The following is a 55,450-nucleotide window of genomic DNA, read 5'->3' as shown; positions in this document are numbered from 1 at the left end:
TACCGCGCATGCCGAAGGTTCGGTGTTGGTTGAGTTTGGCAATACCAAAGTACTTTGTACCGCTTCTATTGAAGAAGGTGTGCCACGTTTTATGAAAGGACAAGGCAAAGGCTGGATCACCGCCGAATACGGCATGTTGCCACGTGCCACCCACACTCGTAACGATCGCGAAGCTGCCCGTGGTAAACAAAGTGGCCGCACTATGGAAATTCAGCGCCTGATTGGCCGTGCCCTGCGCGCAGCTGTGGATTTATCTTTGCTGGGCGAAAACACTATCACTTTTGACTGTGACGTGATTCAGGCCGACGGGGGCACCCGCACCGCAGCTATTTCCGGTGCTTGTGTGGCTTTATGTGACGCCTTAAGTTTTTTACGCGCCAAAGGCAGCATTAAAACCAACCCACTGAAATATATGGTAGCCGCGGTTTCTGTTGGTATTTATAAAGGCGAAGCAGTAGCCGACCTTGAATACACCGAAGACTCTGCTGCCGACACCGATATGAACGTGGTGATGACCGAAACCGGCAAACTGATTGAAATTCAGGGCACTGCTGAAGCTGAGCCTTTTAGTTTTGAAGAAATGCAGGACATGATGGCGCTGGCCAAAACTGCTATCCGCGAAATTATTGACGAACAAAAACGTGTTTTAGCCTGAGGTGGGAATGAAAGCTTTTCAGATTGAATTTATTGAGTTTGCCCTGAGCCGTCAGGTGCTGAAATTTGGCTCTTTCACTTTGAAATCAGGCCGTACCAGCCCGTATTTTTTTAATGCCGGTTTATTTAATACCGGCGGCGACTTAGCAAAATTAGGCCGTTTTTATGCTGCGGCAGTGCAGGATTCCGGTATTGAATTCGACGTGCTGTTTGGCCCGGCTTATAAAGGTATTCCTATTGCCACTACTACGGCAGTAGCGCTGTTTGATCATCATCAGCGCGACGTGCCTTATTGTTTTAACCGCAAAGAAGCCAAAACCCATGGTGAAGGTGGCAATTTAGTGGGTTCGCCGCTCAATGGCCGTATTTTGCTGGTGGACGATGTGATCACAGCAGGTACTGCCATTCGTGAATCGATGCAGATCATTCAGGCGCAGGGTGCACAGCTTGCCGGTGTGCTGATTGCGCTGGACCGGCAGGAACGTGGTCAGGGCGAATTGTCGGCCATCCAGGAAGTTGAACGCGATTTTGGCACCAAAGTGGTGTCCATTATTGGCCTGAACGACCTGATTAACTACCTGCAGGGTAAACCTGAGCTGGCACAGCATCTGGATGCTGTTACCGCTTACAGAGCACAATACGGTGTAAATATTTAACGCTGTTAAGCTTTTCTTCAGAGAATATTGCGATAACAGCATGGCAGGGGGCAGAGCAACATCAGGCTCTGCTGCCCGTAGCGGCAGTTGACGGCATGGAATAGCGCAGCAGGCATTCAGCAGCGCGGCATGCCGGAATTTTCAGGATCAAGCAGACGGTAACTACAGTGATTAATAAACCTAATGGCAGCGGCTTGGGCCGCGTGCTTAAAGCTACTGAATGTTCACGCAAAGGTTTTGTAGCCGCCTGGCGTTTTGAGGCAGCCTTCCGGCAGGAAGCAGTGCTAGCTATGCTGCTATTGCCTTTGTCTTTTTGGTTGGCACAATCGGCGCAGCACTGGGCTTTGTTGGTGTCGGTGTTATTGCTGGTGTTAATAGTGGAATTGCTCAATTCTGCCATTGAAACCCTGACCGACAGGGTGAGTTTAGAGCGGCATGAATTATCTGGCCGGGCGAAAGATCTGGGCTCTGCTGCAGTGACTTTAAGTCTGACTGTGGTGGCCGTGGTCTGGGGAGTGGCGCTCTGGCAAAAATTTGGCTAAAGCCGTGGTAGCTCTGGCTGTTTTGGTTTTACTGAAACAGACTTTGCCGTAACAAGGCCCATTGAACTGAAAAATGCTGGCTGGGTAAACGACTAAACCCAGAACGGACAAACTGGTGAATTTTTCCTTCACATAGTGCCAGCAATAAATTAGCCAGTTCGCCTTCATCCTGCATAAAACCTTTGCCTTCCCGTAACTTACGTTCGCGCAGGCATTGGCGCAGTTGTAGTTCCAGTTTGTCGAACAACAGCGCCACTCTTTCTCTGAGCCTTTCTTGTTCGCCTTGCAGCGCATCGCCAGTCAGAATGCGGCACATGCCTGGGTTGCGGTCAGCAAACACCAACAACATCTGCAGAATCAGCTCAACCCTTTGTTCGGTTTGTTTATGTTCCTGCAAAATTTTGCTGATAGTGCTGAGCAGTGTTGCTTCAATAAACTCGATTAAACCTTCGAACATCCGGGCTTTGCTGGGAAAGTGCCGGTACAAAGCGGCTTCTGACACACCAACTTCAGCGGCCAGCGCCGCTGTGGTAATACGCTGGCCCGGGTTGTTCTCCAGCATAGCGGCCAGCGCCTGCAGAATTTCATCTTTGCGGTTGCTACTTCGCACCGTGCTCATACTGCGCTCTTATTCATCAGATGTTGTATCTGCTATCAAAACTTTAGTGTTTGCCTGAGTGACCAAAACCACCTTCACCCCTTTCACTTTGGTCAAAATCCAGCACCAGACTGAAATCTGCCTGCACCACCGGCATAAACACCAGCTGCGCAATACGGTCGCCGGGCATGATAGTAAAAGTGTCTGAACCCCGGTTCCAGGTGGAAACCATCAGCTGGCCCTGATAATCCGAGTCAATTAAACCCACCAGATTACCCAGCACAATACCGTGTTTATGGCCTAAACCAGAGCGTGGCAAAATAGTGGCGCATAAATTAGCGTCGCCAATATGAATGGCAATACCTGTTGGAATTAAAAAGGTTTCACCTGGTTTAAGTTCCAGTGGCGCATCTAACAGCGCGCGTAAATCCAGCCCGGCTGAGCCTGGCGTGGCATAAGCAGGCAATGGGTATTCAGTACCGATGCGTGGGTCCAGAATTTTCAGTTCAATGTTTTTTTTCATTTTTTATATTGCTCAACAATTAATTGAATAAGGGCAGTTGCCAGTGTGGTTTTGTCCTGCAAGGCAAGGGATTGCTGCATATGATGGCCGAACACTGTGACAGCATTTTGTTCGCTGTTAAAACCCTGACCTGCCACTGAAACGTCATTGGCACAAATAAGGTCCAGCTTTTTGTTTTGCAGTTTTTGCAGGGCATAAGCCTGGATGTTTTCAGTTTCGGCGGCAAAACCCACGGTAAAAGGGCGCTGGTGCGTTAAAGCTGAAACCTGCGCAATAATGTCGGGGTTTTTCACCAGTTGCAGTGTCAGTTCGTTTTTATCTGCGGTTTTTTTCAGTTTTTGGCCGGAAACTTCAGCCATGCGGTAATCGGCCACTGCGGCGCAGCCAATAAAAATATCGTGCTCCGGTGCCTGCGCAAGTGCTGCCTGACACATCTGCTCTGCGCTCACCACATCAATACGGTTCACAGCTGTTGGTGTTGTCAGTTGCACCGGGCCGCTGATCAAAGTGACTTCAGCGCCAAGTTTGGCGGCAGCGTCTGCCAGCGCAAAACCCATTTTGCCGGAGCTGTGGTTACTGATGTAACGCACCGGGTCTATCGCTTCACGGGTTGGGCCTGCGGTAATGGCAATTTTTAAACCTTTGAATGGTTTAGGCGTTTCATTAAAAAACGCCACGACCAATTCAGCCAGTTGCAGCGGTTCCAGCATGCGGCCCATACCCACATCACCACAAGCTTGTTCACCGGCTGCAGGCCCATAAATGTGAACTTCTCGTGAATTTAAAGTTGCTAAATTAGTCTGGGTAGCTATGTTTTTATACATCTGCTGGTTCATCGCCGGCGCTATCGCCAAAGGTGCATTGGCGGCCAGAATGCAGGTAGTGAGCAAATCGTTGGCCATGCCATGCGTGATGCGGGCAATGACATCGGCCGAGGCAGGCGCCACCAGAATAAAGTCGGCCCAGCGTGCCAGTTCAATATGGCCCATGGCGGCTTCAGCGGCCGGGTCTAACAAAGATTGACCAACAGGGTGGCCGGAGAGCGCTTGTAACGTCAGTGGCGTGATAAATTCGCTGGCGGCCGGTGTCAGGATGACACGCACTTCGGCGCCACGTTCTTTTAAACGCCTGACTAAATCAGCACTTTTATAAGCGGCAATACCGCCGCTGATACCAAGCAGAATGTTTTTGCCATAAAGCGGCAAGGAATTGGCAGCTGTGCTCATGCAATACAGGCCCGGACGTCAAACAACAGGCCGCTAAGATAACACGAACTTCAACTCAAGGACGAGAGCTGATGAGTATCAAAGAATGGCCTTTGGCCGAAAGACCCAGAGAAAAATTACTGGCGCATGGTGCCGCGTCTTTAACAGATGCTGAGCTGTTAGCGGTATTTCTGGGCAATGGGGTAGTTGGGGTGGATGCTTTGGCGTTGGCCCGTGAACTGCTGGGGGAATTTGGCAGTCTGAAGCAGCTGTTTGGTGCCAGTCAGCAAAAATTCTGTAAAAACCGTGGGCTTGGGCTGGCGCGTTATGTCAAAACCCAGGCTGTGCTGGAGCTGTGCCGCCGTTCTTTAGTTGAAGATTTAAAACGTGATGTGGTGTTTACCGAACCTGCACTGGTAAAAAATTATTTGCAGTACAGTTTGGGTATGGAACAACGGGAAGTATTTATGTTGTTGTATTTAGACAGCCAACACCGGCTGATCAAAGCAGAACCACTGTTTTACGGCACAATAGATGCGAGTCCTGTGTATCCGCGTATTGTAGTTCAAAGCGCTTTAGCGCATAATGCCGCCGCCGTTATTTTGGCTCACAATCATCCATCCGGAGTTGCTGAGCCGAGTCGTGCTGACAGAGCAATAACGGAGCGCCTGACCCAAGCTATGGCTTTGGTCGACATTAAGTTATTGGATCACTTTGTGGTCGGCGACGCAGAGGTTATTTCCTTTGCAGAACGCGGCTGGCTTTAAGATCTGATTGGATCGCATACAAGATCGGTTAAATTCAGGGCAGAATTACCTTGAGTTTTTGGCTGGGATCCTGTATAAATTGCGCCCTTTCAGAAATCCGGGGCATTCTTCCAGGCCAGAAGGATGACGATAGCTCGAGCTGAAGTAATTTTGGAGAAACATTGACATGTCTAGAGTGTGCCAAATCACTGGTAAAGGTCCGATGGTAGGTAACCGTCGTTCACACGCCAACAACGCAACTAAGCGCCGTTTCCTGCCTAACCTGCAAACTCACCGTTTCTGGGTTGAAAGCGAAAACCGTTTCGTATCGCTGCGCCTTTCAACGCGCGCTATGCGTATCATCGATAAAAATGGTATCGATGCAGTTTTAGCTGATCTGCGTAAGCAAGGTCAAAAGGTTTAAGGAATAGAAAATGCGCGATAAAATTCGTTTAGTTTCTACTGCTGGTACCGGCTTTTTTTATACAACTGATAAAAACAAGCGCACCATGCCAGAAAAAATGGAAATCAAAAAATTCGATCCTAAAGTGCGCAAGCACGTGATTTTCAAAGAAGCGAAAATCAAATAATCGAATAAGCGAAACCCGGCAATTGCCGGGTTTTGTGTTTCTGGCGCCTGCGAATTGCCAGGATTCAATCTGTAAACTTCAAAACTTCAAAACTTCAAAACTTCAAAACTTCAAAACTTCAACCCGCTTTTATAGCGGTGATGCGGGCTGTTATCTGTTGTTGTATTGTGTCGCTATAGCTTCATAACCTGCTGTTGTTTTTATCTTTTGTATCAGCACGCAAATGTTTTCCGCTGAGTTGCTAACTAGGCGGGCTTAACACAATGCATTACACTGCGTTTTTTGCCGGTTGAAGGGATATTTGATGGCACTTAGCCGACGTGACTGGAACAATATTATTATTTTTGCCGTGCTGGCGCTGATGTTGCTGTTTTATATAGTGCCGCAGCAATTGGCTTTATTAAAACAGCAGCAGCCTCTGAGTGAAAAAGTGGTTCCTGCAGGTGTTCCCTTGGTGCAGTTGCAGTTTACTCAGACCAATGTGCAACAAGCCGGTGTGGTGTGGCATTTTCAGCCGCAGCTGCAAAGTAGCAACAGCGCGGCGGAAATAGCCAGCGCCTGGCAACAGCTGGAACTGCAAGCTGAAGTAAATCCACCACAAATCGACAGTCAACCGATAGAACGGGTGGTGGTATTATTGGCTGGTGCCGACAGTGCCCAGCATTGGTGGTTATTTCAATATCAGCAGCAATATTATTTGCAGCGTCAGGGGCAGGCCACTTTCTACCCTTTAACAGATAGCCAGTATCAGCAGCTGTTTGTGCAGCCTGTCGCTAAGCCACAGTGAGTCAGATAAATGCCAGAATTACCAGAAGTTGAAGTCTCCCGCTTAGGCATCAGCCCACATTTGCAAGGCCGGGTGTTAAAGCAGGTGTTGGTGCGTCAGCGTCAGTTACGCTGGTTAGTGCCGGATGAAGTGGTAGCCTTGCAAAACGAGCCGATTTTGGGCGTGTCGCGCCGTGCCAAGTATCTGCTTATGCATTTAAAACAAGGCGATATCCTTATTCATCTGGGCATGTCCGGCAATTTAAAAATGTTGCCATCAGCAACGCCCCCGGGCAAACATGACCATGTTGACTGGGTGCTGGATAACCAGACTTTATTACGACTGAATGATACCCGCCGTTTTGGTGCTGTGTTATGGCAAGCCAAAGGTGAGCTACATCCGATGTTGTCAGCCCTTGGCCCTGAACCTCTGACCGATGCTTTTACGGCAGAGCATTTACACTTGTGTTGCCTAAAACGCGGCAGCGCTATCAAACTGGTGTTAATGGATAACCATGTGGTAGTTGGGGTAGGCAATATTTACGCCAACGAAGCTTTGTTTAAAGCCGGTATTTTACCAACAAGATCTGCCAATAGCCTGACTCTGGCAGAATGTGCGGTCCTCACCGAAGTGGTAAAACAAACGCTGCAGTTTGCTATTACCCAGGGCGGCACTACGTTAAAAGACTTCAGTCAGGTGGATGGCAAACCCGGTTATTTTAAGCAGGAACTGTTGGTGTACGGACGGGGCGGCGAAGAGTGCCTGCGCTGTGACACTGAACTGCGCGAAATAAGGCTTGGGCAACGCAGCACAGTGTATTGCCCTGATTGCCAGCGTTAACCAGTCACAGTGTTTACGATTTTCTGATAGTTAACCATTCAAGTTATCTGTTGATTGTGACCTGTTAAAAGTTAGCCGACTGCTTTAAAACTCTTTTTTAGCAATAAAACGCCAGCGCCAGCCTGACAATTCCGGGTTGTCTGTGACGGGTTTTGATAAATCTATACTAATAATGCTGCCACGACTGGCATGGCTTGGCAGCAACCTTAACCCAATGCCATAACCGTATAAACGACCATTATCCAGTTCAACCTGCTGATCCGGATTGTCCCAGGCGCGGCCGGCATCGACAAAAGCGGCAATGGCCACATCAAATAACTGATACACATGCCAGGGCGTAATGTAACGGTATTCAGTGCTGGCGATAATGGCTTTATCTCCTGTTTGATAATACAGCGGGAAAGCACGCATACCTTCGTCACCGCCAATGGCAATACGCTCATCCCGAAACAGATTTTTACCCAGAGCTACCCTTAACTGACTCAGCCAAACCTGATTATCACTCAGATGTCTTATATACCTGAGCTGACTGTCCCACAATTGTTGTTTGGGCAGTTCATTTGCGTGTAACTGATGAAAGTTGCTGTCCAGCACCAGCCAGCTGTGTTGATCGACAGACCAGGTTTTGTTGAGGGAAAGCTGATATTGCCAACCGGAACTGTAAGCGCCAAGGCTGGTGCTCAGCGCCGCGACTCTGGCGCTGAATTGCCAACCAAAATTAATATCCTCCACTTTATTAAACAGATAAAAGTTATGTAGTTTCTGGTAGTCGGATTCAAACCACTCAAAACCAAGCCAAATTTGGGATAAGTCCCTGTCTGCTGGTGGTGGCAGTGTGGAATATTCATTGGCGTTAAAGTGGCGGTCATCCAGTTTGACGCCGACGCTAAACCGTTGCACTCTGTTGTCTTGTTGGCTGATTTTCCAGCCACTGTCCAGTGCCAGATATTGCACTTTACTTTGGTATTCGTTGTAAACGTCGCCACGCTGATACTCACTGATATCTTTGATGTCTTTAAAAACTTCAAAACCAAAAGTCCAGTCGGTGCTGAGCTGATAAAAAGGTTTGTTGAGCCGGAACTGATAAGTTTCGCCATCAGAGTTGTCTGCATATTGCAGGGCAGTTTGCCAGTAGCTGCCAAAGATATTGGGGGATAAAAACCGGGTTTTGTAACCATTTCGTTCACTGTCGCTGAAATACTCCACCATCAGTTGATTGCCGGTACCCCATAAATTATCTTCAGCAAAACCCAGATTAGTTTTGGTTTCGCCACCTTCATGGCCTAGGGACAGTTTGGGTAATAAGGACCAGTTATCCCAACTGCTGACATTAACCACCACAGTGCCAGTGTCAGGGCAATATTGGCTGACTTTTACTTCAGCATGGCGCAGATAACGGCGGCTGCGTAATAACCTTTCGGTTTCATCCAGCAAAGCAGGATCGAGCCGCTGGCCGGCCTGAAACAATAAATCGTCACGAATTGTCTGGTCGCTGGTGATGACATGGTATTCGTTGGCCAGATGATGAAACCAGACCACATGACGTTTTTTGAGATCAAAAATATCGTTACGCTGCAGTTCAATAGCAGCGATAACCCAATTTTTAGCTTCTGCCGGCAGAGGTTGTGTTGTACTGACTGCAATACAGTCAGCCGCCTGACTTTGGCAACAGCTGAGTAGCAGCAATGCAGTGATTCGTCTGATCATTCTTGTTTATCCTCACAAACTGCATCAGAGGTTAGTCCATCATATCAGCGCTTAGTTTATCTTGTGGTTTTTCTTATAAAAAAAGCAAGAAATATCAAAGTGGTGGGAAGAGCTCTGCTAAGAGTTTAGCAGAGCAAAGCAGCAGATTTTATTGTTCGGCTTTTTTTAACGACTTTAGCAAGGCCACCTGAGAAGGGCTGAGCCGGATCACACTACCCGGATACGCCTGACCGGCAGGATAGTCCCAGTCTTTTGGCCTCGATTCGGCCACAACTTCTTTAAAGCTGTTACATACTTTGACCGACGGTTTGTCGCCCAGTTTTTTGGCATAAGCTTGTAAATATTCGTTTGTGACCCCTTCATTGGCCAATAAACAATAACCTTCAGTGGAATACACCACTTCTTCATTATCTTGTGCGACCACCGAAGTTGTGGTCAGTAATACTGTCATCACCCAAAGATACAGACTTTTTTTCATGTTTTTCCTCTGCTTAGTCATTCACGCCTGAGCGGCGTTGTTTTAAAGCTAGCTGAGTTTCAGCCAAGTGCCAGCCGCGCAGTTTAAGCCCCTTTGTGGTGCTGTTATTGCACCTGTGCTGAAAAGCCGATACACTGCCGCCGCAAAACCAAGGGGTGCGAAAGCTGAGATGCCGCAAGGCAAACCCTAAGAACCTGATCCGGATCATGCCGGCGGAGGGATGGTGTCTTTGACTTCCTTATACGCAGATGATCCATTTTTCTCTTTGGAGTCGTCTGCTGATGCGTCTGAAATCTGCTGTATCTTTGCTTTCTTTTGCCATTTCTTCTGCGCTGCTGGCGCCTTTTTCTTATGCCAACGAGGCTGAACAAAGCATTGAACGCCTGAGCGTGCACGGCGATTTTCGCCAGTCGTCGGTACAGCAGTTACCTGGCAGTGTGGCACTGATTTCCGAGCAGGACATTAAACGTCAACACGCCCAACATCTGGACGATGTACTGCAACAACTGGGCAATGTAAATTTTGCCGCCGGCGCCTCCCGTGGCCGTTACCTGCAAATGCGTGGTATTGGCGAACGTAGTGAGTTTGTTGATAGCATTAACCCTTCAGTCGGCGTCTTGGTCGACGGTATCGATTATTCAGCCTTGGGTTTGTCGTCTTTGCTGGATGTGCAGCAGCTGGAAATTTTCCGCGGTCCTGAAGCCACCCGTTTTGGCGCCAATGCTATGGCAGGTATAGTGAATTTTGTCAGCGGCGAACCGCTGTTTGAACAAAGCACCAGCCTGGCGGCAAGTCTTGCCAACTACCACAGCAGCCAGCTGAGTCTGGTGCACAACAATTTTTTATCCGACAAATTTGCTTTTCGTCTGGCGGCAGAACATCAATCTTCTGATGGTTTTATTAACAATGCCTTTTTAAACCGGGATGACACCAACAATATTGATGAAAATCAGTTGCATACTAAGTTTCGTTATTTAGTGTCAGCAGATTTAACGCTGGACGCTGTGCTGAATATGCACGATATCAACAATGGTTATGATGCTTTTTCACTGGATAGAAACAGAACCACGTTGTCGGACGAACCGGGGCAGGATAAACAGGATATCGCCGCCGGTATGCTTAAAGCCCGTTATACCGGCTGGCAGTTTGCTGAGTCTGTCACCCAGTTCAGTGTACTGCATGCTGACAGCGACTATGGTTATGACGAAGACTGGAGTTTTCAGGGCATTCACCCTGATGGTTATGCCACCACAGATCAATACCTGCGCGAGCGGCAAAATTACAGCCTGGACCATCGTTTTGTCGCGCTGGATCAAAGCTGGGTCAGCGGCTTTTATCTCAGCACACAACAAACCGATTTAAACCGCAACTATGGCGACTCATTTGCCGGTGAAATGTATCCATTTTTCAGTGAGCTGAAACGGCAGAACGTCGCCTGGTATCTGGAAAGCCAGCATCAGCTGGCTACACAAGTGAAACTAACGGGCGGGCTCAGAGCTGAACGTTATCAGGATGATTATCAGGACTCTAACCTGATAGTGCAGGATGGTGATGACTGGATGTGGGGTGGCAAGTTAAGTCTGGATTATCAGCTGACACCACAAAGTATGCTGTATCTGCTGGGTTCCCGTGGTTATAAAGTAGGGGGTATTAACGGTGAAGCTCTGGCCAAAGCTCAGGATCCAAAAAACAGCAGCATTGCAGATTTTTTAAAACGCTATCCAACCTTTGCCCCTGAAACTTTGTGGAATGCTGAGTTTGGCGTAAAAGCCGCTACAGCCGAACAACAGTTGGTAAGCCGTGTTGCTGCTTTTTATATGTGGCGTGACGATATGCAGGTCAATGGCTGGGTGAATCGTGGCACTAAGTTTATTGGTTATTTAAGCAATGCCGGTAGTGGCCGTAACTATGGTATTGAAATGGAAAACCGCTTGCAGCTGCTGCCAGAGCTGGTGCTTTTTGCCAACGCCAGTGTACTGCAAAGCGAAATCCGTGATTTTGTCACAGAGCAGGGTGTAGATCAGACTGGCCGTGAACAAGCGCATGCGCCGGATTTTCAATACAGTCTGGCACTGGAATGGGCCCTGCTGGATAACCTGCAGCTGAACACTGGCTTGCAACATAAAGCCGGGTATTTTTATTCAGATTCCCACACTGCCAAGGCAGACAATATGACGTTGCTGAATCTGAAACTGAGTTATCAGCTGGATGCGCTGGAGCTGGCGCTGTGGAGCCGCAATGCGCTGGATGAAGAATATACTGTACGTGGTTTTTATTTTGGCAACGATCCGCGGGATGGTTATGCAGACCATGTGTATGAACAGTTTGGTGAACCACGCCGTGTGGGCATCAGTGCCAGTTACCAATTTTAAGGAATAAGCGCCATGCAACTTTCTATTGAAATCAGTAAATACCCGCTGACCGCTGAATATATCGAACCTATTGTTGGTTTTATTGCTGAGCTCAACCGTGAACCAGGGCTTATTGTGGTGACCAATACTATGAGCACCCAGGTGTTTGGTGAATACGACACTGTGATGGCGGCGCTGCAACGTTGTATTAAATGGTCGTTTGAACACTATGGCAAAGTAGTGTTTGTGGTGAAGTTTATTCATGGTGATTTAAGGCCATGAATGAGCTGGTAAGCGGCATTCTTGCTGGCTGGCAACTGCAAACCAGCATTGAATTGCTGGCAACTGTGCTGGCGCTGGCTTATACAGTGCTGGCCATTCGTCACAGTTTATGGTGTTGGCCTGCTGCTTTGATCAGCACCTTGCTGACATTGCAAATTATGCTGCAATCTCAACTGTTTACCGACGCTTTGTTGCAGCTGTATTATGCCGCTATGGCCTTGTATGGCTGGTGGAACTGGCAGAAAATGCGCCGGCACAGCCATGGCGTGCCGCAAACTGTGGTGGAATGGCGGCTGTCGCAACACCTATTGCTGATAGGCGCTACCTTCAGCACCGGTCTGTTGCTTGGTTTTTTAATGGCTAACTACACCAGCACTGACTTTGCCTATCTTGGTGCTCAGGTCAGTTGTTTTGCCGTGGTCAGCACCTGGCTGGTGGCAAAAAAAGTGGTGTCGAACTGGTTGTACTGGGTAGTGATTGATGCAGTGTCTATTTATATCTATCTGCAAAAAGATTTGTATTTTTTCAGTGCACTTTTTGTTATTTATACCGTCATCGCAGCGGTAGGGTACCTGGCATGGCGCAGCAGCTATCAAGTTCAACAGAACAACAAATCTGGCATCTGTGTCAGCGGTTAGAGTTTTTTGCCAATCATCTGCCATTGGCGTTGCAAAAGCTCGCCACCAGCAGTACCAACGATAACTATTATATCCACACCCAGCGTGGTCATTATTTACTTAGGCATTACGCCCCTTTTGTGGAAGGGGTTTGCCGGCAGCAGGAATTGCGTTGTCAACATGCAGCAGCTGCTGTTGGGGTAGCGCCTGCGCCACTGTGCCTGAACAACCATCAGCGGATGCTGGTCAGTGAGTTTTTAACCCGTAGCCGCCATTTTGACTGGCAGCTGCATCATGGTGAGCTGATGCAGCTGGTGGAAAAACTGGTGCGTTTACACCGGCTCACAGTACAAACGCCTGAGCTACAGCCGCTGCCTTATCTGCAGCAATTGTATGACGCGGTGCCCTTTGATAGTCAGCATTTGCTGGACCCACAGATTTTTGCCTTGTTGTTGCAGACAGCCGGCGATTTTACCAACTTGCCGGCAGATATAGTGCTTTGTCATATGGATTTACACAGCGGCAATATTTTATTGCAACAACAACGTATCTGGTTGATTGACTTTGAATATTGCCAGCGTGCTGACAGCAGTTTTGATTTGGCGGCTTTGTCGCTGAATTTGCAAATGAATAGCGCTGAAGAGTTGGCTATGCTGGAATTTTATCTGCAGTACAGGCCACAGGCGAACACGGGTTTAACTGAAAGGTTAAGGCTGGCAAAAAGTTTATATAGCGGATTTTGTTGGTTATGGTATCTGACCCTGCCCGATAGCAGAGGTAAAGCGGAGCAGGCGCTGAACAAACTGCGGCAGTTGTTGCTGCCGCAGCGCTGAGTGTTCAGATCCCGCCAAGACGTTCAGCAAGAGTTTTGTACCTTTTTACATCATCCTGTTCAAACAGAGGTTTGCCGTTTGCGTCTTTACCTGCTGCGACCAGTAAATTTTCCCGTGCCAGTCGTTCTACCCGAATTTCCTGAATTGCCAGAAAAGCGGCAACTTCAGCTACTGTCATTAATGCCATGATCATGTCTCTACGTTATTGAGCTTTATAATATAAGCCTAAAATTTGGTATTTGTGAATAGCTTATAACTGTCTGATGCTATTGGATGTTGATCGTTTCCGCAGCTTTTTGTCAATTGGGCGCAAAGGCTAGAGCATTTGTATGCACTGTGTTAACTTTTGGTGTCTTAAAAGCAGTAACTGTATGAAGCACACTAACAAGAGAACTAACTATGCTAAAACTAATACCGGCCTTATGCTCTGGCATGATGGTGTTTGGGGTGATGCAAATGGCGTGGGCTGATACCGCAGCCCCTGTTGCTGCACAAAAACCTTACCAGGTGAAATCACCTCATGGTGACAGAACCGATCCTTATTATTGGTTACGTGACGATAAACGTCAGGCGCCTGAGGTGTTGTCGTATCTCAACGCAGAAAACCAATATTATCAACAGCATGCTGCCAAATATGCGGAGTTGAACAAACAGCTGGCGGACGAAATTATCGGCCGCGTGAAGCAGGATGACAGTGCGGTACCTGCGGTTAAAGGCGACTATTCATATTACAGCCGTTTTGAAAGTGGCAAACAATATCCTATTTTTGCCCGTAAACCTAAAGCCGGTGGCGCTGAACAAATTATGCTCGACGTCAATAAAATGGCCGAAGGCAAAGACTTTTATCAAATCAGCAATTATCAGGTCAGTCCCGACCAGCAGCTGATTGCTTATGCCGAAGATACCTCAGGCCGTCGTAATTACAATCTGAAAATTCGTGATTTACGCACAGGGAAAGATTTGCCTGATTTGCTGACCGGCATGGATGCATCTCTTGCCTGGTCTGCCGACAGTAAGGCTCTGTTTTACATTGAAAAAGACAAGCAAACTTTACTTGGCAACAAAGTAAAACGCCATCAGCTTGGTCAGGACAACAGCAAAGATGAACTGTTGTATGAAGAAAAAGACAGCAGTTTTTATATGGGTGTTGGCAACAGTGCTGATGATCAGTTTGTGGTCATTGCGCTTGGTAGCACAGTGTCCAATGAAATGCTGGTGCTGAAAAGTGATGACGCTTCAGGCAAATTCCGCAGTATAGCGCCGCGTCAGCGCGATTTTAAATATGAAGTTGAGCATATTGGCAACCGCTGGGTGATTAAGACCGACTGGGACGCTCCTAATTATCGTTTGATGACAGTGGCAGAAGATCAGATCGGAGATCGCAGTCGCTGGCAGCCTTTACTTGCGCATGACTCAAAAGTGTTTATCGAGTCTTTTCAACTGTTTAAAGATTATATTGCCGTTAATGAACGCAATGACGGTTTAAATAAAGTCCGTATCATGCCTTGGGCTGATCTGGCAAAAGCCCGTTATATCGACTCTGGTGAACCTGCTTATGTGGCTTATACCAATGTAAATTATCAGCAGGATACAGAATGGTTGCGTTACAGCTATACCTCTTTAACCACGCCGGCATCAATTTATGAAATGAATATGCGCACCGGCGAAAAACGGCTGTTAAAAGAGCAGGAAGTGCTGGGCGGTTTTGATAAAAACAATTACCAGACCGAGCGGGTTTGGGCCACTGCAAAAGACGGTACCAAAATTCCGGTCAGCCTGTTGTATAAAAAAGGCCTGAAAAAAGACGGCACTGCACCTTTGTATCAATATGCCTACGGCTCTTACGGCAGCTCCAGCAGTCCAAGCTTCAGGGCGCCGGTATTGTCATTGGTTGACCGGGGTTTTGTTTATGCCATTGCCCATATCAGGGGCGGTCAAGAGATGGGTCGGCATTGGTATGAAAACGGTAAACTGCTGAAAAAAATCAATACTTTCACCGATTTTATAGATGTAACCGATTATCTGGTGGCAGAAAAATATGCCGCTAAAGATAAAGTGTTTGCGATGGGCGGCAGTGCCGGTGGTTTATTAATGGGCGCAATAGCCAATATGGCGCCGGAAAAATACCGTGGCATTCTGGCTCATGTGCCTTTTGTTGATGTGGTAACCACTATGCTGGATGAGTCTATCCCATTGACCACCAATGAGTTTGACGAGTGGGGCAATCCAAAACAAAAAGCATTTTATGACTATATGTTGTCTTATTCACCTTATGATCAGGTGAAAAAGCAGGCATATCCGGCCATTTTGGTGACCACAGGTTTACATGACTCTCAGGTGCAATATTTTGAGCCCGCTAAATGGGTAGCCAAATTACGCACCCATAAAACCGATAAAAACCCGCTGTTGTTCCGTACCAATATGGAAGCGGGTCACGGTGGTAAGTCGGGGCGTTTTTCCCGTCTGACCGAAATAGCCGATGAATATGCTTTTGTCTTGTCGCTGTTGGCAACGCCTTAATCAGCGCGGCTGAACAAGCTTTTTATAACGCCTGCATCCTGCAGGCGTTTTTGTTTTTGGCCGCGATCGCCATTGTGCCGGACAAGAGGTCTGGAGCGGGACAAATGTTAGCGTTGTTTTAGCGGTAAATTTCAGGCTTGGAATTGAGGTTAAATTTTCCGGCGTTTATCTTATTTCTATGCTTTGTTCATCTGGCTGTCATGGACATTCTGGAGTGAACTCGGTATAAGAATCTGACATAGATAGCATTTTTGAGCATTTAGCCCATTTTTACCCGCTCAGACCAAGGCAGTGTTGCTAAGGTGCGCTATCTTTGAACGGACAGAACATCATTCTGTTTCGCTGATATTCATAATAAAAACTATGGGTACAAGGTATGAAAGCATCTGGCACAGCGCTCGCCATCTATAACAATTTCCTCGGTCAGTCTCCCAACTGGTACAAACTAACCATCATTGCATTTTTGTTTATCAACCCACTGGTGTTTATCAACCATCCTTATCTGGCCGGTTGGATGCTGGTGATTGAATTTATCTTCACGCTGGCGATGGCACTGAAGTGTTATCCATTATTGCCAGGTGGTTTGTTGGCGATTCAGGCCATTGCCATGGGCATGACCAGTACCAACAAAGTGATGCACGAAGTGACGATGAATATTGAGGTTATTTTGTTGCTGGTGTTTATGGTGGCAGGCATTCACTTTGTCAAAGACCTGCTGCTTTTTGTGTTCACTAAACTGTTGATCCGGGTTCGCTCAAAAATTGGTATCTCTTTGGCTTTTACTTTTATGGCCGCTTTTTTATCCGCTTTCCTTGATGCCTTAACAGTAGTGGCAGTGGTGATTGCGGTAGGCGTTGGCTTTTATGCCATTTACCATAAAATCTCGTCGGGTAAAGGTTTTATCGACCCCCATGATCATAGTGTGGATACCGAAGTTGCCGAACTCTCGCGAGCCGATCTGGATGCGTTTCGTGGATTTTTGCGTAACTTGTTGATGCATGCCGGTGTGGGTACTGCAATGGGCGGCGTGTCTACTATGGTAGGTGAACCACAAAACCTGATTATTGCCGCTGCAGTGGGTTGGGATTTTGCCGAATTTGCTTTGCGGATGTGTGCTGTTTCGGCGCCAGTGCTGGTATTTGGTTTATTGACCACTGTGGTGGTTGAAAAATTCCGGATTTTTGATTTTGGTGTGCGTTTACCTGTTGCTGTGCAGGAAGTACTGCTTGCTTATGATAAATATCAGACCGCCAAAATTACTTCTTCTGACATTGCAAAGTTATGGGTACAAGGCATTATTGCCGTGCTGCTGATCCTTTGCCTGAGCCTGCATATTGCTTCTGTTGGTTTAATTGGTCTGATGGTGATTATTCTGGCAACCACTTTCTGTGGTGTGACGGATGAACATGCCATTGGTCATGCTTTTAAAGAAGCCTTGCCTTTTACTGCGTTGTTGGTGGTGTTTTTTGCCATAGTGGCGGTGATTATTGATCAGCATTTATTTGCGCCTGTGATTGCCTGGGTGCTGACCTTTGATGGTCAGCTGCAATTGGCGATGTTGTTCCTGGCGAACGGTGCTTTGTCTATGGTGAGTGACAATGTGTTTGTCGGCACTGTGTATATCAATGAAGTGAAAGCGGCCTGGGAAGCCGGGCGCATCAGCCGCGAGCAGTTCGAGTTGTTGGCCATTGCCATTAATACCGGTACTAACCTGCCAAGCGTGGCAACACCAAACGGTCAGGCAGCATTTTTATTCTTGCTGACCAGTGCTTTAGCACCGCTGATTCGTTTGTCTTACGCCAAAATGGTTTGGATGGCCATTCCTTATACTATCGTTTTAACCGTTGTCGGTCTGGTCAGCACAGTGCTGATTTTGCCTGAGGTTACGCATTGGTTTTATGACATTGGCTGGATACATCATTATGTGCCGGGCGCCACTGCTGTTCCGGCTCACTAAGTCTGCAAATGACGGGGTTTTATCGCAAATAAAACCCCGTTTATCTGGAGTTTACTTTAAATCTGTATGGCCTGCCTTCAGATAACACCCAACAATGTCATGACATCATTTGCATGTTCAGGAGTCATAAACCCTGTCGCCAGTTCAGCTTGAAACTGTAGCAAGGGATGGTCTTTAGACCGGCATATCAAACGAGGAACCGATACTGGTGAGCACCTTATTATGGATAGTTGTATTGCCGCTGCTGGCCAGCTTGTTTGCCACAACAGCACGACATTGGCAACGCAGTAAGCTGGCGTTCGCTGTTGCTGCTTTTCCGGCCCTTGCTTTGTTGCTGTTATTACCTTGTGGTCCGGCGATTTTCTCCGGTGAAGTTTTGCGTTTTCAGGCTCAGTGGTTGCCGCTGATAGGGCTGAATGTCAGCCTGCATCTGGATGGTTTGTCCTTTTTATTCAGTCTGCTCATTCTTTGTATCGGTTTATTGGTCATTCTGTACGCGCGTTATTACCTGTCAGCACAAGACTCGATGGCCAGGTTTTATGCATTTTTAATGTTGTTTATGTTTGCCATGCTGGGGGTCGTGCTTTCCGGTAATTTATTGCAGATGTGGTTCTTCTGGGAACTCACCAGTATCAGTTCCTTTTTGCTGATTAGTTTTTGGTCCTCTCAATCCGACGCCCGTAAAGGGGCACGAATGGCGTTAACTGTCACTGCTGCCGGCGGTCTGGCACTGCTGGCAGGCATTGTTTTGCTTGGACAAATCACCGGCAGTTATGAACTGACAGTGGTACTTAGCAAAACGGAACAGTTACAACAGCATGCTGCTTATCCTGTGGTGTTGTTGCTGGTATTGTTAGGCGCTTTTACCAAGTCTGCCCAGTTTCCGTTTCATTTCTGGTTGCCAAATGCCATGGCAGCACCTACTCCGGTCAGTGCTTACCTGCATTCGGCCACTATGGTCAAAGCCGGTATTTTTCTGTTAGCGCGTTTATATCCGTTATTGTCAGGTACTGACTTGTGGTTTTTAACTGTGACCCTGACCGGTTTGGCAACATTGCTGGTGGGGGCTTATTTTGCGTTGTTTCAGCACGACATCAAAGCTTTGCTGGCGTATTCCACTATTTCGCATCTGGGCCTGATCGTGTTGTTGTTGGGACTGGATACTGATCTGGCAGCTGTGGCGGCCATTTTTCACCTGATCAATCATGCGATTTTTAAAGCGTCACTTTTTATGACGGCCGGTATTATTGACCATGAAACCGGTTCGAGGGATATGCGAAAAATTAACGGCTTGTGGAAATATATGCCGGTGACAGCGACTTTGGCCATGGTGGCCTCGGCGTCCATGGCAGGGGTGCCGCTTTTAAACGGCTTTTTATCCAAAGAAATGTTTTTTACCCAAACCCTGCATCAGGAGATTTTAGGTTCATTAAGTTGGTTAATTCCGCTGTTGGCCACTGTGGCAGCCATTTTTGCAGTGGCTTATTCAGCCCGTTTTATCCACGACGTGTTTTTTAACGGCGAGCCTATAGGTTTGACGCACACACCACACGAACCACCACGATATATGCGGGTGCCGATGGAAATTCTGGTGGCTTTTTGTGTGCTGGTTGGGGTTTTTCCACAGTGGTTTATCGGGGATTTATTGACGCAGGCTTCTGCTGCAGTGTTGGGAACTGAGGTGCCTGAATATAGCCTGGCGCTTTGGCATGGGTTGAATATTCCGTTGCTGATGAGTGTATTGGCAATGGCCGGTGGTATTGTGCTTTATATCAATCGTAAGCACCTGTTTTTATTCCAGGCCGGATTTACTGAACAAGCAGCGATCTACCGATTTGACCAGTTGTTGCAGCGTTTTGAGCAAGGCTGTCGTCGTGTCACGGCAAGAGTCGACAATGGCAGTTATCAGCGTTTTGCTGGTGTGATGTTGCTGTTGGTGTTGCTGTTCAGCGGAGCACCATTGCTGGAGCTGAGTTCGTTAAAAGGTAACAGACCTGCTTTGGAGACGGATCCGCTGTTGATGGCCGGAGCGGCGATTTTATGTATTGCTGCTATCGCCACTGTGCTGACGATCCGGCAAAGATTATTGTCGCTGGTAATGATTTCTGTGGTTGGTTTGATGGTCAGTCTGGCCTTTGTGCGTTTTTCTGCACCTGATTTAGCCTTAACTCAATTGTCTGTTGAAGTAGTGACAGTGGTGCTGCTGATGCTGGGCTTGTATTTTTTGCCGCATAAGTCGGTCAAACAATCTTCGCCTGGTCATCTGGTGCGGGATTTAACTTTAGCAACAGCTATGGGGGTGGTGATTGGCAGTCTGGCTTTTGCCATGCTGACTAACCAAACCGACACTATTGCTGGTTATTTTCTGCAAAATGCTAAAACCGGGGGCGGGGGGACCAATGTTGTCAACGTGATCCTGGTCGACTTCCGTGGTTTTGATACGCTCGGCGAAATTACCGTACTTGGTATTGCCGCTTTGGGTATTTTTAAAATGCTGACCGGTATTCCGCGTTTTATGGCGGGTGCAGACGGCGAAGGCAGGCGCTGGGCTTTGGACCCGCATCCGCTGCTACTGGCAGTGGTATCACAAGCGTTACTTCCTTTGGCATTATTAGTATCGGTTTATATCTTTTTCCGTGGTCATAATATGCCTGGTGGTGGTTTTGTTGCTGGTCTTATCACCGCCGTCGCAATGATTTTGCAATATGTGGCGCAGGGGGTGGACTGGGTCAAACCAAGGTTAAAAGTTGAATATTCTACGCTGATAGCCTTAGGGATTTTATGCGCCGCCGGTACCGGTGTTGCCAGCTGGTTGTTTGATAAACCTTTTTTAACGTCCTGGTTTGATTATTTTGAATTACCGTTGATAGGCACTATAGAGCTTGCCAGTGCCATGGTTTTTGATTTAGGGGTTTATTTGACAGTGGTAGGTTCAACCTTATTAATTCTGGCAAATCTAGGCAAGGTGACAACCAGATACAGGCCGATGCATAAGGAGCAGTTGTAATGGAACTGGTGATAGCCATTGTGATTGGGGTACTGACCAGCTGCGGTGTGTTGTTGGTGTTACGGGCCCATACCTTTGCCGTGGTGCTTGGGCTGACCTTGCTTTCTTATGCGGTCAACCTGTTTATTTTTGCCAGTGGTGGTTTAACGGCTGGCAAAGGTGCTGTGCTGGGGCAAACCGATATTTATGCTGACCCGCTGCCGCAAGCTCTGGTGCTGACAGCCATAGTGATAGGTTTTGCCATGACGGCATTTTTAGTGATTCTGGCTATTCGTGCCCGGGCCGAACTTGGAAATGATCATGTGGATGGTGACAGTGGTTCCCGTCAACATCCGGATAAGGAGTCGCGGCTTTGATGCAACATGCTGTGATATTCCCCATATTACTGCCGTTACTGACCGCAGCTTTATTATTGTTACCGCCGTTACAGGCTTCTTTGACAAAAAGGCGCTGGCTCAGTGGTCTCGGGCTGTTTTTGTTGCTTTTAAGCGCGCTGTTCGGACTATGGCAGAGTGGGGCCGGTGTGCAGACTTTTTACCTGTTGGGGAACTGGCCAGCCCCTTTTGGCATTGTGTTGTTGCAGGATAAGGTCTCCGCACTTTTTGTTCTGCTGAGTACTGTGTTGGCTTGTTGTTGCTGGTTGTACAGTGTGGCAGGTGAAGATGAGCGTGGGGCATATTTTCAGCCTTTATTACAATTTTTGCTGATGGGCATTCATGGGGCTTTTTTAACAGCTGATTTATTTAATCTTTTTGTATTTTTCGAAGTACTGCTGATTTCCTCTTATGGGTTGTTATTACACGGCGGCGGGAAAGGACGTACTAAAGCAGCTTTGCATTATGTGTTATTAAACCTGTTAGGCTCAGCGGTGTTTTTATTGGCACTTGCTTTGTTGTACGCCATGCTCGGCAGTCTGAATATGCAGGATATGGCGCAGCGTATCAGTCAACTAGGCCCGCAGCAGGCGTTGATCGTCAAAGCTGCGGCGGGCTTATTGCTGGTGGTTTTTGGCCTGAAGGCTGCTATTTTGCCGTTACATTTTTGGTTGCCTGCTGCTTATGCCAATGCTTCTCCTGCTGTGGCAGCTATGTTTGCAGTGATGACCAAAGTTGGGGTTTATTGTGTGCTGCGGGTGTTCGGCAGTCTTTTTGCCAGCAATGCCGGTGAATTGGCCGGGTTTGGCCAGGACTTGTTATGGTTTGCCGGGCTTGCCACTATGGTGTTGGCTGCCATTGGCGTCATTGCTGCGCAAAATTTAAAAAAGCTGGTGGCTTATCTGGTGTTGGTTTCAGTGGGTAGCCTGATTGCTGTGTTGTCTTTGGGGAGCACAGCCGCCATTGCTGCAATGCTTTATTACAGCCTGCACTCAACATTAATGGCGGGCGCGTTATTTTTGCTGGCAGATTTAATCGCAGCGCAGCGCGGTACAGTGCAGGACAGATTAGTCTCGGGTCGGCCACTACAACAGGCCTGGTTGCTTGGCGTGTTATTTTTTATCGCAGCGCTGGCTGTGGTGGGTATGCCGCCTTTGTCTGGTTTTGTGGCGAAAATCTGGTTATTGCAGGCCGCAACTGAGAGCCAGCACCGTATTGCTTTGTGGTCAGTATTGTTATTGTGCAGCCTTATGGTGCTGATTGCTGTGAGTCGTGCCGGCAGTACCTTGTTTTGGCGGGTTAATCAACAGCAGGTGAGCGGCAACAGGGCACAACCGGTGCAATGGAGTGCCGTGGTGTTGTTATTAGCTTGTAGTCCTCTGTTGGTGGTCTTTGGTAATCCTGTGATGCAATTTTGTCTGGAAGCCGCCATGCAGCTTCAGCTTTTGCCAAATGTCCGTGCCACAGGAGGGCTATAACATGCGTTTGCTCAACACCTTGTTACCTACGCCTGCACGGAGTTTATTGTTATTTGTGGTTTGGCTTTTACTCAATAACAGTATCGCGCCAATACATCTGCTGGTTGCTGCACTGCTGGCTCTGGTGATTCCGCAGCTAACAGTATCCTTTCGTGATCCACAACCACCTATCCGGCGTTGGGGTTTGGCTGTGCGTTATATTGCCAGAGTGTTGATTGATATTGTGCTGGCTAATTTGCAGGTGATTCAGCTGGTGCTCGGACCCAATAAAAATTTGCGCCCGGGTTTTGTGCTGGTGCCATTGAGCATGACAGAAGCTTTACCTTTAACCATTCTGGCCGGCACTGTTTCGTTAACTCCGGGCACTGTCAGTGCGGAAATTTTGCCTTACCAGTTGGATGCAACCAGCTCCGCGCCTAAGTATCTGCTGCTGCATGTGCTGGATTTACAAAATGAAGCTGAGCTGGTTGCCAGTATCAAACAACGTTATGAGCAGCCACTGAAGGAGATTTTCCAATGCTGAACCAAATAGTGCTGGTTGCCATGCTCGTTATTGGTTTTGCATTGCTGCTGAATCTGTGGGCGTTGTTGCGTGGCCCGTCGATGCCTGACAGGTTGCTGGCGCTGGATACCATGTATATCAACAGCATTGCGTTATTGCTCTGTTATGGCATTTATTCGGTGAGCAACCTGCACTTTGAGGCGGCTTTGCTGGTTGCCATGTTGGGGTTTGTCAGCACTGTTGCTGTTTGCAAATTTATGCTGCGTGGCGACATTATTGAATAGGAGCAACAAATGAGTCTGCTTGAATGGAGCATCGCCATATTGGTGATGGCCGGCGCCCTGTTTGTTTTATTGGGTTCATTCGCGTTAATTAAATTACCGGACTTTTACACCAGACTGCATGGTCCAACCAAAGCCACCACTTTGGGGTTGGGTAGTCTGGTGTTGGCTTCGATGTTATTTTTTAATTTTGTGCAACAACAACTGAGCCTGCAGCAGTTCTTAATAGCGTTGTTTTTGTTTATCTCAGCGCCAGTGACCGCTTATATGTTGATTAAAGTGGCTTTACACCAGAAGTTAGTGCCAATGCTAAATACCAGGCATCAGGATTTGATGAAACAAAGGGACAACCTGGCAAAAGGAAATGATCTGCCAACAGTAGAGAAGTTGGCAGACAGCGATTAAATGACAAAACAGCTGCTCAGTTTTCGTCAAAACCGTTGTTAATCAGCTCAACAACAGACTTTAACGCGGCTTCTGCTTCAGCACCCTGGGTAAGTACATCGACATTTTTGCCTTTGCTGCTGGCCAGCATCAACAGCGCCAGCACACTGCTGGCATCTGCGGTTTTACCTTCTTGCTGCAATTCGATTTTGGCATCAAATTTCTGACAGAGTTGCGCCAGTTTGGTTGCAGCGCGGGCATGTAAACCCAGCTGATTGACGATAGTAACGGTTTGGGAAAAACTATTTGCCATGGTGACGGACCAGTTCGCGGTGACGGATTTGTACATCTTCGCGCAAGGCTTTAAAACGTGCTGCCAGCGCTTCAACAATATATACAGAACGATGCTGACCGCCGGTACAACCAATAGCTATGGTCAGATAACTGCGGTTATTCCGTTCCAGATGGGGCAACCAGGTGCCGATAAACTGATTAATTTGTTCGGTATACAGGCCCACAACCTCCTGAGCTGCCAGATAATCTTTTACCGGCTGGTCAAGGCCGGTCAGAATTTTCAGTTCAGGCTCCCAATGCGGGTTTGGTAAAAAGCGGGCATCAAACACATAGTCGGCATCTTTGGGAATGCCATATTTAAAACCAAAAGATTCAAACAAAATCACCAAGCGGCCGGTTTTCTGACCCAGAATACGTTCGCGCAGCTGCTCTGTCAGCTGATGTACGTTTAAGTCTGTGGTGTCTATATACAAATCGGCGCGGCTGGAAATAGGATCCAACAATTGTTGTTCACGCTGAATTGCTTCATCCAGCGACATGGCCTGATGCGACAAAGGGTGCAAACGGCGCGTTTCGCTGAATCTTTTAATCAGGCTGCTATGGGAAGCGTCCAGATACAAAATGGTGAGTTCAACTTTACGTGGCAGATAAGACAGAATATCAGTGAGTTCTTCCGGCTCCTGCGGCAGGTTGCGAACATCAATACTGACGGCAACCCGTTCATATTGCCCCATCACCGCATTGGCGAGTGTCGGCAATAAATTCACCGGAATATTGTCGACACAGTAGTAACCCAGGTCTTCCATCACGCGTAATGCCACTGATTTTCCGGAACCTGAGCGACCACTGACGACCAGAAGTTTCATTTGCTGGCCGCCGTATCTGAATGGGTGAGTAGCAGCTGATAAAGATCGTGATCTGAGCCTATGTGTCTGATTTTACGTGTTAAATCTTTTTGGCTTAACAGCCGTGCTATGCCGGCCAAAGTTGTCAGATGGGTCTGGCACTGATTTTCCGGGATCAGAATGGCGCAGAAAATGTCTACCGCCTGATTATCAATAGCGTCAAACTGAATGGCATCCTGACTGACAACAAAAACTAACACCGGGCTGGTGACATCTTTTAATTTGCCATGAGGAATGGCAATACCACCACCAATACCAGTGGAGCCCAGTTTTTCACGGGCCATCAGTGCTTCAAAAATCGTGGATTCTGCTAATTGCGGTAATTGCTGATGAGCAAGCTCGGCAATATATTCCAGAATGCGTTTTTTACTATTAAAAAGGACCGCACTTTTTGTGCAGTCCTTCGATAACATTGAGCTTAAGTTCATAAGTCCGTAATCAATGACGAGAAATTTTCTCTTTGTGTTTAATAACTTGTCGATCAAGTTTATCGATCAGCTGGTCAATAGCTGCGTACATATTATCATCTTCGCTGACTGCAAACACCTCTCCGCCGTTTAAATGCAGTTTTGCTTCGGCAATTTGTTTTAATTTCTCCACGTTAAGCACAACATGCACGTTGTTGATGTGGTCAAAATGCCGTTCAAGTTTTGAAAACTTGCTGTCTACATACTCTCTCAGTGCTTCAGTGATTTCAACATGACGACCAGTTAGATTGATTTGCATAGACATTTCCTTCTTTGATGAGCACTTATAGCAAGCTCTTGCGCTGATTTGACGGCGGAATGTACAGAGATTCACGGTATTTGGCGATGGTCCGCCTTGCTACGTTGATGCCCTGTTCAGAAAGAATTTCTGCCATCCTGCTGTCGCTTAACGGCTTTGCAGGATTCTCCGCTGCCACCAATTTTTTTATAAAAGCCCTGATGGCGGTCGACGAACATTCGCCGCCACTTTCTGTACTTACATGACTGGAGAAAAAGAACTTAAGTTCAAATATTCCTCTGGGCGTGTGCATGAACTTTTGTGTGGTGACCCTCGAAATGGTTGATTCATGCATACCAACCATCTCGGCCACATCGTTGAGTACCATGGGTTTCATTGCTTCTTCCCCATGCTCAAAAAATGCTTGTTGCTGCTGCACTATACAGTTGGCAACTTTTAACAAAGTTTCGTTCCGGCTTTCCAGGCTTTTTAAAAACCACTTGGCTTCCTGCAAGTGGGACCGGATAAACTGGCTGTCGGCTGAGTTTCTGGCGCTGCGCGACATAGCGGCGTATTGCTCGTTGATCCGGATCTTTGGAAAAGCATCTGGATTTAACTCCACCATCCAGCGGCCTTTGATTTTTTTCACTGACACATCGGGAATAGTGTATTGCTGTTCTTCCCGAATGACATCGGCGCCGGGGCGAGGGTTCAGGCTGTGAATAAGCCGCATCACTTCGCGCAGGTCGTCTTCTTTGAGTTTAGTCACTCGCATCAGAGAACGGAAATCTCTGTTGGCTAAATATTCGCTGTAATGACGGATAATGTCGCAGGTTTCTGCCAGAAAAGGCGTGCTTGGATCAAACTGACGCAGCTGAACCAACAAACATTCCTGAATGGTGCGGGCGCCTACACCAACAGGGTCAAACAGCTGAATGCGTTTAATCACAGCTTCAACTTCGTCGGCTTCCACCTCCGGCATGCCAAGCGAATCGAGAATATCCTGGTTACTGATGGTTAATAAACCATTGCCATCTATAGCTTCAATAATAATTTCTGCAATGGCTAAATCGGTTTCACTAAAAGGGGTCAGGCGCATCTGCCAGCGCAGATAATCCTGTAAAGTTTCGGAGGTTTCGCCCTGAAAGACATTGTCATCTTCGCCGTTATAGGTATTAGCAACAGGCGCAGCACTGACTAAATCGTCCCAGTTGCTGTCGAGTGGCAAGTCTTCTTTGATATTTTGTTCCGTCATGGCCTCGCTGGTGTCAGGCACTTCAGGGTCAAAATGCTCGTCACTGGAATAGCTGTCCATTTCAGCTTGTTCGTGTTTATCGCCGTCTTGTGGTGCACTGCTACTTTCATTGAAGTTGCTGTAGTCATCCTCCGCTTCCAACAGCGGGTTGGCATCCAGTGCTTCCTGAATTTCCTGCTGTAATTCAATGGTCGACAGTTGCAACAGCTTGATGGCCTGTTGCAGCTGGGGAGTCATTGTGAGTTGCTGTCCAAGCCGGAGTTGTAAAGATGGCTTCATGTACTTCTGGTCACTCCTGACAGCCAGTATCCACTGGCTTTTTGCTAACTATAGCCTGAATTGTTCGCCGAGGTATACATCTCTGACCTGCTGATTTGCTAATACATCGGCCGGTGAGCCGGAAGCTATCAGCTCACCATGACTGACAATATAGGCAATTTCGCAGACATCAAGGGTCTCGCGTACATTGTGGTCGGTGATGAGTACACCGATACCACGGTTACGCAAATGCTGGATAATTTTTTTGATATCCAGCACCGAAATAGGGTCAACACCGGCAAAAGGTTCGTCAAGCAGAATAAATGCCGGATTAGCCGCTAAAGCACGGGCAATTTCTACTCTGCGTCTTTCGCCACCTGAAAGGCTCATGCCAAGACTGGTGCGGATATGGGTAATATTAAACTCATCCAGCAGCTCGTCGGCAATTTGTTCGCGCTGTTCATCTTTGAGATCTTTACGCGTTTGCAAAATTGCCATCAGGTTGTCGTACACACTGAGTTTGCGAAAAATCGAACTTTCCTGCGGCAGATAACCGATACCCTGGCGGGCACGGGCGTGGATAGGATCGAAGGTCATATCATGACCATCTAATGTGATAGTGCCTTTATCCGAAGGCACCAAACCAACAATCATATAAAAAGTGGTGGTTTTGCCGGCGCCATTGGGGCCAAGCAAACCAACAATCTGACCGGCTTTGACTTCGAGGCTGACGTCTTTAACCACCTGACGGCCTTTGTAACTTTTCGCCAGATGCGATGCGACAAGAGTTTTCACTTTAGTTTTTCTCTGGGATAAAAACAGTACTGACCCTTTGGGTGTCTTTACCACCCTCGGCATTCAGTTTTTGCTGCGCCAGGTCATATTGGATTTTGGCACTTTTCACCACACTGCCACTTTGATTAATTTCGGCATTGCCGGTCAGGGTCAGAATACGCGTTGCCACATCGTAACGGATTTCATTGGCCATAGCGGCAATGGGTTTGTCACCATCCAATACCTGAGAATAAGATGCTGGTGTACCGCTGGCGATAAACACTTCTTTGCCCTGACCTTTAGAGCTGTCTACTTCCAGACGCTCGGCTTTGATTTGTAAGGAGCCCTGGGTCACCAGCACATTGCCCAGATAAATCAGTTTTTTCTCTTTGACACTGCCGTCAAAGTTATCAGAGCTGACATTTACAGGTTCAGAAAAATCGTTATTTGTTGCCTGACATGCCAGCGAACACAGGCCTAGTACCATGGCCAGCAACAGATTATTTCTCATGGCGGTAAACCGTCCCTTTATGTTGATTAAGTTGAAGTTTCTGGCTGACTAAGTCGACTTCGACTCCCTGGCCGTGAATGGCAAAACCATCGCCGCTGATCAACACCTGTTGCCGGGTTTGCAATAGCTGTTGTTCAAATAAATATTCCAGTTGGTTGGTCTCTAGTTTATTAAAAAGCTCACCTGATTTCAGGTTGTCCAGAATGACCTGTTGCTCAAGCACCACTTTATCATCCGGATACAACACGCCATGGTCGCTGCTAACCTGCCATTTAGGTTGTTGTTCTTCAAATATTGTGTAAGCAGGTGCTTCAAATTGAATTTGACCCAGCTGCTCAAAATGGGACATTTGTTGTGCTCTGATAAGGCCCGACATACTGCCTGCACTGTCGAAACTGGTGCGCACCAGATCATAAGCAATAAAGTCCGGAACAAGTTCCTGCTCAGCTTCAACCGCACTGCGTTTGCCTTCGTTATTCAGCCATCCGTACAACAGACTACCGCCGGTCAGTACCAGCAAAAACCAGAAAATCTGTTGTTTCATGAGCTGCTTCCGTCAAAACCAGCAAATTTTTGCTGGCTTATCAGCAGTAAATCACAAAGTTCACGCACTGCGCCATAGCCACCGGCAAGGCTGGTTATATAGTGGGCATGTTGGCGTAAATAAGGGTGGGCGTCTTTGACCGCGACACTTAAGCCACAATGTTGCATCACTTTCCAGTCAGACAGGTCATCACCTATATAAGCAATCTGGTGGTTTTGCAGTTGCAGCTGTTGTTTTAGTTCAGTAAAAGCCGGAATTTTATCTTCCTGCCCCTGATAAACATATGGCACCGTCAAGGACGCCATCCGTTTGCTGACAATGTCTGAGCGCCGGCCTGTGATCACCGCGACTTCTACACCGCCATGGCGCAACGCTTTGATGCCATAACCGTCACGGGTATGAAATGCCTTTAGTTCTTCACCATCATTACCCAGATAAATACGACCATCAGAAAAGACCCCATCCACATCACAAATCAACAAGCGGATTTGGGCGGCTTTTTGCAGCAGGCCTGCATCAACATCCTGATATAACTCGCTGAATAAACTTGTCATTAAAGCACTCCGGCCCGCAATAAATCGTGCATATTCATGGCGCCAATCGGTGTTCTGTCGTCTGACAATACAATCAGGCCATTGATTTTTTTCTGCTCCATAATTTTCAGCGCTTCTGCCGCCAGCATGTCGGCTTTGGCGGTAATACAGTTGCGGATCATCACGTCAGCTATCAATGTTTGATGAATGTCGACACGTAAATCGAGCAGGCGGCGTAAATCACCATCGGTAAAAATACCGGCCAGTTTGCCTTGTTCATCAACAATAGCGGTCATGCCCAGACCTTTTTGTGATATTTCTAACAGCGCCTGCTTAATGGTGGCTGAAGTTGGCACTTGTGGAATTTGTTCGCCCTGGTGCATCACGTCCTGTAAACGTAACAACAACCTTTTCCCAAGGCTGCCACCCGGGTGTGACAACGCAAAATCATCGGCAGAAAAACCGCGGGCTTCCAGCAGGGCTACAGCTAAAGCATCACCCATCACCAGAGCAGCTGTGGTGCTTGCTGTTGGCGCCAACCCAAGCGGGCAAGCCTCCTGTTCCACCTTGACGCATAAATGCACGTCGGCGAGGCGCGCCAGTGTTGATTGTGGGTTGCCTGTCATCGCAATCAAACCAATGCCCAGACGTTTTAATACCGGCACTATCAACAGTAACTCGTTGGTTTCACCTGAGTTGGATAACGCCAGTACTATGTCACCTTTGGTGATCATACCCAGATCGCCGTGGCTGGCTTCACCCGGGTGAACAAAAAAAGCCGGGGTGCCGGTGGAGGCAAGAGTTGCCGCAATTTTATTGCCAATATGACCTGATTTTCCCATACCTATAACAATAATACGGCCGGTACAATCAAACATCTGCTGACAGGCTTGTTCAAAGTTGTGGTCCAGATACTGGTTCAATCCAACAATAGCAGCTGCTTCAATCGCAAAAACTGCTCTGGCTTTGGCACAGTAATCTATAGTCACGTCGTTTCTCCTGCGAGCGGGCTGGGTTTTCCCGGTGATGGTTAAGCTGATATTCAGTTAACTTCGACAAAATGCGAATAAATATCAAAAACAAAGCGGTGCTTCACTGCTCTGGCACTGGTGAAAGTGCATAATAGCCAGAAGCGCCCGCAAAACTGCGACATTTTCCTGCTTCTCTGGTGGAATTGCAAAAAAAACCGTGAATTGGCGTACGTTTCGATTTTTGCAATTGAATATTACAATTTTTTCTGCGCACTCAGGCTGTTAAAGCAGGTAAAATACGCCGACTTATTACACAGTAGTCTTGCATCGGAGCGTCCCTGACTTTATATTGCGCGGCGTTTTGCCGGGGGCGTTGCTGGTTTGGGGTTGCAACCAGCTCAATCAAGGGATTTAAGTTGGAACAAACAATGGGAAATACAGCGGCTGAGCCGTTGGTGAACATTCAGAACCTGACCTTTCGCCGGGGTGAGCGGGTGATTTATGACGATATGAGCATGCAGTTCAGTCGTGGCAAAGTCACAGCCATTATGGGGCCGAGTGGTATTGGTAAAACCACCTTGTTGCGACTGATTGGTGGCCAGCTAAAGCCGGACAGCGGTCATATCTGGTTTGATGGTGTTGATATTCCAACGCTCGGCCGCAATGAACTGTATCAGGCCCGTAAAAAAATGAGCATGTTGTTCCAGAGTGGAGCCCTGTTCAGTGATATGTCGGTGTTTGATAACGTCGCTTTCCCCATCCGCGAACACACCAAATTGCCGGAAGAAATTATCCGCATGATGGTGTTGATGAAGCTTGAAGCTGTCGGTTTGCGGGGCGCCCGCGATTTGATGCCAGCGGAACTGTCTGGTGGTATGGCGCGCCGTGCTGCCTTGGCCCGCGCTATTGCGCTGGATCCGCAGTTGATTATGTATGACGAGCCTTTTGCCGGTCAGGATCCTATTTCTATGGGTGTGATAGTGCGGCTGATTCGTTCGTTAAATGACGCCTTGGGTTTGACGTCTATTGTTGTTTCGCACGATGTCAACGAAGTGATGAGTATTGCTGATTATGTTTATGTGGTGGCGGAACGCCGGGTGATTGGCCATGGTACGCCGGAGCAGTTGCGTGCACATGAGTCGCCTTTAGTGCAGCAGTTTTTACAAGGTCTGGCTGATGGTCCTGTGCCTTTCCATTTTAAAGCGGCCGATTATGCCGGGGAATTAATGGAGTTAAAGGATTAATGCTCGATAAATTACAACAGCTTGGCGCTTCGACTATAGCGTCCATTCAGGGATTTGGCCGTGCGGCGCTGATGGTTTTTGGCGCTTTGTGGGGCAGGCCAAGGTTTATCAAAGCCTGGCCTTTATACATGAAGCAGTTTTATGTGGTTGGTGTGTTATCGCTGCTGATCATTGTGGTGTCCGGTTTGTTTATCGGTATGGTGCTGGCGCTGCAAGGTTATACAGTGCTGTCGAAATTTGGTGCCGAACAAATGTTAGGGCCTTTGGTCGCTTTAAGTTTGTTGCGTGAGCTTGGTCCTGTGGTGACTGCACTGTTGTTTGCAGGTCGGGCCGGCAGTGCTTTGACCGCTGAAATTGGTCTGATGAAAGCAACAGAACAACTCTCCGGCATGGAAATGATGGCTGTTGATCCGCTGCGCCGGGTGATAGCTCCGCGTTTTTGGGCTGGTGTGGTTTGTATGCCGCTGCTGGCGCTGATTTTTAATGCTGTTGGTATTCTCGGTGGCCATCTGGTTGGCGTGGACTGGCTGGGCGTAGACGCTGGTGGTTATTGGTCGGCGATGCAGGCCAACGTCGATCTGAACGAAGATGTGCTGAACGGTGTAATAAAAAGCATAGTGTTTGCTTTTGTGGTGACAGTCATAGCGCTGCACAAAGGATTTGATGCGGTTCCGACTTCGGAAGGGATCAGTCGGGCAACAACCCAAACTGTTGTCACAGCCTCGCTGGCGGTGTTGGGTTTTGATTTTGTATTAACAGCTGTCATGTTTGGTGGATAAAAAAATGACCACACGTAAGTTAGAAATTTTAGTAGGTGCTTTTGTCGCTTTGGCGATTGCCGCTTTGTTATTGCTGGCGCTGAAAGTCGCCAATACCGGCGTGACCGGTTCAGACCAGAGTTATAAGTTGTATGCCAAATTCGACAATATTGGCGGTTTAAAAGTACGTTCACCGGTGAAAGTGGGTGGGGTAGTTGTTGGCCGTGTTGCCAGTATCCAGCTGGATCCTGAAGCTTTTCAACCTGTGGTAACTCTGGAAATTAACAGCAGTTACAGCAACTTTCCTGAAACCAGCTCGTTGTCCATTCTGACCTCAGGTTTGTTGGGTGAACAATATATCGGTTTGCAACCTGGTTTTGTCGACGAAAACGTAGAAATTCTGGCTGATGGTGATCATATCGAAGACACCAAAGCCGCTATCGTACTGGAAGAGCTGATTGGTCAGTTCTTATTTAACCGTGGGAATCAATAATGAACACAATTTTTAAATTCACAGCAGCACTGCTGCTTGCTGTCAGCGCTTTGTCGGTACAGGCAAATACAGCTGCAGCTGTGCCAACTTATGACGACCCGTACAAAATGATGGAAGTACTGGCAGATAAAACCTTCCGCCGTATTGCGGCTGATCAGCCAAAAATTAAAGCTGATGCTGAAGTGTTGCGTACCATAGTGAACGAAGAGCTGCTGCCTTATATCGACAGCCGTTATGCCGCAGGTTATGTCATTGGCCAGAGTGTAAAACTCAATACGGTACCAAAACAGGACTTTAATACCTTTGTTGGTGCATTCCAGAACTATATGGTGGGTACTTATGCTGGTGTTTTTACCCAGTATCGTGACCAGAAAGTGATTATTGAGCCAGGCCAACCTGTTGATAAGCAACGTAAAATAATCACTATTAAAACGCGGGTGATTGACCCTGGTAAACCTGACATCAAAATTGAATTTAAATTGCGCCGTGTAAAAGACGCCAATAACTGGCTGGTGTATGACATGGTGGCGGAAGGGATTTCATTACTCGACAGCAAACGTTCTGAGCTTGGTAGCCTGATCCGTCAACAAGGTTTATTAAGTGTGGCTGCGCTTCTCGAAGAAAAAGCCAAAGCACCTATTAAAGCGCCAGAGAAGAAAAACAATGCTTGAGATTAAGCAAGAGGGTTCAACAGTGCTTTTCAGCGGTGAGCTTAACTGCATCACTGTAGTGAAACACTGGCCCTTTAAGCTGTTGGCTACTTTGCCTAAACAGGCTGAATTTAACCTTGGTCAGTTGCGTCATGTTGATACTGCGGGCTTGGCCTGGTTGTTACAACAGTTGGCGCAAGCAAATAAACAAGGTGTCAGTCTGCGTTTCACCCAAATGCCGGTGCAGTTGCGTAATCTGGCTGCTGTCAGCGATGTGTTGCCACTTTTGCCAACAGACTAGCTGAAATCGCTGTTGAGTCAGGCTATAATGCCGCCCTTGGCAGTAAGTGAAGAGTTCTCCTTACGATAAATTCTGACAACCCGGCTTTGCCGGGTTGTTGTTCTCTATACAGACAACACAACTCCGGATGGTGTTTGTGCTTGTTACACAATTTTTGCCGATTGGTGGGAAGCCCGATGGACATTAAACAGATTGAACAACGCTTAACCGAACAACTGAACCTGGTTGAGGTGTATGTCAGTGCCGATGGCAGTCATTATGCTGTGACCGCTGTGGGCGAATGTTTTGACGGCTTAAGCCGGGTGAAACAACAACAATTAGTGTATGCACCGCTGATGGCTGAAATTGCCGACGGTTCTATTCATGCTTTATCAATCAAAGCTTTCACGCCGACACAGTGGCGCCGTGAAAAACTTTTAAACCCTCCGGTGTAAGTAGTTATGCAACAATTTTTAGTAACAGGTGGCGCCACCCTGAAAGGCGATGTAGTGATTTCCGGCGCAAAAAATGCCGCCTTGCCCATTTTGTTTGCAACTTTACTGGCCGAACAACCTTCAGTGATAAGCAATGTGCCTGTGCTGAAAGACATAGACACCACTTTTAAATTGTTGACGATGTTTGGTGCAGAAGTACAGCGTGATGGTCATCAGGTGACTGTTGACGCCAGCCATATCCACAGCCAAATGGCACCCTACGAATTAGTCCGTACCATGCGGGCTTCTATCCTCGCGCTTGGTCCTTTGCTTGCTCGTTTTGGTCATGCCGAAGTGTCATTGCCTGGTGGCTGTGCTATTGGTGCCCGGCCTGTGAACCTGCATATCGACGGCCTGCGTAAAATGGGCGCTGAAATTAGTGTGGAAAATGGTTATATCAAGGCCAAAGCGGCACGCCTCAAAGGTGCTCACCTGGTGATGGATATGGTCAGTGTCACAGGTACTGAAAACCTGCTGATGGCCGCTGTGCTTGCCGATGGTGTGACTATTATAGAGAACGCCGCCCGCGAACCGGAAGTGGTTGATTTGGCAAAATATTTAGTTGCCATGGGCGCCAAAATCAGTGGTGCTGGCAGTACAACTATTAAAGTTGAAGGTGTCGAGCGTTTAACTGGTGCAAAACACAGCGTGTTGCCGGATCGGATTGAAACCGGTACTTTCCTGGTAGCTGCAGCTGTCACTGGTGGTGACGTTACTTGTCGCAATACAGATCCAACTGAGCTTGAAGTAGTGCTGGAAAAACTGCGTGAAGCAGGTGCTGAAGTCACCACAGGTGAGGATTGGATCCGGCTGAATATGACAGGCCGCACCCTGAAGTCAGTGAATGTAAAAACCACACCACACCCTGGTTTTCCAACCGATATGCAGGCGCAGTTTACTGTGCTGAACGTGTTGGCCGAAGGTGTAGGTGTTGTCACAGAAACCATATTCGAAAACCGTTTTATGCATGTGCCTGAACTGCAACGTATGGGCGCTTTAATTCAGCTGGAAGGTAATACGGCGATGTGTCAGCACACACCTCAGCTGACAGCTGCGCAAGTGATGGCAACAGATTTACGGGCTTCTGCCAGTCTGGTAATTGCCGGTTTGGTGGCATCGGGCAATACAGTGGTTGACCGTATTTACCATATAGACCGTGGTTATGAGCAGATTGAACATAAATTACAGGCGTTAGGCGCTCGTATAGAGCGGATAAACGCAGCGGTTTAAGCTGTTGTTACTAAAAATAAACCCGCCATTTGGCGGGTTTATTTTTATGTACAAGATGTACGGTATACCGGCGATGCAGGAGCAATAAGCCGGTGATGTACAGGGCAACTGCGGGATCTCAGTACGCCAACAGTTTGGCGTGCTGCCGTGGTTGCGCCTCTGGCTCTGCCAGAGGCCGGGCAGAAGGTATAGGAGCAATAAGCCGGTGTTAACTTTGGCAGATGATTTAATCGGTATCTGTGCGCACACCAATGCGGGTTGGAATGGTCATACGTTCACCACGGCGTTCAATCAGAATCTGCACTTCGGTATCTGGCGCTGCTTCAGCTACTAAATCCAGCGCTTGGCTAACACTGGTTAAAGTGACGCCAGCCAGTTCCAGCAGAATATCATCGGCCAGCAAACCGGAAACAGCTGCCGGGCCAAAAGCATCAACTTCAGTAATTTTCATGCCGTAAAAATGCTGGGCTGTGGATACCTGTCTTTCGCCAGCCGAGTTGATCACAGGCTCACCACTTAAACCAAGATAACCGCGCACCACACGACCATGTTTAATCAGTTTTTCCATCACAGTGTGTGCCAGTTTATAAGGCACGGCAAAAAAGATACCCTGAACTTCCAGATTACGTTGCCGCTGAAAAGCGGCTGTATTGATACCTACCAAGACGCCATTGCTGTTGACCAGAGCACCACCAGAGTTACCGGCATTAATGGCTGCATCCATTTGCATAAAATCGGTGTAGGTATTGGTACTTAAACCAGCCCGGCCAGTGGCGCTGATAATGCCTTGGGTAATGGACTGTCCTAAATTCAGTGGGTTACCTATAGCAAGCACTAAATCTCCGACCTGAGGTTCAAGATTATTCTGTTGTGGGATCACCGGCAGATCCGTCGCCTGCACGTACAATACTGCAAGGTCGGTCATTCTGTCCTGACCAATCAGCATGGCCTCAAGCTGACGTCCATCCTGCAATGCAACGACGATTTGGTCGGCGCCATTCACCACATGATAATTGGTCAAAATGTAACCATCGGCCCGCATAATAACACCCGAGCCCAAAGACTGATTCTGAATAATACGACGTTGATAAGAACGGGGATCCTGCTGGGTGCTGACGGTGTAAACATTGACCACTGAAGGTGCTGCAGCCCTTACTGCTCTGGCATAAGAAATAGCCGCAGGCTCTGCTTCGTTGTTGCTGAACAGCTGGCTTAGTTGTAGTTGACCGTTTTGCTGAAAAAACAACAACCATAACAGCGCCAATGCCAAGCCATACGCTATGCTTTTTATAATAAAAATCAATTGTTTAGCCACGTCTTGTATCAATGCCAGCCAATGTAATATCAGCATAACATTGTTCAGGACGAAGCTGTAGCGGAAAAAAGTAACGAGAAACAAACAACATGGCCGCAGCTTTTGCAAACTGCGGCCATCAGGCTGAATACAACGGTTTAGCGGATCAACACATAATAAACATTATCTTCCCGCTGAACCTGTAACGCAATCACACCCTGGGCTTTACTCAGTACTTCTCTGAGTTCGGCGACAGTGTCAACTTTGGTGCGGGCAACACCAATAATCACATCGCCTTTTTGTAAACCAAGCCGCGCAGCCGGTGAGCCGGCGGCAACCTCAGCAATTGCAACTCCTGCAGTGCCATCTGCTGTTTTGCCGTTTGCAAAGTTGGCGCCGGCAAGCATGTCATGCAAATTGCCTGCAGTTACATTTGCCTGGTCAGCTGATGAGAGTTTGACGTCGAGATCCAGTTGTTTATCTTCACGCAAAATACCCAGCTTCACCGATTTACCTACACCTAAAGTACCTACTTTGGCTCTGAGTTCAGACATAGATGAAATAGTTTTGCCATTCAGGCTGACAATGACATCGCCCGATTGAATACCTGCTTTATCGGCACCACTGTCCGGTGTAACCCGGCCAACAAATACCCCTTTGGAAGATTTCACTTTCATGGCTTTGGCAAGCTCTGCATTCAGATCATTGCCCTCAATACCAAGCACACCACGTTTGACTTCACCGTATTCAATAATCTGACTGACCAGATTTTTCATCATAGTGGAAGGGATTGCAAAGCCGATGCCGATATTACCGCCATTGGGTCCCAGAATAGCGGTGTTAATGCCGATGAGTTCACCTCTGAGGTTGACTAAAGCACCACCTGAATTACCACTGTTAATTGCAGCATCGGTTTGAATAAAGTCTTCATATTTTTCAATGTCTAAACCACCACGGCCCAGAGCACTGACGATACCGGATGTGACTGTCTGGCCTAAACCAAAAGGATTACCAATGGCCACTGTGTAGTCGCCAACCCGCAGATTGTCAGAATCAGAAATTTTAATAGCAGTCAGGTTATCGGCTTTGATTTGCAGCAGTGCAATGTCGCTGTCCGGATCTTCACCGATTTTTTTTGCTTCAAAAGTGCGGCCATCGGTCAGTGTGACCTGAATTTCGCTGGCTTGATTAATCACGTGAGAGTTAGTAACAACATAACCTTTGTCGGCATCAATAATGACACCTGAACCCAGACCGCGGAAAGGTTGTTCCCGGCGTAATTCATTTTGTCCGAAGAATTGCTGGAAGGCGTCTGGCAAACGTTGCCGCACTTCACGGTTACCCGCCACATTAATATTGACCACGGCCGGAGTGACTTTTTCCAGCATGGGCGCCAGACTTGGCATTTGTTCGCCGGATTCAGCGCCAAAAAAGGGTAATTTAGCAGAGACCGGCGCTGGATTTGTCAATAAAAAGGCAGCCAGTACACTGGCGGTGACAACAGATAACTTCATTTTCATTTGGGGTTTGTCTCCATAGGAACACTGCCTCTAGAGACTCACCCCGATAAAAAAAGTTTCAGACTTCCGATTTTTTTTCTGTTGAGAAAGTTTTTAAGATACCGCTGGAATGACCCGCATAATCAAGTGGTTGCTCAGTGCGAACTTCAGCTTTTCTGCGGCGTTTCTCATCGATTTGGTCAATAGATAACCGGATTTGTTCAGCAGTATCTGTGGATAAATAGTTCAACTCGGTGTTTTCGGTATAACCAGGGCGCTCAATCAACTGCATCTTGGTTCTGGCCATATGGCGGGCAATTTTTTCATAATTGTCCTGCAACTGCGCCATCAGCTGATGGGTGGTGTCCAGATGCTGAGAAACGTCGGTGCGATACTTTTGTAACTGTTGCCGGCTTTCGTCGAGCTCAAGCTGCAACTTATGTTGATTAAATTGCCGTAAACTGAATAGGCGGGCGGCGACAGCACCTGCAATTAAACCTGCAGCAAACCAGACTAATGCCATAGATAAACTCATAAAAACTCCTGAAAACTGCTCAAATCTTTTCTAGTGTAACCTAACTTCTTAAACAGAGTGGTAAGCCGTGTTACTATACCGGTTAATTTTAATCGCCTGAACGGCCAATGCCTTCTGCAGTTCATACCATGACACCACAGCAAAAGTATCAGCTTGATTTACAGCGTCCGGATTTTCATTTTGATGCCGCCCAACAACATGCCGTCACGCAGTTGCAAAGGTTATATGATGACTTTTGTCAGCAGCAGCCGGTGACATTGTCATTCTGGCAAAAACTGACCGGCAAAAAGCCGGTGCAGCAGCCACTACGCGGTTTGTATTTTTGGGGTGGGGTAGGGCGAGGCAAAACTTATCTGGTAGATACCTTCTTTGATTGCCTGCCAACCACACGCAAACTGCGTATTCACTTTCACCGTTTTATGCACAAAGTGCATGAAGACTTAACTGAATTTGCCGGACAGCCTAATCCGCTGGAACTGGTGGCCGACAGGTTTAAAGCGCAAACCGATATTTTGTGTTTTGATGAATTTTTTGTCTCTGATATTACCGACGCTATGATCCTCGGCACCTTAATGCAGGCGTTGTTTGCGCGTGGTATTACGCTGGTGGCAACCTCCAATATTGAGCCTGATGGTCTTTATAAAAACGGTTTGCAACGAGCGCGTTTTTTGCCTGCTATTGCGCTGATCAAACAGCACACTGAAGTGGTGAATGTGGACAGTGGTATTGACTACCGTTTACGTACTTTAACTCAGGCTGAAATTTACCACTCGCCGCTTGATCAAGCAGCGCAAGATAATTTATTGAGTTATTTTAATGCGTTATCGCTGGAACCCCGCCAGCAGCAAGCGGTGATTGAAATTGCCCACCGCAAGTTACAAACCTGCTGGGAAGCAGAAGGTGTGGTCTGGTTTGAATTTAGCGAGCTGTGTGAATCTGCCCGCAGTCAATACGATTATATGGAGCTCAGCAAAATTTATCATACGGTGCTGTTGGCCAACGCCAAAGTGATGGGACAGACCAATGATGATGTGGCGCGGCGTTTTATTGCGCTGGTTGATGAGTTTTATGAACGCAAAGTTAAGCTGATTATTTCCGCAGAAGTGCCGATGGAGCAACTCTACAGTCAGGGGATTTTGTCCTTTGAATTCAAACGTTGTTTAAGCCGGTTGCAAGAGATGCAATCCCACGACTACCTGGCGCTGGCTCATTTGCCATAACCCATTTTGCTGTCTGGGCTGCAGGTTGATTTTTTTCGGAAAAAAAGCTGTTTTTTGCCATTGGTTAATATATAATCCGCGGCCGGCCCACGTTACAGCCTGAATCTGCCGTAGCCTGGCAGTTTGATGAACTCGAAGGGGTTCGATAAACGACATAATCTTTGCCCGAAGGTTATGTGAGGTGTAACTGATAATTTTTTGGATAGTTTGATGAAAACTTTTACTGCTAAACCAGAAAGCGTAACACGCGACTGGTTCGTTGTTGATGCCGCAGGCAAAACCCTGGGTCGTATCGCAACTGAAATCGCTCTTCGTTTACGCGGAAAGCACAAGCCAGAATACACGCCACACGTTGACACCGGCGACTACATCATTGTAGTTAACGCTGACAAAGTGACTGTAACTGGCAACAAAGCGAAAAACAAAAAGTACTACTCTCACTCTGGTTTCCCAGGTGGCATCAAAGAAATCACTTTCGAGAAGCTGCTGGAAAAGAAACCTGAGATGGTGCTTGAGACTGCGATCAAAGGCATGCTGCCTAAAGGTCCACTGGGTCGCGCTATGTTCCGTAAGTTGAAAGTGTATGCAGGCGCAGAGCATCAACATGCTGCCCAGCAACCACAAGTTTTAGACATCTAAGCGGAGCATATCGATAATGGCACAGAATCAATATTACGGTACTGGTCGTCGTAAGACCTCTACAGCACGTGTATTCCTGAAAGCGGGCGCTGGTAACATCGTTATCAACCAACGCACTATCACTGAATACTTTGGTCGTGAAACTGCTCGTATGGTTGTTATGCAACCATTAGAGTTAGTTGAAATGGTTGGCAAGTTTGACATGTACATCACTGTTAAAGGTGGTGGTATTTCTGGTCAGGCCGGCGCTATCCGTCACGGTATCACCCGTGCATTAATGGAGTTCGACGAAACTCTGCGTCCAGCACTGCGTAAAGCCGGTTTCGTAACCCGCGATGCGCGTAAAGTTGAACGTAAGAAAGTCGGTCTGCATAAAGCCCGTAAACGTCCACAGTACTCAAAACGTTAATTCGTTTTTACTGTTGCAAAAACCCGGCCTGGTGCCGGGTTTTTTTATCTCTGTCGTTGAAGGGGTTGGCTTGTTGTTCAGGTTTTGGCTGATGAAAAAGGCTGAAACAGCTTTTTACAATATCGACGCAGCCATGACAGGGCTGTTGTGCGGTAAATTCGCGTTCTTGCTTGATAACAATCTGCCCCGCAGTTATCAATCAACAGTCCCGGCTTTTCAGGATTCTGAGCCTGCTCAAATGTTTTTTTGCTACTTTTATCTCATCTGATTGATTTTCCACTAATGTTTCCGCTCATTTTTAAACAGCTGCTGCTATAGTTTGCACGTTATTGCCGCAGGTAAAAGCAAGGCTCTGGCGTTAGTATTTTGTAAAAAATTGCCTGTTGTTTGCTGACCTTGTGCCGGATCAAACAAAAGCGAAAAAAATAGTCCTGAAGCAGCCAAGAGATTCAGCCTAAATCCTTGTATCAGGCAGGGCTTTTCATTATGATCCGCCGTATTTTTCAACTTATAATAATCGCTGAAATTCAGCCGCTTAAATCGTATAAAGTTTAAGCGTTAACGTGGAGATGAGTGGATGAGCAATGCGCCAGTCGATCATGGTCGCCGTCGCTTCCTCACTATCGCAACCTCAGTAGTAGGTGGCGTTGGTGCAGTTGGAGCAGCCGTTCCCTTTATTGCGTCCTGGAACCCGAGTGAAAAAGCCAAACAAGCTGGTGCAGCTGTAACGGCAAATATCAGCAAACTCGAGCCAGGTCAGTTAATTCGGGTGGAATGGCGCGGTAAACCGGTGTGGGTTGTAAAACGTACCCCAGAAATGTTGCAGACCTTAACAGCAGTTGAAAGTCAGTTAAGAGATCCTGCTTCAGAAGATGAACAACAACCGGCTTATGCCAAAAACCAGCATCGCTCGAAAAAACCAGAGATTTTTGTTGCTGTTGGTATCTGTACTCACTTAGGTTGTTCTCCAACTTATAAAATGAATGACTTCGACGCCCATGTTGAAGGTATTGCATCTGGTTTCTTCTGCCCATGCCATGGTTCTACCTACGATATGGCTGGTCGGGTGTTCTCTGGTGTTCCGGCGCCAAAAAACCTGATGATCCCACCATATATGTTCACTGATGACAGTACGCTGACCATCGGTGCTGACGAGGGGACTGCCTGATGTTTAAAAATTTCATGAACTGGATCGAATACCGCATGCCATTTATGGAGAAAATGAACCTCCATGTAATGCAGTATCCGGCGCCGAAAAACTTCAACTTCTGGTACTTCTTCGGCTCTTTGGCGATGTTAGTGCTGGTGAACCAGATCCTGACCGGTATCTGGTTAACAATGAACTTTGAACCTTCAGCTGAACGTGCTTTTGCGTCAGTTGAATACATCATGCGTGATGTTGATTACGGCTGGTTGTTGCGTTATATGCACTCCACCGGTGCTTCTGCCTTCTTTGTGGTGGTTTACCTGCACATGCTGCGTGGCATGATGTACGGCTCTTATCAGAAACCACGGGAACTGCTGTGGATCTTCGGTATGCTGATTTTCCTGGTATTAATGGCTGAAGCCTTTATGGGTTATTTGCTGCCATGGGGTCAGATGTCGTTCTGGGGTGCGCAGGTTATTATCTCTATCTTCGGTGTTATTCCGGGTATTGGTGATGATTTAACTTTGTGGATCCGTGGTGACTACGTTATTTCAGGTGCGACCTTAAACCGCTTTTTCGCCCTGCACGTTATTGCCCTGCCGCTGGTATTAGTGATTTTGGTATTCCTGCATATCATTGCACTGCACGAAGTGGGTTCAAACAACCCGGATGGTATCGATGTGAAACGTGCAAACGACGGCACAAAAATCGATAACAACGTGTCAGACAAATTTACTTTCCACGAATATTTCACCAAAGGTGGCAAAAAAATCATCGTTGACGCTATTCCTTTCCACCCCTATTACACGGTGAAAGATATCGTTGGTGTGGTTGGTTTCCTGCTGGTGTTCTGTGCTGTTATTTTCTTTGCACCTGAAGGTGGTGGTTATTTCCTGGAAGCGCCAAACTTCGAACCAGCCAACCCAATGAAAACTCCTGATCACATTGCGCCAGTCTGGTACTTCACACCATTCTACGCCATTCTGCGTGCTGTTCCTGATCAGCTGTTTGGTGCCATTTTTATGTTCCTGGCCATTATCTTCCTGGCGTTATTACCATGGTTAGATCGTTGCCCGGTGCGTTCAGTACGTTACCGCAGTACTTTGCATAAACTGAATCTGGTGAATTTCTGTATCAGCTTCGTGGTGTTAGGTGTGTTAGGTGTGCTGCCGGCAACGCCAACTTATACACTGCTGGCGCAAATTTTCTCTTTCACTTATTTTGCGTTCTTCGGTTTACTGTGGTTGTACAGTAAAAATGAAAAAACCAAGCCACTGCCTGTGAGGTTATCATAATGCTGAAACAGTTATTCTCAGTACTGGCACTGGTTGCATCATCTGCTGCGCTGGCGGCAGGTGGGCCTGCTGTTCACCTGGACAAAGCACCTATTGATTTGCACGACAAAGAGTCGCTGCAACGGGGAGCCAAAATGTTCCAGAACTACTGTCTGGGTTGTCACCAGATGGAATATCAGCGTTATTCCCGTACTTTCCGCGATCTGGGCATTCCGGACGAAGTAGGTATGCAGGAACTGGCTTTTACCGCCAATAAAGTAGGCGACTTTATTAAAAACGCGGCGCCAAAAGCTGATCTGGCCCGTTGGTTTGGTGCACCACCACCAGATTTAACTAACGTCGCCCGGGTGCGTGGCCCGGACTGGCTATACACTTATTTACGTTCTTTTTATGCGGATCCAAGCCGTCCTTTTGGCGTGAACAACGACGTGTTCCCGCTGGTGGGTATGCCTCATGTACTGCAAGAGCTGCAGGGTGTACCACATAAAAAGTACGAAACCCGTCTGGTTGATGGTGTTTCCAAAGAAGTGTACGTTGGTATTGTGGCGGATGAAACCGGTGAGCTGAGCGCAGAAGAATACGACCGTGCTGTGGCTGATCTGGTGAACTATCTGGAATACACAGGTGAACCTTCCAAGCTGGAATCTCATAGCCTCGGTATTAAAGTGATGATCTTCTTACTTATTTTCTTTGTGCTGGCATTCCTGCTGAAGAAAGAGTACTGGAAAGACGTTCACTGAGTCAGTCAAGCTGACAAATAAGGGGCCTGGTGGCCCCTTTTGCCGTTTTAAATTTACCGGAGGAATTCATGGCGATACCTGCCAACAGGCGCTCTGCTATGACGTTGTTTGCATCGGCCGACGACATGTACAGCCATCAGGTCAGAATGGTGCTGGCAGAAAAAGGTGTGAGTGCTGATATTCTGCTGGTCAGCAGGGATAACCTGCCGGAAGACGTCTATGAGGTTAATCCTTATGGTTCTTTGCCTACCTTGCTGGATCGGGATTTAGCCTTGTACCAGGCAGATATCATTATGGAATACCTGGACGAGCGTTTTCCGCATCCACCGCTGTTGCCTGTGTATCCGGTAGAGCGTGGTAAAACCCGCCTGATGATGTATCGTATTAAACATGACTGGTACGGTATGGCAGAAAAAATCCTGTCAGATGGTGAAGATGCGGCAGAAGCAAGACGTGATTTACGCGAAAGCCTGTTATCGATAGCACCGTTGTTTCAGGAAACACCCTATTTTATGAGTGAAGAATACAGCCTGCTGGATTGTTATATGTCGGCTTTATTATGGCGTTTACCACTTCTGGGCATTGAGCTGTCTGGCTCCGGTGCTAAGGCGCTGAAAAACTACATGATCCGTCTGTTCGAGCGCGATGCTTTCCAACAATCGCTGACTGAAGCTGAACGCGAAATCCGCCGTAACAGCCACTATTGAGGGTGCAACAGTGCTAAAAATGACCCCAAACCGCCCTTATTTACTGCGTGCATTTTACGAGTGGATAGTGGACAACAATCTGACGCCTTATCTGGTGGTGGACGCAACTTTACCTGGTGTTAAAGTGCCGCTCCAGCACGTACAAAATGGCCAGATAGTGCTGAATATTAACCCATCTGCTGTAGGTAACCTGTTACTTGGCAATGATGCTGTGACTTTTAACGCTCGTTTTGGCGGTAGCCCTTTTGCACTTTATATTCCGCAGCGTGCAGTGCTGGCCATTTATGCCCGTGAAAATGGCGCTGGCACTATGTTTACCGCAGAAGAAGATGATGACGAGTTATTGGCCGAAGAGCTGCTGGATGACGAAGCTGAGCCTGTGGTAGCACAAACTGAAACCCCAGAACCTACTGAGCCGGACGATAAGCCAAAAAGGCCTTCACATCTGCGGGTGATTAAATAATTAAAAATTGAATAGCTTGATTGCTAAAAAAACCGGCTTTAACGCCGGTTTTTTACGGCTGGATGTTGGGGCCACCAGCATAAAGCCATCATCTAACGTGAAGTTCGTTATTGAAATTCAGTTCACAAAGAAGCGCCTTACCCAAGGTTATTTCCGCTCAGCGGCAATTTGCCAGAAGGCCCGCATCAGGGGTTCATGTAACCTTTTGGATTGCATACAAATACCCAAATCAAAAGGTTCAAACTGATAATCAAGGGCTACTGTACGCACCCGTTCCCGCACCGGACTGTGCTGCACAACTGGCTCAGGAACGACGGCCACACCAGTGCCAAGCGCCACCATACTGACCATAGCTTCATGGCCTTCTACTTTGGCTACCATATTGGGGCTGAAGTTTTCCGCTTTTAACCATTGATCCAGCCTGCTGCGCGCCGGCCCATGTTCAGGCACTATCATTGGAATATCCTGCCAGCGAATAGGTATTTCGTTTAATAAATCATTTACTTTGCAGGGCACCACTGGCGCTATCAGCTGCAGCGGCAACTTGGCGATGCTGGAAAAAGCGATATTCAGTGGTAAGTTGGGTGGGTACACTGCCAGCGCAACATCGGCTTCATCATTTTTTACTTTTTCCAATGCCATCGCAGCATCACCTGTTGTCAGCTGAATTTCGGCTCTTGGGCATAACAAACGGAATTTATCCAGGATATCCGGCAAGTGGCTATAACTTGCGGTGACAGTACAAAATAACCGCAGTTGTCCTTGTAACTCATTGCTGGTTAAAGACAAATCTACCTGCAACTGATGCCAGTCTTCCAGATACTTTTTCACAAACTGCTGAAAACGCACGCCGGCTGGTGTTAGCCGTACCGATCTGTTGTCTCGGCTAAACAGCTGCACCCCTAAATCATCTTCCAGCCGCTGAATAATGCGGGTGAGCGTGGAAGGGCTGACATAGAGCTGCTCACTGGTTTTACTGAAATTCAGACTGCTGGCTAAATGTTGAAATAGTTGTGCGCTACGAAGATCCATCGGAAAAGTCCGTGATTGCAAAAAGTGAAATATTGTATTGAGAATATATCACTTCACGCAATGAGCTTGCTGGACTATTGTGGTTTTATCAAAACGGCACAACAAAGGGTTGTGTTGTTCTGCCACAAACCGCAGGGGCTCAGGTCCATGTTTTGGCAAATCAGCAAATTCAGGTACAAAAATTATGGCTAATTATTTCAACACTCTGAACTTACGCCAGCAGTTAAAGCAGCTGGGCAAATGCCGTTTTATGCAAAAAGAAGAATTTGCTGACGGTTGTAACTTAATCAAAGGTTGGAAAATTGTCATTGTTGGTTGTGGTGCTCAGGGTTTAAACCAGGGTTTAAATATGCGCGATTCTGGCCTGGATATTTCTTATGCCTTGCGTGCTGATGCCATCACACAAAAACGTAAATCTTTTGTGCAAGCCAGCGAAAACGGTTTTGTGGTAGGTACTTACGAAGATTTAATTCCGACGGCAGATTTAGTATTAAACCTGACGCCGGATAAACAACACACTGCAGTGGTCAAAGCTGTCATGCCTTTAATGAAACAAGGTGCCACTCTGGCCTATTCCCACGGTTTTAATATCGTGGAAGAAGGCAATCAAATCCGCAAAGACATCACTGTGATTATGGTGGCGCCTAAGTGCCCTGGTACTGAAGTGCGGGAAGAATATAAACGTGGTTTTGGTGTACCAACCTTAATTGCGGTGCATCCGGAAAACGACCCACAAGGCAACGGCCTGGCCATTGCCAAAGCTTACGCTTCTGCCACCGGTGGTGACCGTGCCGGTGTACTGGAATCAAGTTTTGTGGCTGAAGTGAAGTCGGATTTAATGGGTGAACAAACCATTTTATGCGGCATGTTACAAAGCGGTGCCATTCTGGCCTACGACAAGCTGGTGGCTGATGGTTATGAAGCTGGTTTTGCCGCCAAGCTGATTCAGTTTGGCTGGGAAACCATTACCGAAGCGCTGAAGCACGGTGGTATCACCCATATGATGGACCGGCTGTCAAACCCGGCCAAAATTAAAGCTTTTGATTTGGCAGAGCAGTTAAAAGGCATTTTACAGCCGCTGTTTGCCAAACATATGGACGACATTATTTCAGGCAAATTTTCTGAAACTATGATGGCTGACTGGGCCAATGACGACAAACAGCTGCTGGGCTGGCGTGAAGAAACCCGCCAAAGTGGTTTTGAAAATGCGCCTGTTAGTGCAGAGCATATCGCCGAACAAGATTATTTCGACCGCGCTATTTTGTTGGTTGCCATGGTGAAAGCAGGGGTTGAACTGGCGTTTGATACCATGGTTGAGGCCGGTATTGTGGAAGAATCAGCCTATTACGAGTCGTTACATGAGACACCGCTGATTGCCAATACCATTGCCCGTAAACGTCTGTATGAGATGAACGTGGTGATTAGCGACACCGCTGAATACGGTAACTACCTGTTTGCCAACGCCGCTGTGCCTATGCTGCGCGAGCTGGTGAACAATATCAGCCCTGAATTGCTGGGTAAGGGTGTCAATGCCACCAACAACGGTGTTGATAACATCCGCCTGATTGAAGTGAACGAAGCTATCCGCCAACACCCGGTGGAAATTGTGGGCAAAACATTACGTGGTTACATGACAGCGATGAAACGCATTGTTGTGAACCAATAACTGAGTTTTACGTGGACCTTGGTTGTTTGCCCGGCTTTTTGCCGGGCTTTTTTTATGTCCACAGCTGGCAGCTTTAGTAACCATGGTGGTCGTTTTTTTGTCGACAGACATTGTTTTGCATCTTTGTCGTCAGCGGCCAAACAATAATTTGGACAAAGCATTAAAACCAGTTGAATTCTTTACCCAAACAAAAAGCCTGTTGTTGCTGCTCAGTCTCAAGTTGATAAAGTGCATAGCTGTTTTGCAGTAACTCGTTCACGCTGTTGTGATGCAAACCGGCGGTTTTTAACATCTGGTGCAATGACCGGGTTTGGCATAAATGATAAGGCAATGTCACTGTTTTCAGGCTTTGGTTGAACTGTTCTGTCAGTGCCGGATTGGCGTTATTCAACAACTGATAATATTGCGATTTATCCAACAAAGCGCTGCTCTGTGCGTCGTAAAGGGTGAGTGTATTTACCGCCAGGCCCAAAGCCAAACCAAACAGGCTGCAGCAAACACAAAGTAGATAAAGAGGCATTTTTTTCAATGTTCTGGCTCCTGCCGGACGGGCTTGTTAAGGGCGATAGGGCGTTCAGTTTTAAATTCCGCCGACTTTGTGGTCTATGTGATTAGGTTTTATAACTCGGCTTTTTAACATAACAGACCCCAAATTGCTGCAGAGCCTTTTATCACAGCTGCATAAACAGTATGTCGGCAAAGGTTCAGCGAACGACAAACTTATCGTCAATAGCCTTGTGATGGCAGCTGTTGAGTGCGAAGCTAGAAAAATGAAAAAGAATAAATTATGAGGGAATAACCATGAAATCAATTGCATTAGTGGCCCATGATGGTAAAAAAGCCGAAATGCTGGCCTGGGTGCGCCAACATGCGGTGTTTTTCCAGCAGAAAACCCTGTATGCCACCGGCACTACAGGTCGCTTGTTAGAAGAAGCTTTGCAACTTCCTGTACATTGCCTGGCCAGTGGTCCGCTGGGTGGTGATCAACAAATTGGTGCTTTAATTGCCGAACAAAAAATTGATTGGCTGATATTTTTTTGGGACCCACTGAGTTCACAACCGCATGACCCTGATGTAAAAGCGCTGATCCGTCTGGCTGTGGTGTGGAATATTCCGGTTGCCTGTAATAGCGCCACTGCAGATTTTATTGTGCATTCAAGCTTGTTCAGCCAGAACTACCAACGGACAGTGCCTGATTTTTCAGCGCATCAGAACAGGTTCGATAAAATCTAAAACCAGGTTGTGGCAGCAGTTTTACTCTGGCGCTGCCGTTTGTTGTTTTTGCCTGGTGGCTTTGGGCTGTAACCTGTCAGTGCTCCAGCTTTGCATTTCATAAATGCGCGAGATACAACGTTCAAAGGCAAAACTGAGCTGACTGGCCTGGTATAACTCAGTAACAGCTGTGGTGCTGGTTAACAATAACAGGCAACCTCTGGTGTAACATTCATCGACCAAAGCAATAAAACGCCTTGCTTCGTTATCTAGTTTGCTGACAAACACAACACTATGTTCCCGCTGATAATTTTCTTCCACGCCATGCAAAATGGCGGTGTCAGAAAGGTGCTGAAACTGCGGAATATCCGCCACTGCAATCACGCTGAATTTGTCGGCCAGCGCCATATAATCCAGCTGACTGCGTGGCCCGGAACAAAGCGCCATAAAATCAAAACCAATAGCATGCTGATTACACCATAAAGCAGGTATAGCTCTTTGCTGGATGTTGATAGCAGTGCAGTTCTCCAGTGGGCCAGTCAGTTGTGCTGTCAGGTTTCTGAGCCAGTTTTCAGCCACATTCAGGCCGTAATAACAAAAATCAGCAGCAGCCATCCGGCGATAATCAATGCCATTATCCAGTTTAAATAATTGACAGTGTTGTGTTAATAACGCGATGGTGGGTAAAAATCTGCTGCGCTGCAGGCCATTGGCGTATAAATCAGCGGGTGGTGAATTTGACGTGGTCACCAGCACCACATTCAACGCAAAAAGCTCGCGCCACAAGGTGCCAAGCAACATGGCATCCCCAATATCACTGACAAAAAACTCATCAAAACACAACAGCTGATAGGTGTTGGCCCAGTTTTGGGCAACCAGCTGCAGCGGGTTGGCTTCGCCTGTCAGGGCATGTAATTCCTGATGCACCCGCGCCATAAAATGATGAAAATGCAGCCGGATTTTGCGTGTTGTCGGCAAATGCTTAAAAAAGCTGTCCATTAACATGGTTTTGCCACGACCTACAGGACCATAAATATACAGGCCGCGACAAGGCTGACCTGCCGCAATAGCTTTGCTGATGGCGTCCAGTTGCTGCAGGCACTGCCACTGCGCTTCGTCAAATTGCAGCTGTGCTGTTTCTATCTGTTGTTGGTAAGTAGTTAACATCATAAACCTCAGCAGAATGGCAGATGTGTAGCAGCAGTCCGGGCCCTGTACATCACCGCTATTTGCTCCTGCAATAGCGGCATACCGTACATCCTGTACATCACCGCTATTTGCTCCTGCAATAGCGGCATACCGTACATCCTGTACATAAAAAAGGCCGCTAAAATAGCGGCCTTTCAAAGCTGCGGCAAGCGTTTAAGCGCTTGGGCCTTTGCCAATATAACGTTCCAGCCAGCTCAGCACTTCGTTGTACCAGAATAACGAGTTATTCGGTTTTAAAATCCAGTGGTTTTCATTGGGGAAATACACCAGTCGCGCATCCACACCTTTGCCTTTGAGCACACCATAAATTTCCAGACCCTGATTCACCGGCACGCGGTAATCCTGCTCACCGTGGATCACCAACATTGGCGTTTTAAAATTCTCCGCATACATGGCCGGGCTGGCTTTTAGTACATTTTCTTTTTTGTCCCATGGCGAACCGGCATAAGCATGCACTCTGTGAATAGTACTGTCAGAGGCAAACTGCGCCATTAAATCGTAAACACCGGCATGATTCACTAAGGCTTTGTATTTGCTGCTGTGACCGGCAATCCAGCTCACCAGATATCCGCCGTAGCTGCCACCAGCCGCAGCGATACGGCTTTCATCGATATAACCGCGCGATACCAGATGGTCGATGGCGGCTTCTGAATCAAAAAATGGTTTGCTGGCATGGTCGCCATGAATAGCTTCGGCAAAAGCTTGACCAAAACTGGTGGAGCCATGGAAGTTCGGCATGATGGTGACATAACCGGCAGCGGCAAACACTTGTGGGTTCCAGCGGTAATTAAAGTTGTCGCCAAAATAACTGTGTGGGCCGCCGTGTAACAGGCTTAGCAGCGGCCAGCGTTTTTTCGCGTCAAAATTGGGCGGAAACACCACAAACATCTGAATTTGTTTGCCGTCGCTACCGGCAAACGACATTTCTTCTACTTTGCCAAACTGCAGGTTTTGTTGTTGCTGGTGATTAAACTGACTGATTTGTTTTAAGGTGCGGTTTTTATTATCCAGATAAAAAATTTCCGGCAATTGGCTGATGCCATGTTGTACCAATACAAATTGTTGTGGCCCGGCCACCTGGAACTGTTCGTTGCTGGCCTGGCGCAACACCTGTTTTACCGCGCCACCCTGCACCGGAATAGAAAACACCGACTCACGCGCTTTGTCAGCAGCGATAAAATACAACATGGTGCTGTCTTTGGAGAAATACCAGTTTGAAGGTGATAAATCGACATTGGCAGCCATTGCCGTTGCGGTTTTGCTGGCCAGGTTAAAGTTCATCAGCTTGACATTGTCTTCGGTAAAATCCAGCCGGCTTTGCGCGCCATACACCAGGGTTTTGCCATCCGGACTAAAAACCGGGTTGCCGTCGCTGGCTTTATTGGCTTCAGTGATATTGATAAATTTGCCACTGCCATCTGTGCCAAGCAGCAGAATATCGTGGTTTAGCTCGTTATAAGGCGGTTGGCTGGTAATGGCACTGACTGCAATAGTTTTGCCATCCGGCGACAGGTCAAACTCAGGCGCGCCGTTTAAATTCATCAGCGTTTTCCAGCCAGGCGTTAAATGGCGGATAACACCGGTTTCTACCTCCACGGTAAAAAAGTGCGGGGTGTATTCGTCGGTTAACCAGTGATCCCAAAAGCGGTATAAGCGGTTTTCCGTCACTTTAGCGCTGACTTTTTTCTCTTTATCCGCTGCTTTTTGGCTTGCCAGCTTTTTAAAATCACCATCAAAACCGGCTGGTACCTCAGCCACAAATAAAATTTGTTTGCCATCCGGCAGCCAGACCGGCGATGACACCGCCACCGGCAGCTGGGTAATATTCTTTGCTTCACCACCAAATACCGGTAAGACAAACAGCTGGTTTTGCGCATGACCCCGTTTGGACACAAATGCAATACTGCGACCATCCGGGCTCCAGGCGGGCTGAGTGTCGCTGTCGGTATGTTGGGTTAAAGGGGTGGTTTTGCCACCTGGCAGCTCAATCAGCTGTAAATCGGCATTGCCTTTGTCTGTTGTGAAGTCGAATTTGGTCAGGCTAAATACTGCTCTTCGACCATCCGGCGACACTGTTAAACCGGCCGGGCGGGCCACCTGCCAGACAGATTCTGCTGTTAATGGTTTTGCTTCGGCCAGAGCAAAACCAGAAAACAGTGCTAACAAACTGATCGAAAAGGCTAATTTCATAAAATTGCTTCCAGTGTTCAAGATGGCCCTAAGCATAGGGCATGCATTGTGCTACTGGCAACCACAGAGCGGCAGGCCGGGGTTTAACAACAGTCAGGCTGCGACGAAGTTTTTGAGACCTATTCTCGTTTTTGTTTATACTAGCGCTCTTTTACCGGGCTGTTGTAAACAAGCCTGCTGGCCGTTGCTCTGATGCGCGGTGTTTTTTGTAGTCAACTTCAAAAGGAACAACGGATGAAACGTCAATTGATGGTGTTATTGTTTTCCAGCGTCGCAGCTTTAGTACAGGCGGCCGAAGTAAATGTGTATTCAGCCAGGCAAGAAGAGCTGATTAAACCTGTGTTGGATAAATTCAGCGCCGACACCGGCATTAAAGTAAATCTTATTACCGGCAAACCCGACGAGTTGATTAGCCGTATGGCGAGCGAAGGCCGTAACAGCCCGGCTGACGTATTAATCAGCACCGATGTTGGCCGGTTATACCGTGCCCAAACTCAGGGTTTGTTACAGCCGGTACAATCTGAGCTGTTAACTAAAGCCATTCCGGCGCATTTACGCGACCCGCAGCAACACTGGTTTGGTTTAACTTTGCGCGCCCGCCCTGTGCTTTACGTGCCTGGCAAAGTGGATACGAGTCACATCAACAGCATTGAAGATTTAACCAAGCCCGAATTTAAAGGCCGTATTTGTATCCGTTCTTCTGACAATATTTATAACCAGTCGATGCTGGCGGCGATGATTGCAAGCGTGGGTGAAGCCAAAACGCTGGAATTTGCCAAAGGTTTGGTGGCGAATTTTGCCCAGCCACCAACTGGTGGTGACAGAGACCAGATTAAAGCCGCCGCTGCCGGTGTTTGTGATATTGCCATTGCCAATACCTATTATCTGGCCGGTATGTTTGATGATGCCAAAGACGTTGCCGCTGCCAAAGAGGTGAAAGTGTTATGGCCAAACCAGAAAGACCGTGGCGCCCATATCAATATTTCAGGCGCCGGTGTTGCCAAATATGCACCCAACAAAGCAGCTGCTCAGCAACTGATTGAATATATGGTCAAACCTGAAGCGCAAAACTGGTACGCCAGCAAAAACCACGAATATCCGGTACTGGAAGGTGTAGCCTGGAGCCCGGTATTACAGGGTTTTGGTACCTTTAAAGCCGAACAACTGCCGCTGGTAAAACTGGGTGAACTGAATGCCAAAGCCTTGCAGTTGATGGATCAGGCCGGTTGGAAATAACTTGTTGTTATTTTTAAGATTGTTATCTTTAATGCTGTCCGCTGGAGTCGCTGATGCAGTTGAATAACCTGCATTGGCGGCAATGGCCGTTGTTTGTGGGCGCTTTGTTGCTGTTAATGCCGCTATTGGTGGTGTTTAGCAGTTTATTAAGCCCTGACGTGGCGCTGTGGCAACATCTGCTGGCCACAGTGCTGCCGGATTATCTGCAAAATTCTTTAATATTGGCTTTTGGCGTGGGTCTTGGGGCTTTGTTGTTAGGCACCAGTCTGGCTTGGCTGATTGTGTTTTTCCGTTTCCCAGGCCGCAATGTGCTGCAATGGTTGTTGTTATTGCCGCTTGCCATGCCCGCTTACATTATTGCCTACAGCTACACAGGTTTATTAGATTTTGCCGGGCCTTTGCAAAGCCTGCTGCGGGAGAGCTTTGGCTGGCGTTATGGCGATTATTATTTTCCGCAGGTGCGCTCTTTAGGCGGCGCTATCTTGTTGTTGTCTTTGGTGCTTTACCCTTATGTGTATTTGCTGGCGCGCAGCGCTTTTGCCAGTCAGTCGGAGCGTTTAGCTGAAGCCAGTTTAAGTTTGGGCCTTTCCAGAAGGCAGCATTTTTTCCGCGTGACTTTACCTATGGCAAGACCTGCGCTTATTACCGGTATGGCGCTGGCGATGATGGAAGCTTTTGCCGACTACGGCACAGTGCAATATTTTGGTGTGCCGACTTTAACCACCGGCATTTTCCGCACCTGGTTTGGTATGGGGCAACAACAAGGCGCGGCGCAGTTGTCGGCTTTGTTGTGTACCTTAGTGCTGGCGCTGATTTATTTTGAGCTGGCGTCACGCCGTCAACTGCATTTTTATTATACCGGTCAGGCACATACTGAGATTAAAACCCATCAGGTGAAGGGATTTAAAGGTTATTTATTGTTATTGCTGGCGCTGCTGCCTTTGCTGCTGGGGTTTGTGGTTCCGGCGGCGCAGCTGGTGGTGCTGGCGGATTGGCCGGCGCTGCTGAGCACAGATTACCTGAAGCTTTTATGGCACAGTTTTAGTCTGGCTTTTGCCGCTGCCGTGTTGGTGGTTGGGCTTGCCATCTGGCTTTGTTATGGTTTGCGGCTGAATAAGCATTGGTTGGTGCAGTTGCTGATCCGGTTAAGTGCTATGGGTTATGCCA

The 55,450-nt window shown here is 47.6% G+C and carries 63 protein-coding genes and 1 riboswitch (1 of these 64 cut by a window edge); of the genes, 40 read left to right on the top strand and 23 right to left on the bottom strand.

Annotated features, from left to right (window positions below):
* From rph to RCH83_RS05630, 3 genes are all read left to right on the top strand, one after another.
* Positions 1-655, top strand: the 3' portion of a protein-coding gene (gene rph, locus RCH83_RS05640; protein WP_260657001.1) for a ribonuclease PH. It extends 59 nt beyond the left edge of the window; the window shows 655 of its 714 coding nt (coding positions 60-714); its start codon lies beyond the left edge, outside the window; the stop codon is at positions 653-655.
* Between the two features lie 7 nt (positions 656-662).
* Positions 663-1,310, top strand: a complete 648-nt coding sequence (pyrE, locus tag RCH83_RS05635) for an orotate phosphoribosyltransferase (RefSeq protein WP_306519893.1) — start codon at positions 663-665, stop codon at positions 1,308-1,310.
* A 167-nt stretch (positions 1,311-1,477) separates the two neighbouring features.
* Positions 1,478-1,852: a diacylglycerol kinase gene (locus RCH83_RS05630; protein ID WP_373689748.1), complete on the top strand. Its 375-nt coding sequence runs from the start codon at positions 1,478-1,480 to the stop codon at positions 1,850-1,852.
* A gap of 28 nt (positions 1,853-1,880) precedes the next feature.
* On the opposite strand, the gene slmA is transcribed toward RCH83_RS05630, so the two are convergent.
* From slmA to coaBC, 3 genes are read right to left on the bottom strand one after another with little or no spacing between them, the layout of a single operon-like run.
* On the bottom strand, positions 1,881-2,471 hold the full coding sequence (slmA, locus tag RCH83_RS05625; RefSeq protein WP_306519891.1) for a nucleoid occlusion factor SlmA: 591 nt from the start codon (positions 2,469-2,471) through the stop codon (positions 1,881-1,883).
* 43 nt (positions 2,472-2,514) lie between these two features.
* Positions 2,515-2,973 (bottom strand): dUTP diphosphatase, encoded by a 459-nt coding sequence (gene dut / locus RCH83_RS05620; RefSeq protein WP_306519889.1) that lies wholly within the window; start codon positions 2,971-2,973, stop codon positions 2,515-2,517.
* A complete protein-coding gene (gene coaBC, locus RCH83_RS05615; protein ID WP_306519887.1) occupies positions 2,970-4,199 on the bottom strand; it encodes a bifunctional phosphopantothenoylcysteine decarboxylase/phosphopantothenate--cysteine ligase CoaBC in 1,230 nt (409 codons plus the stop codon). The genes dut and coaBC overlap by 4 nt, the downstream gene beginning before the upstream one ends.
* A 71-nt stretch (positions 4,200-4,270) precedes the next feature.
* Here coaBC and radC point away from each other — a divergent pair, with 71 nt between their 5' ends.
* From radC to mutM, 5 genes are all read left to right on the top strand, one after another.
* Positions 4,271-4,945 carry a DNA repair protein RadC gene (gene radC, locus RCH83_RS05610; RefSeq protein ID WP_306519885.1) on the top strand — a complete coding sequence of 225 codons (675 nt, stop codon included), beginning with the start codon at positions 4,271-4,273 and terminating at the stop codon, positions 4,943-4,945.
* Positions 4,946-5,111: 166 nt separating this feature from the next.
* On the top strand, positions 5,112-5,348 hold the full coding sequence (gene rpmB / locus RCH83_RS05605) for a 50S ribosomal protein L28 (RefSeq protein ID WP_260657007.1): 237 nt from the start codon (positions 5,112-5,114) through the stop codon (positions 5,346-5,348).
* A 10-nt stretch (positions 5,349-5,358) separates the two neighbouring features.
* Positions 5,359-5,514: a 50S ribosomal protein L33 gene (rpmG, locus tag RCH83_RS05600; RefSeq protein WP_068067767.1), complete on the top strand. Its 156-nt coding sequence runs from the start codon at positions 5,359-5,361 to the stop codon at positions 5,512-5,514.
* 304 nt (positions 5,515-5,818) lie between these two features.
* Positions 5,819-6,301, top strand: coding sequence for a hypothetical protein (locus RCH83_RS05595; RefSeq protein WP_306519882.1), 483 nt, complete (start codon positions 5,819-5,821; stop codon positions 6,299-6,301).
* Between the two features lie 9 nt (positions 6,302-6,310).
* On the top strand, positions 6,311-7,120 hold the full coding sequence (mutM, locus tag RCH83_RS05590; protein WP_306519880.1) for a bifunctional DNA-formamidopyrimidine glycosylase/DNA-(apurinic or apyrimidinic site) lyase: 810 nt from the start codon (positions 6,311-6,313) through the stop codon (positions 7,118-7,120).
* Positions 7,121-7,204: 84 nt separating this feature from the next.
* On the opposite strand, the gene RCH83_RS05585 is transcribed toward mutM, so the two are convergent.
* Together RCH83_RS05585 and RCH83_RS05580 are read right to left on the bottom strand one after the other, a co-directional pair.
* Positions 7,205-8,827, bottom strand: a complete 1,623-nt coding sequence (locus RCH83_RS05585) for a BamA/TamA family outer membrane protein (protein WP_306519878.1) — start codon at positions 8,825-8,827, stop codon at positions 7,205-7,207.
* Positions 8,828-8,975: 148 nt separating this feature from the next.
* On the bottom strand, positions 8,976-9,305 hold the full coding sequence (locus RCH83_RS05580; protein WP_306519876.1) for a hypothetical protein: 330 nt from the start codon (positions 9,303-9,305) through the stop codon (positions 8,976-8,978).
* 141 nt (positions 9,306-9,446) lie between these two features.
* A riboswitch (TPP riboswitch) is annotated at positions 9,447-9,543 on the top strand.
* Positions 9,544-9,586: 43 nt separating this feature from the next.
* Here RCH83_RS05580 and RCH83_RS05575 point away from each other — a divergent pair.
* Genes RCH83_RS05575 through RCH83_RS05560 form a run of 4 tightly spaced genes read left to right on the top strand, consistent with a single transcriptional unit; the run spans position 9,587 to position 13,388 of the window.
* Complete coding sequence (locus tag RCH83_RS05575; protein ID WP_306519874.1) at positions 9,587-11,677, top strand: TonB-dependent receptor; 2,091 nt, start codon at positions 9,587-9,589, stop codon at positions 11,675-11,677.
* A 12-nt stretch (positions 11,678-11,689) separates the two neighbouring features.
* Positions 11,690-11,938: a thiamine-binding protein gene (locus tag RCH83_RS05570; RefSeq protein ID WP_306519872.1), complete on the top strand. Its 249-nt coding sequence runs from the start codon at positions 11,690-11,692 to the stop codon at positions 11,936-11,938.
* Positions 11,935-12,576 carry a nicotinamide riboside transporter PnuC gene (gene pnuC / locus RCH83_RS05565; RefSeq protein ID WP_306519869.1) on the top strand — a complete coding sequence of 214 codons (642 nt, stop codon included), beginning with the start codon at positions 11,935-11,937 and terminating at the stop codon, positions 12,574-12,576. Before RCH83_RS05570 ends, pnuC begins: the two co-directional genes overlap by 4 nt.
* Positions 12,516-13,388, top strand: coding sequence for a phosphotransferase family protein (locus RCH83_RS05560; RefSeq protein ID WP_306519867.1), 873 nt, complete (start codon positions 12,516-12,518; stop codon positions 13,386-13,388). The genes pnuC and RCH83_RS05560 overlap by 61 nt, the downstream gene beginning before the upstream one ends.
* Positions 13,389-13,392: 4 nt before the next feature.
* Here the strand turns inward: RCH83_RS05560 and RCH83_RS05555 are convergent, their stop codons facing one another.
* The gene (locus RCH83_RS05555) at positions 13,393-13,575 is read right to left on the bottom strand and encodes a helix-turn-helix domain-containing protein (protein ID WP_306519865.1); all 183 of its coding nucleotides are present in this window, start codon (positions 13,573-13,575) and stop codon (positions 13,393-13,395) included.
* Positions 13,576-13,787: 212 nt separating this feature from the next.
* On the opposite strand from RCH83_RS05555, the gene RCH83_RS05550 reads away from it, so the two are divergent.
* The 8 genes from RCH83_RS05550 to RCH83_RS05515 all read left to right on the top strand — a co-directional run bounded on the left by RCH83_RS05550 (position 13,788) and on the right by RCH83_RS05515 (position 23,912).
* Entirely contained in the window at positions 13,788-15,908 is a 2,121-nt protein-coding gene (locus tag RCH83_RS05550) for a S9 family peptidase (RefSeq protein ID WP_306519863.1), read from the top strand.
* 376 nt (positions 15,909-16,284) lie between these two features.
* Positions 16,285-17,865, top strand: coding sequence for a sodium/proton antiporter NhaB (nhaB, locus tag RCH83_RS05545; protein ID WP_306519861.1), 1,581 nt, complete (start codon positions 16,285-16,287; stop codon positions 17,863-17,865).
* 208 nt (positions 17,866-18,073) lie between these two features.
* Positions 18,074-20,872, top strand: coding sequence for a monovalent cation/H+ antiporter subunit A (locus RCH83_RS05540; protein WP_306519859.1), 2,799 nt, complete (start codon positions 18,074-18,076; stop codon positions 20,870-20,872).
* Positions 20,872-21,228, top strand: a complete 357-nt coding sequence (locus RCH83_RS05535) for a Na+/H+ antiporter subunit C (protein WP_306519857.1) — start codon at positions 20,872-20,874, stop codon at positions 21,226-21,228. Before RCH83_RS05540 ends, RCH83_RS05535 begins: the two co-directional genes overlap by 1 nt.
* Positions 21,228-22,724, top strand: coding sequence for a monovalent cation/H+ antiporter subunit D (locus RCH83_RS05530; protein WP_306519913.1), 1,497 nt, complete (start codon positions 21,228-21,230; stop codon positions 22,722-22,724). The genes RCH83_RS05535 and RCH83_RS05530 overlap by 1 nt, the downstream gene beginning before the upstream one ends.
* A gap of 1 nt (position 22,725) precedes the next feature.
* A complete protein-coding gene (locus tag RCH83_RS05525; RefSeq protein ID WP_306519855.1) occupies positions 22,726-23,247 on the top strand; it encodes a Na+/H+ antiporter subunit E in 522 nt (173 codons plus the stop codon).
* Positions 23,241-23,510 carry a K+/H+ antiporter subunit F gene (locus tag RCH83_RS05520; protein ID WP_306519853.1) on the top strand — a complete coding sequence of 90 codons (270 nt, stop codon included), beginning with the start codon at positions 23,241-23,243 and terminating at the stop codon, positions 23,508-23,510. Before RCH83_RS05525 ends, RCH83_RS05520 begins: the two co-directional genes overlap by 7 nt.
* Before the next feature lie 9 nt (positions 23,511-23,519).
* The gene (locus tag RCH83_RS05515; RefSeq protein WP_306519851.1) at positions 23,520-23,912 is read left to right on the top strand and encodes a Na+/H+ antiporter subunit G; all 393 of its coding nucleotides are present in this window, start codon (positions 23,520-23,522) and stop codon (positions 23,910-23,912) included.
* Positions 23,913-23,928: 16 nt separating this feature from the next.
* Here the strand turns inward: RCH83_RS05515 and RCH83_RS05510 are convergent, their stop codons facing one another.
* The 10 genes from RCH83_RS05510 to RCH83_RS05465 all read right to left on the bottom strand — a co-directional run bounded on the left by RCH83_RS05510 (position 23,929) and on the right by RCH83_RS05465 (position 30,659).
* Positions 23,929-24,204: an HPr family phosphocarrier protein gene (locus RCH83_RS05510; RefSeq protein WP_306519849.1), complete on the bottom strand. Its 276-nt coding sequence runs from the start codon at positions 24,202-24,204 to the stop codon at positions 23,929-23,931.
* Positions 24,194-25,051, bottom strand: a complete 858-nt coding sequence (gene rapZ, locus RCH83_RS05505) for an RNase adapter RapZ (protein ID WP_306519847.1) — start codon at positions 25,049-25,051, stop codon at positions 24,194-24,196. Before rapZ ends, RCH83_RS05510 begins: the two co-directional genes overlap by 11 nt.
* The gene (ptsN, locus tag RCH83_RS05500; RefSeq protein WP_373689749.1) at positions 25,048-25,503 is read right to left on the bottom strand and encodes a PTS IIA-like nitrogen regulatory protein PtsN; all 456 of its coding nucleotides are present in this window, start codon (positions 25,501-25,503) and stop codon (positions 25,048-25,050) included. Before ptsN ends, rapZ begins: the two co-directional genes overlap by 4 nt.
* A gap of 25 nt (positions 25,504-25,528) precedes the next feature.
* Positions 25,529-25,816: a ribosome hibernation promoting factor gene (gene hpf / locus RCH83_RS05495; RefSeq protein WP_296294825.1), complete on the bottom strand. Its 288-nt coding sequence runs from the start codon at positions 25,814-25,816 to the stop codon at positions 25,529-25,531.
* Between the two features lie 25 nt (positions 25,817-25,841).
* Positions 25,842-27,287: an RNA polymerase factor sigma-54 gene (locus RCH83_RS05490; protein WP_373689746.1), complete on the bottom strand. Its 1,446-nt coding sequence runs from the start codon at positions 27,285-27,287 to the stop codon at positions 25,842-25,844.
* Between the two features lie 90 nt (positions 27,288-27,377).
* Positions 27,378-28,103, bottom strand: coding sequence for an LPS export ABC transporter ATP-binding protein (gene lptB, locus RCH83_RS05485; RefSeq protein WP_306519841.1), 726 nt, complete (start codon positions 28,101-28,103; stop codon positions 27,378-27,380).
* Between the two features lies 1 nt (position 28,104).
* Positions 28,105-28,593, bottom strand: coding sequence for a lipopolysaccharide transport periplasmic protein LptA (gene lptA / locus RCH83_RS05480; protein WP_306519839.1), 489 nt, complete (start codon positions 28,591-28,593; stop codon positions 28,105-28,107).
* The gene (gene lptC / locus RCH83_RS05475) at positions 28,583-29,137 is read right to left on the bottom strand and encodes an LPS export ABC transporter periplasmic protein LptC (protein WP_306519837.1); all 555 of its coding nucleotides are present in this window, start codon (positions 29,135-29,137) and stop codon (positions 28,583-28,585) included. The genes lptA and lptC overlap by 11 nt, the downstream gene beginning before the upstream one ends.
* Positions 29,134-29,691 carry a 3-deoxy-manno-octulosonate-8-phosphatase KdsC gene (kdsC, locus tag RCH83_RS05470; RefSeq protein WP_306519835.1) on the bottom strand — a complete coding sequence of 186 codons (558 nt, stop codon included), beginning with the start codon at positions 29,689-29,691 and terminating at the stop codon, positions 29,134-29,136. The genes lptC and kdsC overlap by 4 nt, the downstream gene beginning before the upstream one ends.
* On the bottom strand, positions 29,691-30,659 hold the full coding sequence (locus RCH83_RS05465; RefSeq protein ID WP_306519833.1) for a KpsF/GutQ family sugar-phosphate isomerase: 969 nt from the start codon (positions 30,657-30,659) through the stop codon (positions 29,691-29,693). The genes kdsC and RCH83_RS05465 overlap by 1 nt, the downstream gene beginning before the upstream one ends.
* Positions 30,660-31,069: 410 nt before the next feature.
* On the opposite strand from RCH83_RS05465, the gene mlaF reads away from it, so the two are divergent.
* From mlaF to murA, 7 genes are all read left to right on the top strand, one after another.
* Entirely contained in the window at positions 31,070-31,885 is an 816-nt protein-coding gene (gene mlaF / locus RCH83_RS05460; protein ID WP_306519831.1) for a phospholipid ABC transporter ATP-binding protein MlaF, read from the top strand.
* Positions 31,885-32,664, top strand: coding sequence for a lipid asymmetry maintenance ABC transporter permease subunit MlaE (mlaE, locus tag RCH83_RS05455; RefSeq protein WP_306519829.1), 780 nt, complete (start codon positions 31,885-31,887; stop codon positions 32,662-32,664). The genes mlaF and mlaE overlap by 1 nt, the downstream gene beginning before the upstream one ends.
* 4 nt (positions 32,665-32,668) lie before the next feature.
* Positions 32,669-33,136: an outer membrane lipid asymmetry maintenance protein MlaD gene (gene mlaD, locus RCH83_RS05450; RefSeq protein ID WP_306519827.1), complete on the top strand. Its 468-nt coding sequence runs from the start codon at positions 32,669-32,671 to the stop codon at positions 33,134-33,136.
* Positions 33,136-33,807, top strand: coding sequence for a phospholipid-binding protein MlaC (locus tag RCH83_RS05445; protein WP_306519825.1), 672 nt, complete (start codon positions 33,136-33,138; stop codon positions 33,805-33,807). Before mlaD ends, RCH83_RS05445 begins: the two co-directional genes overlap by 1 nt.
* Entirely contained in the window at positions 33,800-34,087 is a 288-nt protein-coding gene (locus RCH83_RS05440; protein ID WP_306519823.1) for a lipid asymmetry maintenance protein MlaB, read from the top strand. Before RCH83_RS05445 ends, RCH83_RS05440 begins: the two co-directional genes overlap by 8 nt.
* 176 nt (positions 34,088-34,263) lie before the next feature.
* Complete coding sequence (locus RCH83_RS05435; protein WP_260657040.1) at positions 34,264-34,521, top strand: BolA family protein; 258 nt, start codon at positions 34,264-34,266, stop codon at positions 34,519-34,521.
* Between the two features lie 6 nt (positions 34,522-34,527).
* Positions 34,528-35,790, top strand: coding sequence for a UDP-N-acetylglucosamine 1-carboxyvinyltransferase (gene murA, locus RCH83_RS05430; protein WP_306519821.1), 1,263 nt, complete (start codon positions 34,528-34,530; stop codon positions 35,788-35,790).
* Positions 35,791-36,016: 226 nt separating this feature from the next.
* On the opposite strand, the gene RCH83_RS05425 is transcribed toward murA, so the two are convergent.
* The 3 genes from RCH83_RS05425 to RCH83_RS05415 all read right to left on the bottom strand — a co-directional run bounded on the left by RCH83_RS05425 (position 36,017) and on the right by RCH83_RS05415 (position 39,118).
* Positions 36,017-37,141 (bottom strand): trypsin-like peptidase domain-containing protein, encoded by a 1,125-nt coding sequence (locus RCH83_RS05425; protein ID WP_306519820.1) that lies wholly within the window; start codon positions 37,139-37,141, stop codon positions 36,017-36,019.
* A 101-nt stretch (positions 37,142-37,242) separates the two neighbouring features.
* Positions 37,243-38,604: a Do family serine endopeptidase gene (locus RCH83_RS05420; protein WP_306519818.1), complete on the bottom strand. Its 1,362-nt coding sequence runs from the start codon at positions 38,602-38,604 to the stop codon at positions 37,243-37,245.
* A 58-nt stretch (positions 38,605-38,662) separates the two neighbouring features.
* Positions 38,663-39,118, bottom strand: coding sequence for a YhcB family protein (locus tag RCH83_RS05415; protein ID WP_306519816.1), 456 nt, complete (start codon positions 39,116-39,118; stop codon positions 38,663-38,665).
* Positions 39,119-39,246: 128 nt separating this feature from the next.
* On the opposite strand from RCH83_RS05415, the gene zapE (RCH83_RS05410) reads away from it, so the two are divergent.
* The 9 genes from zapE (RCH83_RS05410) (at position 39,247) to RCH83_RS05370 (ending at position 45,738) form a co-directional block, all read left to right on the top strand.
* The gene (gene zapE, locus RCH83_RS05410) at positions 39,247-40,338 is read left to right on the top strand and encodes a cell division protein ZapE (RefSeq protein ID WP_306519912.1); all 1,092 of its coding nucleotides are present in this window, start codon (positions 39,247-39,249) and stop codon (positions 40,336-40,338) included.
* A gap of 210 nt (positions 40,339-40,548) precedes the next feature.
* Positions 40,549-40,977 (top strand): 50S ribosomal protein L13, encoded by a 429-nt coding sequence (gene rplM, locus RCH83_RS05405; protein WP_306519814.1) that lies wholly within the window; start codon positions 40,549-40,551, stop codon positions 40,975-40,977.
* Between the two features lie 16 nt (positions 40,978-40,993).
* Positions 40,994-41,386 carry a 30S ribosomal protein S9 gene (gene rpsI / locus RCH83_RS05400; protein ID WP_068067653.1) on the top strand — a complete coding sequence of 131 codons (393 nt, stop codon included), beginning with the start codon at positions 40,994-40,996 and terminating at the stop codon, positions 41,384-41,386.
* 91 nt (positions 41,387-41,477) lie between these two features.
* Positions 41,478-41,654 carry a hypothetical protein gene (locus RCH83_RS05395; RefSeq protein ID WP_306519812.1) on the top strand — a complete coding sequence of 59 codons (177 nt, stop codon included), beginning with the start codon at positions 41,478-41,480 and terminating at the stop codon, positions 41,652-41,654.
* A 309-nt stretch (positions 41,655-41,963) separates the two neighbouring features.
* Entirely contained in the window at positions 41,964-42,554 is a 591-nt protein-coding gene (gene petA / locus RCH83_RS05390; RefSeq protein WP_306519810.1) for a ubiquinol-cytochrome c reductase iron-sulfur subunit, read from the top strand.
* Positions 42,554-43,828 (top strand): cytochrome bc complex cytochrome b subunit, encoded by a 1,275-nt coding sequence (locus RCH83_RS05385; protein ID WP_306519808.1) that lies wholly within the window; start codon positions 42,554-42,556, stop codon positions 43,826-43,828. Before petA ends, RCH83_RS05385 begins: the two co-directional genes overlap by 1 nt.
* Positions 43,828-44,568 (top strand): cytochrome c1, encoded by a 741-nt coding sequence (locus RCH83_RS05380; RefSeq protein WP_306519806.1) that lies wholly within the window; start codon positions 43,828-43,830, stop codon positions 44,566-44,568. Before RCH83_RS05385 ends, RCH83_RS05380 begins: the two co-directional genes overlap by 1 nt.
* A gap of 68 nt (positions 44,569-44,636) precedes the next feature.
* A complete protein-coding gene (gene sspA, locus RCH83_RS05375) occupies positions 44,637-45,275 on the top strand; it encodes a stringent starvation protein SspA (RefSeq protein WP_306519804.1) in 639 nt (212 codons plus the stop codon).
* Positions 45,276-45,294: 19 nt separating this feature from the next.
* Positions 45,295-45,738: a ClpXP protease specificity-enhancing factor gene (locus tag RCH83_RS05370; protein ID WP_306519802.1), complete on the top strand. Its 444-nt coding sequence runs from the start codon at positions 45,295-45,297 to the stop codon at positions 45,736-45,738.
* A gap of 147 nt (positions 45,739-45,885) precedes the next feature.
* Here RCH83_RS05370 and ilvY read toward each other — a convergent pair whose 3' ends face one another.
* Positions 45,886-46,770, bottom strand: a complete 885-nt coding sequence (ilvY, locus tag RCH83_RS05365; RefSeq protein ID WP_306519800.1) for an HTH-type transcriptional activator IlvY — start codon at positions 46,768-46,770, stop codon at positions 45,886-45,888.
* Between the two features lie 184 nt (positions 46,771-46,954).
* Here ilvY and ilvC point away from each other — a divergent pair, with 184 nt between their 5' ends.
* Positions 46,955-48,436 carry a ketol-acid reductoisomerase gene (gene ilvC, locus RCH83_RS05360; RefSeq protein ID WP_306519798.1) on the top strand — a complete coding sequence of 494 codons (1,482 nt, stop codon included), beginning with the start codon at positions 46,955-46,957 and terminating at the stop codon, positions 48,434-48,436.
* A 160-nt stretch (positions 48,437-48,596) separates the two neighbouring features.
* Here ilvC and RCH83_RS05355 read toward each other — a convergent pair whose 3' ends face one another.
* Positions 48,597-48,965: a hypothetical protein gene (locus tag RCH83_RS05355; protein WP_306519796.1), complete on the bottom strand. Its 369-nt coding sequence runs from the start codon at positions 48,963-48,965 to the stop codon at positions 48,597-48,599.
* 272 nt (positions 48,966-49,237) lie between these two features.
* Here RCH83_RS05355 and RCH83_RS05350 point away from each other — a divergent pair, with 272 nt between their 5' ends.
* On the top strand, positions 49,238-49,669 hold the full coding sequence (locus RCH83_RS05350; RefSeq protein WP_306519794.1) for a methylglyoxal synthase: 432 nt from the start codon (positions 49,238-49,240) through the stop codon (positions 49,667-49,669).
* 21 nt (positions 49,670-49,690) lie between these two features.
* Here RCH83_RS05350 and zapE (RCH83_RS05345) read toward each other — a convergent pair whose 3' ends face one another.
* Both zapE (RCH83_RS05345) and RCH83_RS05340 read right to left on the bottom strand, forming a co-directional pair.
* Positions 49,691-50,818: a cell division protein ZapE gene (gene zapE / locus RCH83_RS05345; protein WP_306519792.1), complete on the bottom strand. Its 1,128-nt coding sequence runs from the start codon at positions 50,816-50,818 to the stop codon at positions 49,691-49,693.
* 192 nt (positions 50,819-51,010) lie between these two features.
* On the bottom strand, positions 51,011-53,047 hold the full coding sequence (locus RCH83_RS05340; protein ID WP_306519790.1) for a S9 family peptidase: 2,037 nt from the start codon (positions 53,045-53,047) through the stop codon (positions 51,011-51,013).
* 234 nt (positions 53,048-53,281) lie between these two features.
* Here RCH83_RS05340 and RCH83_RS05335 point away from each other — a divergent pair, with 234 nt between their 5' ends.
* Both RCH83_RS05335 and RCH83_RS05330 read left to right on the top strand, forming a co-directional pair.
* Positions 53,282-54,283: a Fe(3+) ABC transporter substrate-binding protein gene (locus RCH83_RS05335; RefSeq protein ID WP_306519788.1), complete on the top strand. Its 1,002-nt coding sequence runs from the start codon at positions 53,282-53,284 to the stop codon at positions 54,281-54,283.
* 53 nt (positions 54,284-54,336) lie between these two features.
* Positions 54,337-55,450: iron ABC transporter permease (locus RCH83_RS05330; protein ID WP_306519786.1), on the top strand; the 1,114-nt coding region annotated here is incomplete at its 3' end.

The sequence above is a fragment of the Rheinheimera sp. genome, assembly GCF_030824435.1.
Taxonomy (GTDB): Bacteria; Pseudomonadota; Gammaproteobacteria; order Enterobacterales; family Alteromonadaceae; genus Pararheinheimera.
The sequence above is the reverse complement of the archived record's forward strand: the minus strand, read 5'-3'. Positions and strand labels throughout refer to the sequence as shown.

Bases quoted from the DNA above. Each gene is read 5' to 3' on its own strand.
- pyrE (WP_306519893.1), top strand. From the start codon at position 663: ATGAAAGCTTTTCAGATTGAATTTATTGAGTTTGCCCTGAGCCGTCAG.
- slmA (WP_306519891.1), bottom strand. From the start codon at position 2,471: ATGAGCACGGTGCGAAGTAGCAACCGCAAAGATGAAATTCTGCAGGCG.
- dut (WP_306519889.1), bottom strand. From the start codon at position 2,973: ATGAAAAAAAACATTGAACTGAAAATTCTGGACCCACGCATCGGTACT.
- coaBC (WP_306519887.1), bottom strand. From the start codon at position 4,199: ATGAGCACAGCTGCCAATTCCTTGCCGCTTTATGGCAAAAACATTCTG.
- radC (WP_306519885.1), top strand. From the start codon at position 4,271: ATGAGTATCAAAGAATGGCCTTTGGCCGAAAGACCCAGAGAAAAATTA.
- rpmB (WP_260657007.1), top strand. From the start codon at position 5,112: ATGTCTAGAGTGTGCCAAATCACTGGTAAAGGTCCGATGGTAGGTAAC.
- rpmG (WP_068067767.1), top strand. From the start codon at position 5,359: ATGCGCGATAAAATTCGTTTAGTTTCTACTGCTGGTACCGGCTTTTTT.
- RCH83_RS05595 (WP_306519882.1), top strand. From the start codon at position 5,819: ATGGCACTTAGCCGACGTGACTGGAACAATATTATTATTTTTGCCGTG.
- mutM (WP_306519880.1), top strand. From the start codon at position 6,311: ATGCCAGAATTACCAGAAGTTGAAGTCTCCCGCTTAGGCATCAGCCCA.
- RCH83_RS05585 (WP_306519878.1), bottom strand. From the start codon at position 8,827: ATGATCAGACGAATCACTGCATTGCTGCTACTCAGCTGTTGCCAAAGT.
- RCH83_RS05580 (WP_306519876.1), bottom strand. From the start codon at position 9,305: ATGAAAAAAAGTCTGTATCTTTGGGTGATGACAGTATTACTGACCACA.
- RCH83_RS05575 (WP_306519874.1), top strand. From the start codon at position 9,587: ATGCGTCTGAAATCTGCTGTATCTTTGCTTTCTTTTGCCATTTCTTCT.
- RCH83_RS05570 (WP_306519872.1), top strand. From the start codon at position 11,690: ATGCAACTTTCTATTGAAATCAGTAAATACCCGCTGACCGCTGAATAT.
- pnuC (WP_306519869.1), top strand. From the start codon at position 11,935: ATGAATGAGCTGGTAAGCGGCATTCTTGCTGGCTGGCAACTGCAAACC.
- RCH83_RS05560 (WP_306519867.1), top strand. From the start codon at position 12,516: ATGGCGCAGCAGCTATCAAGTTCAACAGAACAACAAATCTGGCATCTG.
- RCH83_RS05555 (WP_306519865.1), bottom strand. From the start codon at position 13,575: ATGGCATTAATGACAGTAGCTGAAGTTGCCGCTTTTCTGGCAATTCAG.
- RCH83_RS05550 (WP_306519863.1), top strand. From the start codon at position 13,788: ATGCTAAAACTAATACCGGCCTTATGCTCTGGCATGATGGTGTTTGGG.
- nhaB (WP_306519861.1), top strand. From the start codon at position 16,285: ATGAAAGCATCTGGCACAGCGCTCGCCATCTATAACAATTTCCTCGGT.
- RCH83_RS05535 (WP_306519857.1), top strand. From the start codon at position 20,872: ATGGAACTGGTGATAGCCATTGTGATTGGGGTACTGACCAGCTGCGGT.
- RCH83_RS05530 (WP_306519913.1), top strand. From the start codon at position 21,228: ATGCAACATGCTGTGATATTCCCCATATTACTGCCGTTACTGACCGCA.
- RCH83_RS05525 (WP_306519855.1), top strand. From the start codon at position 22,726: ATGCGTTTGCTCAACACCTTGTTACCTACGCCTGCACGGAGTTTATTG.
- RCH83_RS05520 (WP_306519853.1), top strand. From the start codon at position 23,241: ATGCTGAACCAAATAGTGCTGGTTGCCATGCTCGTTATTGGTTTTGCA.
- RCH83_RS05515 (WP_306519851.1), top strand. From the start codon at position 23,520: ATGAGTCTGCTTGAATGGAGCATCGCCATATTGGTGATGGCCGGCGCC.
- RCH83_RS05510 (WP_306519849.1), bottom strand. From the start codon at position 24,204: ATGGCAAATAGTTTTTCCCAAACCGTTACTATCGTCAATCAGCTGGGT.
- rapZ (WP_306519847.1), bottom strand. From the start codon at position 25,051: ATGAAACTTCTGGTCGTCAGTGGTCGCTCAGGTTCCGGAAAATCAGTG.
- ptsN (WP_373689749.1), bottom strand. From the start codon at position 25,503: ATGTTATCGAAGGACTGCACAAAAAGTGCGGTCCTTTTTAATAGTAAA.
- hpf (WP_296294825.1), bottom strand. From the start codon at position 25,816: ATGCAAATCAATCTAACTGGTCGTCATGTTGAAATCACTGAAGCACTG.
- RCH83_RS05490 (WP_373689746.1), bottom strand. From the start codon at position 27,287: ATGACTCCCCAGCTGCAACAGGCCATCAAGCTGTTGCAACTGTCGACC.
- lptA (WP_306519839.1), bottom strand. From the start codon at position 28,593: ATGAGAAATAATCTGTTGCTGGCCATGGTACTAGGCCTGTGTTCGCTG.
- lptC (WP_306519837.1), bottom strand. From the start codon at position 29,137: ATGAAACAACAGATTTTCTGGTTTTTGCTGGTACTGACCGGCGGTAGT.
- kdsC (WP_306519835.1), bottom strand. From the start codon at position 29,691: ATGACAAGTTTATTCAGCGAGTTATATCAGGATGTTGATGCAGGCCTG.
- mlaF (WP_306519831.1), top strand. From the start codon at position 31,070: ATGGGAAATACAGCGGCTGAGCCGTTGGTGAACATTCAGAACCTGACC.
- mlaE (WP_306519829.1), top strand. From the start codon at position 31,885: ATGCTCGATAAATTACAACAGCTTGGCGCTTCGACTATAGCGTCCATT.
- mlaD (WP_306519827.1), top strand. From the start codon at position 32,669: ATGACCACACGTAAGTTAGAAATTTTAGTAGGTGCTTTTGTCGCTTTG.
- RCH83_RS05445 (WP_306519825.1), top strand. From the start codon at position 33,136: ATGAACACAATTTTTAAATTCACAGCAGCACTGCTGCTTGCTGTCAGC.
- RCH83_RS05440 (WP_306519823.1), top strand. From the start codon at position 33,800: ATGCTTGAGATTAAGCAAGAGGGTTCAACAGTGCTTTTCAGCGGTGAG.
- RCH83_RS05435 (WP_260657040.1), top strand. From the start codon at position 34,264: ATGGACATTAAACAGATTGAACAACGCTTAACCGAACAACTGAACCTG.
- murA (WP_306519821.1), top strand. From the start codon at position 34,528: ATGCAACAATTTTTAGTAACAGGTGGCGCCACCCTGAAAGGCGATGTA.
- RCH83_RS05425 (WP_306519820.1), bottom strand. From the start codon at position 37,141: ATGCTGATATTACATTGGCTGGCATTGATACAAGACGTGGCTAAACAA.
- RCH83_RS05420 (WP_306519818.1), bottom strand. From the start codon at position 38,604: ATGAAAATGAAGTTATCTGTTGTCACCGCCAGTGTACTGGCTGCCTTT.
- RCH83_RS05415 (WP_306519816.1), bottom strand. From the start codon at position 39,118: ATGAGTTTATCTATGGCATTAGTCTGGTTTGCTGCAGGTTTAATTGCA.
- zapE (WP_306519912.1), top strand. From the start codon at position 39,247: ATGACACCACAGCAAAAGTATCAGCTTGATTTACAGCGTCCGGATTTT.
- rplM (WP_306519814.1), top strand. From the start codon at position 40,549: ATGAAAACTTTTACTGCTAAACCAGAAAGCGTAACACGCGACTGGTTC.
- rpsI (WP_068067653.1), top strand. From the start codon at position 40,994: ATGGCACAGAATCAATATTACGGTACTGGTCGTCGTAAGACCTCTACA.
- RCH83_RS05395 (WP_306519812.1), top strand. From the start codon at position 41,478: ATGAAAAAGGCTGAAACAGCTTTTTACAATATCGACGCAGCCATGACA.
- petA (WP_306519810.1), top strand. From the start codon at position 41,964: ATGAGCAATGCGCCAGTCGATCATGGTCGCCGTCGCTTCCTCACTATC.
- RCH83_RS05385 (WP_306519808.1), top strand. From the start codon at position 42,554: ATGTTTAAAAATTTCATGAACTGGATCGAATACCGCATGCCATTTATG.
- RCH83_RS05380 (WP_306519806.1), top strand. From the start codon at position 43,828: ATGCTGAAACAGTTATTCTCAGTACTGGCACTGGTTGCATCATCTGCT.
- sspA (WP_306519804.1), top strand. From the start codon at position 44,637: ATGGCGATACCTGCCAACAGGCGCTCTGCTATGACGTTGTTTGCATCG.
- RCH83_RS05370 (WP_306519802.1), top strand. From the start codon at position 45,295: ATGACCCCAAACCGCCCTTATTTACTGCGTGCATTTTACGAGTGGATA.
- ilvY (WP_306519800.1), bottom strand. From the start codon at position 46,770: ATGGATCTTCGTAGCGCACAACTATTTCAACATTTAGCCAGCAGTCTG.
- ilvC (WP_306519798.1), top strand. From the start codon at position 46,955: ATGGCTAATTATTTCAACACTCTGAACTTACGCCAGCAGTTAAAGCAG.
- RCH83_RS05350 (WP_306519794.1), top strand. From the start codon at position 49,238: ATGAAATCAATTGCATTAGTGGCCCATGATGGTAAAAAAGCCGAAATG.
- zapE (WP_306519792.1), bottom strand. From the start codon at position 50,818: ATGATGTTAACTACTTACCAACAACAGATAGAAACAGCACAGCTGCAA.
- RCH83_RS05340 (WP_306519790.1), bottom strand. From the start codon at position 53,047: ATGAAATTAGCCTTTTCGATCAGTTTGTTAGCACTGTTTTCTGGTTTT.
- RCH83_RS05335 (WP_306519788.1), top strand. From the start codon at position 53,282: ATGAAACGTCAATTGATGGTGTTATTGTTTTCCAGCGTCGCAGCTTTA.